We start from the raw sequence: 57,671 nt of genomic DNA on the forward strand, positions 1-57,671 counted from the left end.
CGGTGTGTTCGTGAAGGTCGGCTGCTTCACCTGAGAGCCGGACATCAGTGCCGAAATCTCGTTCAGCGGCTGGTTCCGCTCGGTCAGCAGTTCCTGATAGGCCTGCTGCCGACCGTTCAGCAAAAGCTGGTTGTTGGCATCGTTCCGCGATTGGTTGAAGCCGCGCATCTCCGCCTCGAAGGCGGCGGAGCCGGGTTGAATGCCCTGGTTGGTCAGTCGGGTCCTTAGCGCGTCTTCCTGCTGCGCCTGCAGCGGGTCGAGCCGCGCCCGCGCCAGCTGATTGAGCCGGCCCTCGATCGCATTGTTGTCGGCGCTGAACGGCGTGTTCAGCAGACTGCCGATCTTGGCCGACTGGGTGGCGCCGATATCGGCGACGTTCTGCTGGGTCGTCTTGTTGGTGTCGTAGATCCTCTGATTGGCGGCCGACAACGCCTGGGTTGCCTGGAAGCGCGGCGTGCCATCCGGCCAGGTGCCGATCTGGCTATAGCTCAGCGTCCCGTCCGGCGTGACCTGGTTCGTCGCGTTCAGCCCGGTCTGGGCAACCGCGGTCTCGCGGTTCATCTGGGTCTGTGCCGCCGCCGTCTCCTTAGGATCCGGCGGGGTCGGTGGGCTCGGTGTCGAAACCATAGGGCCAGTCCTCCTTGAGGATGCCGAAGAGCAGCGCGTCCGCGCCGTCGTCGAAATAGTTGCGTTTGACGCCCTCGTGGGCGGCACCCAGGCGCGGGGCGATGCGGGTGACGGTGCGGTTCGAAGGCCGCGTCAGAATGGTCATGCGGGCGCAGCTGAGCTCGCCGAAAACATAGGCGCCGACCCGAACCAGGAAGGCGCGCGGCCAGGCCAAAGTCCGGCTGGCCGCCACCGACACTTCGATATCGCGGCCGGTGAAGCCGCAGAACACCGCACCGCCGATCAGTTCGCCGTCCCGGGCCAGCGCCAGCGCGGTCGCCCCCTTGGGAAACGACACCCCGAGCCGGCCCGCCACCCATCGGACAGCCGGCTCCCCCGTCTCGATCGTCCAGGTCACAGGGTCGCGCCAGCCTCGACGCTGACATCGAAGCGCAGCAGCTTGAAATTCGCCTCCAGCGCCGGCGAGCCGTCATAGATGTTGAGCCGGAACGCTGGCGCCAGCGCCCTGCCCGCGCCGAACACCGACTGGGTGTAGTCGCTGACCGCGACCGCGCCGCCCCAGACGAACTGGTTCCATTGGCCCTGGTTCCAGACCAGGCCGCCCGAGGACAGGCCGATGCCGGCGCCGCGGCCCCAGGTCGACTGGCCCCATTTCGACACACCCCAGGTGCCGAAGACGCCAATGGCGTTTTCGAGGTCATATTCCTCGAAGTCCGGATCGAGATTGTAATCGGCGGCGACCGCCAGATAGGGCCGGATATCCGGCCGTCCCCGATAGGTGACGCGCAGCACGCTGGCGATCTTGTAGCTGTTGGGGTCACCGAGATCGGTAAAGGCCGAAAGGCCGTTGCAGCGGATGACGGTGGTGTCGTCGATGCTGCCGCGTTCGGCCTCGTAGACGGCGCCATTGGTGCCGCCGAAATAGAGACGATCATTATGCTCGACGAAACAGGCCGCCTGGATGCCCAGATATTCGCACCAGGCGCCGTGCAGCGTGTTCATGACGAATTGCCTGGTCACTCCGGTCGCGGCATGCGGCACATTGACGAAGATCTTGTTGCCGCGGGCAAAACCGATGGTCTGCCAGCCGAAACTCGCGGCGTCGTCCTTCACCGCGGCGGCATAGGCCTGGCGAATGTTGCGGGTCAGCGCGCCCTGCTGGGCCGCTGTACGATCGAGCCGCATGACCGCGCCGAGCGACATCAGGCCATCCTGGGTCAGGATCGCCAGATCGCCGCCGAATTTGGCGAGGCTGCGATAACCCAAGGGCTTGCCGATCTGATAGCGGCCTTTCAGCTGCCAGGTGGCGGCGGCCGCCGGATCGGTACCGGAGAAGATCAGCACCTCGCCCTCGGACGACACGAAAACGGTGAGGTCGCTCATGCCGGAGCCGGAATCGGTCGCCCAGCTGCCGCCGGCAACGATCGCGCCGCCCTTCACCAGCAGGGCGCCCAGCGGCAATACCGTCGCGGCCCCGCCGACCGCAGCGGCGCCAAGATACCAGACATCCGCCGAATTGACCTGGCAGTACCAGAGCCTGGACTGCGACGAGAAGACGTTGACGAGCGCGCCGCCGGTCACGCCGGTGATGGCGGGTGTGGTGACGAAGGCCGTGCCGTTATAGAGGAGCGGCGGATCGACGCCGTTGACCGCCGAAATGAACTGGCCGCCCGAGGTCGCGAAATTGGTCCATTGCCACTGGTCATTGCCGGCGCCGGTCCAGACCGGTGCGCCGACCGGCCCCGCCACGTCGCAGCGGTAGATATTGCCGCCTCGCGCCGCAAACAAGCGCTTGGCGTTGCCCGAGACGAAGCTCATCAGCGTGTTGACCGCGCCGACGCCAAGCCCGGTCGCCTGCGCGACGAAGCCCGGCCGCGGGCTGATGCCGTCCGGCTCCGGATACCAGTTCTGCAGCACCGGCGCCGTGTCCGGCTCCATCGCCGCCAGGTTCTGTTCCGATGACCACCCCTTGGTCGGAGCCAGCAGCGGCACCACTTTCGAACGGGGCGGCGGCTGCTGGACGATACGGTCGCGAAGGCGCGCCTGGGTCAACATCGTCAGGTCACCTTTGCGGGGTTGGCGACCGAACGCGCCTGCTCGGCCGGCAGGCGCAGCGCGCGATCGGCGCGGGCGCGGTAATCCACGGCCTGCTCGAACTGGTCGAGTTCGTCCTGATAGGCCAGGCCCTTCTGCCGTTTCCAGCGCCAGATCAAGCCTTGCAAGATGATGTCTTCGGGGATCACGGACATGTCGCTGTCGGCGACGAAGGCCGCCCGGAACACCGGTGTTGCGTCGGCCGACCGGATCCAATAGGCGGAGACATATTCGAGCGTCACCGGGCCTGCCGGCGGCGGTGCCACCTCCAGTTCCCTCCCGCGCAGCATGAAGCGCGGCGGCGAGGTCGGCATGGCGCCGCGCTTGAGGTTCATTTCGGCATCTGACAGCGCGCCCCGAATGGGCTGGGTGCCGAGCCTCACCGGCGAGCCCTGGGTCAGCCGCTCGAAATCACCCGGCAAGGTCGCCGGCAGCGCGCCCAGAGCGGCGGTGCGGATAAGCCCGCCCCAGTCGTGCCGCCGCACCAACTCCTGGCCGGTCTGGATCGCCAGCACCTGGAACTCCTGCGGCGTGCGGCCGGCCGCGGTGATCACCGAGGTGATCGACGGCAGGTTCATCAGCGTCGCGGCATTCTGGCAAAGGCTCAGCAGGCTCATGGCGTCGCCTCCAGGCTGCGATAGCCGACATTGGACCAGCGTGCGCGGCGGTTATCGAGGTCGGCGGCTTCGAGCGCGTCGCCGAGCAGTTGGGCCGCCGCGGCGGCGGAGGCCGTGTCGCGGACATAGGTCGCCGCCTCGAACACCACGGCATAGAGGTAGATGTCGGGATAAGCGGAAATCAGCCAGTTGGTCAGCGCGGTTTCGAGCCCCGGCAAGGCCTGGAAATAGTGAAGCATCAGCGGCGTGGCACTGGCCGGTCGCAAGGTCAGGGTCGTGCCGGTGATCGTATAGACCGAGGGACCACCCGCATGCGAAAGGCTCGTGGCATAGCGGCCGGCCGCGGCCTCGATCAGCCGCGGCGGCGCGGTCTGCGCCTCCACCCGTTCGGCCTCGAGAAAGTCGACGGGCAAGCTGCAGACCCCAGTCTCGTCCGGGATCAGCGTGATCTCGGCTAGCATGCGCCGGTCGCGCAGCCGCCGATTGATCTTGGCCTCGGCCATGGCAACGAAGCGCGGCATGACATCGACAAGGTCGGCGCGATCGAGATATTCGCCAACCGCGATGACCAGTTCGGAATAATCGGCAAAGGCGGCCATCAGAGCTTATCCCGCGTCTTGAAGGCGGAGAACTCGCCGTCGAGCAGCTGACGCACCGCCTTGCGGTCGCGCTGCATCAACGGCTCGCGGAAATGCTTGTGGAAGATCGTGTCCGGGATCGCTGCGACCACCTGGCCATGGCCCCAGCCGCGCCCCTCATTGGCCTCGCGGAACATCTTGGCCTCGGCCAGCACGGCCTCGACATCCTGCTCGCGGGTCTGCAGCACGGTGCCGTCACCCATGTCCTCGTGATAGGTCGAGATGCGCCGGACGGGGTCGTGATGAACAAGCACGCGGTTGCTCATCAGATCCACTCCACCACGCCGTCGCGCAACAGGGGCTTGGCTTCAGCCTCGGACATGCGAGTGGTGCTACCGGCGACGAGCCGGTCCCCTTCACGCGGCCAATAGTCCCTGAGGATGCGCACCTGTATCAGCTCGGAAACCGACCTGATGCCGGCTGGCGCCACGGTGCTCCCCTGCGTCATCGCCGGGGCGCGCCGCCCCGTCTCCGCAGCAGGTTCGGCCATCGGGTCATCCAGTTGCACGCCATAGGCGCGCGCGGCCAGCACGCGCAGGCCTTCGAGGGTGCGGCGGCCGACCGGCGCCTCGCCGGTGCGGCTCTTGATGGCCAGGCGAAGCACGGCCTCGTCGGCGGCTGATATCTCGTCGCGGGTCATGGTAAGCTTCCGATGTGAGAAGGAGGCGTCCGCCTGCTCGCGGCAGGGACTGATCGCGGCATCTGGACAAATCCGGAATCATCCGCCGGCCGTAAGAAGACCTCGGCGGGCGGGCTTTTCGCCCGGATTTCGAATGTGACCGTGCCGGAGTTGCAATGCCGAGAATGATGGCTCACCCAGGTTCGTCGAAGCCGAAAGGCCGCGCGTCGCCGCGGTCCACAGGCATCGGTGTCACGGTCAAGCTGGAGCCCGGCCTGCTCGAAGCGCTCGACCGGTTCATCGCCGAGGACCAGCCTGCGGTTTCACGTGCCGAGGCGCTCCGCCTCGCCTTTCGTGACTGGGCGCAGGACAAAGGTTTCCTGGCGCCGGAGACGGATTGAGAAGAGCCAGACGCGCCTCGCAAGGGTCAGGGCGGCCTCGCGACCGCCCCTCCCCGTCTCGTTTCCGGTCAGGTCAGATCCGCCACCACGCCGAGCGCGGCCTCGTTCTTCACCACCAGCGTCGCCTCGACGATGATGGCGCGCTTTTCGGCGTCGCCGGTCTTCGCCAGGGTCTGCTTCTGGAATGACCGCAGGAAGCCGAGCTCGAGATAGTCGGGATCGATTAGCCAGGCGTCACGCGGGCGCTGCCAGCGATTGACCTGCACGGCGAAGTCGCCGAAATCGCCGACATAGAGATTGGCCCCGCCGACGATCTCCGCCTGCTTGCCGTTGTCGACATCCTTGCGCAGTTGCGCGATGCCCGAAAAGCCCGAAAAGACGCGCTTCTGGGTCGGATGCAGCATCAACACGGAGGGATTGCCGCCGGCGGTGTAGCAGGCCTGGTGGACGCTATCCAAGAGCGCCTTGGTGAAAGCGCGCGTGGTGCCGTCCGTTGCCGCGACCGTCAGCGAGCTGCCGGCATTGTAGCCGCCATTGGCCCCGCCGGCACCGCGGTCGACATTGGTGGTGAGCCAGGACGGCAACGACCCAAGCATGCGCGCCGTGGTCGAATTGCCCAAAAGCGAAGCCGTGTTGGCGCCGATGATGGCGCGTTCCAGATCCCGCTTCAGCGCCGCCATCTTCAGCTTGCCCTGATAGGCGAGCTCGGATTTGCGGCCGGCCTTCTTCACCGCCTCGGTGGTGCCCGAGATGATATAGGTCTCGCGCATGATCTGCGAGATATTCGACACGCGGGTGGTCGGCGTCACTGCATTGTAGGCATATTCGTCGCCGTCGACCTGGGCATTGGCGGCAGGCGAACGAATGGTGTCGGTTTGCCATTCGTGCCGGATGTTCTCGATGTCCGACTTTTTGATCATCGAGGACACCGGCACGTCTTCCGGCGCGATGTTGTAGATCTGGTCGCGCAGGTCTTCACGCATGCCTTTCACGGCATAGGTGTCATAGGTATTGGCGATCTGGGCCATGATGGCTCCGTTCAGTCGGCGGCGAGCCATGCGTCGATGGCGCGCGCCGTGTCCGCTTTCGAGCCGCTGCGTTTGGCCTGGGCGAGCGCCGAACCGATCTCGTTGCCGCCGGCCTGCCCGGCGCGCCGGCCCGGAGGCTGGGGCGATCGCTGGGAAGCCGGCCGCAAGGCTCCGCCGGCCGATGCCGCCTTGATCTTCTGGTACCGGGCGGCATCCGCGAGAACGCGGATCAGCCGGTGGTCGATGATCTGGGCATAATCGGCCTGGCTGAAGCCATAGGCTTCCACCGCCTTGATCATCTCCTGGTTGAAGGCCTGACGCTTGGCGCCGTCCTTCAATTCGGGGATGGCGGCAAAAAGCCGGTCCCGTTCCTCCTGGACGAATTGAGCCCGGTCGGCATGGGCCATCTGATCCGCCTGGGCGGTCAGATGCAGCCTTTGCCGGGTGATCTCTTCGACATGGCCCATGGCCGCCTGGTAGATGGCCATCTCCTGGGTGTAGCGAGCGGGATCGTGAAGGGCGAGATCGGTCGAAGGTGGCGTCGGCACATAGGCCTCGACCACCGCAAGCGCCCGTTCCAGGGCTTCCGCGACGGCGGTGTGATGGGCCGAGACTTCACCCGCTCGCGATTCCAGGGCCCGCCTGTTCTCGGCGACCTCCTGGGTCTTGCGGGTATAGTCGGCCGTCCTCAGGCCCGCTTCCCGCCATTCCTGGATCTGCTCGGTGGTCGCTTCCGTGCCATCGGCCAACCGGATCTTGGCTGGCAGCTGTTCGGTGGCTTCCTCCGAGTTCTCGGGATCGGCATCGTCGCGGGCCTCTGTTGGCTGGCGCCCGAAGAGGTCCTCGGGGTCGATGTCGGACCGGGCCTGATCGTCGTCAGTCCGTCCCTCCCCCTGTTCCCGAAGCCCGGGCTCGCCGGTCGACAGGAATGCGGAGAGCCGGTCATCGACGTCCTGGGCGAAGTCCGCGCGCGCGTCAGTGTTCACCGCCGGAGCGGTGCCTGCACCATCTGCGTTGGTCATCAGTCTACCTTTTCGAGAAACGAGTGCCGGTCACGCATAGGGTGACGGGCCTTTGGCGGCCTCGGGTGCTGGTCGGCCAAGGGCCGCCAACCGAGACCGCAAAGCTCTGATGGCGCGGGCCTCGTCGAGGGCCAGGCGCCGGGTCTGATCATCTCTTGGATCGGCCGAGATCGCCCGCTCCACCGCGTCATGCTCCAGCATGGCGAGCGCAGCGATCAAGGCCGGATGTTCGGCGATGAAGCGGGCTTCCTCCGGCGTCGGGCGCGACGCGATGGTCGTGGTCACAGCCATCGTCACGGTCCTGGCCGAAGCAGTTCATTGGTGGTTCTGACGATGCCGTCGAGCGTCTCCTGCACCGCCGGGTTCAATGCCTCGTCCGGCGTCACCGAGCGAAGCGCGGAAGCCTGGGCGAGTGCGATGCGGGTCTCGAGCTCGGCCTTCTTCATGTCGAGTTCGGCGGCGAGCCTTTCGCGCTGCAGCTGCAGCGCGCCGTCGGCCTTGATCCGCTCGACCAGGATGTCGCGCTCGGCTTCGGCCTGGATGCGGGCTGCATCGGCCGCCATTTCGGCCTGGCGCCGTTCACGCTCCATCTGCATGGCCATCTCCGCCTGTCCCGCTGCCGCATCGGGCTTCGGCTGGGTGAGGCGTGCCAGGGCTTCCGGCGTCGGCTTCATGAAATAGAGCTCGGGCGAGCGAAGGCCGGCGGCCGCGACGAACTTGTTGAGCGAATTGGCGAGATTGCCGATCGACACCAAGGGATTGTCCAGGCCCATGGTGGCCAGGATCTCCTTCTGGATCGTGCCGATCTGGGTCATGACGGCCATGTCGCGCTCGCGCGACCCGGCGCCGAGCCCCGTATTGACGCTGGCATCCATGTCCGGGTTCCACTTGCCCGGCGTGAAGGTCACCCAGGTGTTGCGCAGCCGGATGATCTCGTCTTGCGGCTGGTGCTTGACGATGAGCCGCAGGATCGCCGCGAACATACGGCGCAGCCCGGTTTCGGCGAAGGTGCGGGCGATCATCTCGGCACGCGCAGTCGAGGCGCTTTCCAGGATGCGCGAGGCCGTCGCCGTCTGGTTCTGCAGGGCATCCGGCGAGAGCACAGAGGAAGCGTCGGAAATGCCGGTGCGGTCGGTCGCCTCGCGGTCGAGATAGTCGAGCGCGCCGAGGCTCGCGGCCGCGGTAAACGGCACCTGGTTGTAAGCGAGGGCTGCGCGGGCATCGCGGCCGGATTTCAGCCGGATCGGCTTGCCGAATTCCGGATTGGTGATGTCGCTCGGGTCTTCGATGGCGCCGACATCGACGATCGGCTGCTGGGCGTTCTGCCAATAGATGTTGTCGAGCATGCCGCGCACCAGCGCGGTCTTTTTCTTCTGTACGTCCTCGATATCGTCGAACAGGCTCATGCCCTGCCAGCGATGCGCCACGATCTCGCAGGGCAGGTCCGAAAACGGCACCTCGTCCCATTCCTCGTTGGACAGAATGCGGTGCGCCCCCGAATAGCCGGCGACGCAGACCCGGCGCAGCTCGGCGAAACCATCGCCGTCGACATCCAGGCGCACATAACATTCGGCGAACTCGACGACCTGAGTGGCCGGTCCGCCGAGATCATAGCTTTCGGACGAGGCTCCACTGCGGCCGAGGCGGGCGCGGCGCACCCCGCTCTCGACATCGCCAGACCAGGCCGGAATAGCCTCGACCACCTCGCGGTCGAAGCCGAGCGCGATCAGGTTCGATCGCGTCTCGGGAAACCGGTGCACGATGATGCGGGCCTCCTCGATGGTCACCGCTTCCGGATCGATCAGGAACTGTTCGCCCGGGACCGTCGCGATCTTGATGCCGGCCCTGATGCGGGCGCGGCGGATCTTGACGTCATGGCGCAGGGCATCGGGGATCACCGCCAGCACGGCTGGATCGGCCTCGGGATAATCCTGGCGCTCCAACACGGTGACCCCGGGATCGGCAGTCAGGCCGTCGAGATCGAGCGCGGTCAGGTTGGTGTAGCGCTCGACCACAATGTCAGCCCGCTCGTCCCACCAATGCTTCAGCACGCCGTTGCGCAGCAGCAGCGCGTCCTGAAACGCCGCATTGAGCACGCGGTAGCCGTCCCACTGGGTCCAGAACTTGTAGTTCACATAGTCGGTCGCCTGCTCGGCGAAGGGCTCGTCGGCCGGCGTCTGCGGCACATATTCCACCACCTTGTCGCCGCCGGCGAAGGTGCGCATCAGCGAGGGCATGATTTTCGCCACCGCCGAGCGGACATCCTTGGAAATCGCCGAGGAGCGGCCTTCAGGCGCCGGCAGGTCGCGCATCTCGCCGCGGTAATAGTCCAGCGCCCGGACGCGGTTGCCGCGCATCTCGTTATCGTCATAGGCGACGCATTGCGCGATCATGCCATCGATGACGGCGAGCAATTGGTCGTCGGTCATCGGCTGGTCGATCTTGGAGTCGTCGGTGGGGCCAGCCATGGTCAGAAGTTCTCGATCAGACTGACCGGCTGCGTGCCGGTGGCGACGATGCCGGAGATGGCCGCGGTCGTTTCGATGGTCAGCTGCTGACCCTTGATGCCGGCGAGCAGCAGCCCGTTCGCTGACGTCACGCCGGCGCCGCCAAGGCGAACGTCGGTCGTGCCTTCGTTGACGATGGTGATCGAACGGCGCCCCGCCCTCGCCGCCGCGATGACGGTCGCGGCCGTGCCGACCGTGACCTGGGCCGTGGCGATCGCATCGCCGCTTGCCCTGAGATTGCCGGCCGCATCGGTGCGTAGCACGCGGTTCGCCTGCCCGTCGAAACCTGCGACGAGGATACTTGCATCAGCCATGACGATGGTTCCTTCAACGATGGGCGGTGCGCGCCAACCCCAAATCTTCCGGTCGGGCCCATCCGCCAGGCATGGGCTTGCAACAGTCCGCGTGCCCGGCCGACGACGTGCGTCAGTCCGGAGTGCTCATGCCGATCCCGACCAGGCGCCTCATCCGGCAACGCTCATGGTCCGGCACGCCGACCACCCAGGTCTCAGGCGACCACGCGCTTCGGCATGTGCCAGTTCTGCAGGCCCGCCGGCGCATCCGGCGCCTCGCCGATGCCCATGGCGAAATAGCGCAGCGCATCGGCCGGGTGGCTCGCCCAGTCGTGCACCGGCTTGGGTTTAAGCACCTGGTTCTTCTCGTCGTAATCGGCGCGGTAGAGGCTCAGCGCTTCGATGCCGCGCGCGCATTTCTCCTGATCGAACCATAATTTCGGCAGCATCAGGCGCAGCGCATTGATGCCGTCGTCGACCCGGTGGTCGGGACACACGGTAACCGTCAACCCCAAGGTCTTCAGCACCTCCTCGCGGCTCTTGCCGGTACCGAGTTCGCGCGCCTTCACGTCATGCGGCAGGATATGGCCGCCATAGAGATAGGGCTTGTCCTTCACCAGCTTGACATAATGGGCGAGGTCCATGCCGGTCGCCTCGTAATAGTCCACCGCGTGGAACTCGCGCCCGACGCATTGGATGAACCAGATGGCGGTCGCGTCATCCATGCCGAGGTCCCAGGCGGTCCAGACCGGCGCCGCGGGATCATAGGGAACGCCGGTGATCCGCCGCTCGCGCTCGGCCGCGGCCATCAGCCGGCCGTAATAGGCGCCAACCACGGCGGCGGCGAACGAACAATAATATTCCTGCTCGATGAGCATATCGGCCTGGTCGTCGCCGAACAGCGCCCGATAACCCCTGCGCGCTTCTTCCACCGCGTCGCGGCTGATCGCCTTGGTGTCGTCGACGGTCTGGATGCCGACATACCAGTTCGGGTCCTTGTCGTGCTCGCGCACCATGCGCTCGACATGGTTCTTGCCGCGCGGCGTGGTGATGAACATCGCCCAGCCGCCGTTTTCCGAAAGGATCGGCTGGATATAGGCCCAGGCCCGCGGATCGGCCAAAGCCCATTCGGAAAAGGTCACGCCGACAGGCGGCGATCCGACCACGCTGTCATAGCTGTCGGACCCCACCACCTGCCAGGTCGCGCCGTTGACCAACTCGATGAACATCTCGTTGTCGTTCGAGCGGTTGCGGATCTCCTGGGGAAAGGCCTCGTCGATGCGTCGCTTGCCGGTATGCGGGTTGATGGCATTCCAGATCGCCTTCCGGCCCTGGCCGTATTCGGGCAGCATGTGCCAATAGGTCGCCGGCCGCTCGATCATGGCAGTCGCCGCCCGGTGCAGCGCCACATCGTCCTTGCCCCAGCGCCGGTGCGCCACCATCAAGGCGCGCTTGCCGCCCGCCTCCAGATGGTTCCACAGCTCGCGCTGGTACCAGCGCGGCTGCCAGCCGTTAGGTATCCGGATCGTCCGAGAATTTGACAAGTTCGACCGTCAGGTTGCCGCCGTGGTTCACGTCCTGCTTGTCGCGCCACTCTTCCGGCCGGCGGTTTTTCAGCCAGAAGATCGCCGCCGTGGTGTCCGGCGGGTAATGCTCGCGATGCTCGGCCCGGATGACCTGGCCCTGGTGGGTGAAGATCTTGATCGTGTCGTAGGAATAGCCGACCGCACGCTGGTAGAGGCTGCGCTCGACCTTGTCGTCGACGGCGCCCTTGCCGAGCTTCAGCGCGCCGCAGAAAGCTTCGTGCTCCACCTTCCAGCGGCCAATGGTGCGAACATTGACCGCGAAGAATTCGGCGAGATCCTCGTCGGTTGCCCCCAGCGCGCAGAGCTTGGCTGCCTGCCGAGCGAAATCGGGCTGGTATTTCGGCGGGCGACCGAGCAGTGGGCGCTCCGGCTCGGCGATGACGGGCAGAGCCGGTTCGGGTTCCTGCGCGGGCGGTGATGCTATCGGGTCATCGGTCGGTGCCGGCGCGGCCGAAGCCGCTGCCAGGCGCAGCTGGGATGGCGTGCGCGGCATGAAGGAATTCCTGTCTGCGATTAGCACCGAACGTAGTGGCGCCGGAGCGCGCTCAGGCCGACGACCGCTCTGGTGGCTATGACCATTCACGGCATCCCTGGTATAGGGACTTTCGCGTGATGCGAGCCAAGCGAACGCGCTTCAGGATCAGGCCCACCACGCGTTCTTGAGGTCAGGTCCTCGGCAATGGACCGGGTAATTTTCGTAACGGCTTGCCCGTGTATAGCCTTCCAGTATCTGCCCTCGCACGACCTCCGAGCCACGGAGAAACCGGGAAGACTTCACGGCGACGTCCGGGTCGGGCTGGTCGATGGCGAATTGCCGGCGAGAAGCGCCATTCATTGCCGACAAAAGCGACGTTGCAGCGCTTGATATCCCTCTCCAGCGAAAGTTCCTCCCGCAGCAAAACGAGCCTGGAGCCCCCCGCGACCCAGCAGGCGCGCAGTTCGAACCAGCGTTTGGCGAGATCTCCAATGCTCATCGGCAGTCCTCCCTTCGCGCGCCGTCCTTATCGTTCCACCGTTAATATGACGACGCGACTCGACGCTCTGCGAGCACGAAATGGTAGCACAAGCAATTGCTTACGCCATACTCTGCGTACCATTTCTGCACTTTCGCCATGGTTTCGGAATCTGTTTTCCGGCAAGGGTCCGGGCCTTCTTCACGTACACAGCCATCCTGGAGGGCATGCCTCTTCTGGTGTCTCAGGCTGCCCCTGGAAACCACGCTCACGACTGGCTCCGAATGCGCCCGGCGGCAAAGGCGCGCCCTGATTCAGCTGGATATGCTGAGACAGAACAGGATGCGTGTTGACCGCGAGCCTAATCCGCTCTGCCAATTCCGGCGCAATGGATTTGATATAATTCGGATTAAGCAAATAGAGGCGGATAGCATCGGCCATCAGCTCGCCGGGGACTTCCCAATCCTTGTATTTCAAATCCTCGGGACCAACCATTCTCCGCGTTTGCCCTGGGCGACCGCTGTTAATATCGTGGTAGATTCGCCGCAGAGCACGATCGAGACGTTCCTGTATATTCTGCCCAGAGCGAGACGATAATCTTCCAATGTCATCGATTGCATGGCCGGCTTCGTGCCCAAGCACCTGCGGGAGCGCCATATCTGAAAGATTCGCATCGTGGGCGATATAGCGCCGGGTGCCGTCGGCCGTGACCTCTGTTCGATAGATTCCGCTTGCCCTTTTCGGTAGTTCCGATCTTGGAACAGGTCGAACGGGCTGGCCCGTAACGGCTTCCGCGACCCTGCGGACTTCGTCGAACGAGAGCCCGTGATCCGGTCCACCGACCGTTCGCCGCCCCGCAATGATCGGAGCGGTGATGGCAGCCCCATCGATGGTCTGGGTGAGTGGACTACCCAATACTGCGCCCGCCGACACGGGGAGGCCGGCGGTTGAGTTGTTGTCGACACGCGTCGCGAGATTCGGGTAGTCCGCATGGAACGGCCGTTGCGGCAGGCTGGCCGGATCGTGCGGCGTCGCACGCATGGCCAAAACACCCGTCGAACGAACCGCTGGTGCCGCTCCCCGGATAGCGCGGAAGACGGAGCCGAAACCCATGCTGGAGAGGTCCAAAACCCGCTGACGTGTTTCGGGCGACATGTTCAGACCGCCATCGTGGAACTCACGCGCCAGATCGGAATTTGTCATGACATCGTAAGGCAAGGTGAACGCGTCGTAGAGGCCCGTTGCCATGCGACCCGGCCAGCCGAGATTCAGGGTATCTCGCCAGGTGCGCTCCGGCGCTACCGGCCTGTCCGGCGTTTCCAGGTTATTGGTCAGCAGATAGTCTCGCAGAGCTTGACGATGATCTCCCATGCCGAGGCTTGGAGGCTAAACTCCGTTCAAACCGGTAACGGCGCGCGCGAGATTGTCGGTACGCCAGTCGCACCTGCCGGGGACTTCATCGCTCATCGGATCCCCTCAAACAAAAATACCCGGAAGGCGTGAACCTCCGGGCGCAATGTGATGACCGTACATTTCATGCACTATGACTATTTTCCTATAATCTGTCAAGCAGAAAAATTCAGCTTTTGAAAAATGGGCATCGAGGCACGCGGTTGTCGGCTTGCCGCCAAATCATAGCGCCATAGGCTGATCACGATTTGACGAGTCGTGTCAGGCTCTTGCAGCCCGATGCGCAGGTTCTGATTCCGCGCGAGCGCGTTCATCCGCCGCAATCAGGTGCGCATTTCCTGTTCACACCATAAGCGCCGCGCCGACCCTGACTGCGCGCATCCCGATCCGGCACCAAGTCGCCGCAATGCGGGGCCATGCTCGCGCACCGTTCGAACCGTACGCGGAAAGGACTGCGTGCCATGCCGGATGCTTCGCCGGGCCCACTGCCCTATCGAATGTCGCCGGAGGACCGGCGCTACTATCTGATCAGCCTCCTTGCCGTGCCTCTTGTGCTCGCGCTGGTCCTATTCGTGCCCGCCGGCCAGCTCTCCTGGGCGCGCGGCTGGTTGTTCCTGGTGATCTTTTCCTTTGCCACGGCGACAGCAACCGCCGCGCTGTGGCAGATCAATCCGGAGATTTTCGCGGCACGCAGGCGGATCCAGCCTGGCACCAAGAGCTGGGACCGGGTCCTGTTGGCGTGCCTCGCCCCCGCAGCGCTGGCAATCATCGTGATTGCCGGTCTCGATGACGGTCGCTTCCACTGGTCGGCGATGACAACGCCTGTCGTCCTGCTCGGCTATCTTCTCTGGCTCCTGGGTTTTGCCGGCACCGCCTGGGCGCAGGCCGTCAACCGCCATTTCGAGCCGGGCGTGCGCATCCAGACCGACCGCGACCACCATGTCATCGAAACCGGGCCCTATGCGCTGGTGCGCCATCCCGGCTATTCGGCCGCCTGTCTGATGTTCGTCGGCATCGCGCTCAGCCTCGGCTCGTGGTGGGCAGTGCTGCCGGCGCTGCTGTCCTGCCTCCTGCTGGTCGTCCGGACGCGCTGGGAAGACCAGACGCTGCAAGCCGAGCTGCCGGGCTATCGCGACTATGCGCAAAGGGTTCGCTCGCGGCTCGTGCCGGGCGTCTGGTGAGGCCCGCCCGCGTCGGGCACGGTCGACGAAAAAGGGACAAATCGCCGCATTTGATCCAGATCCAGGCAATCCGCGTGTCGCATGATAGTCTCCGCTCGGTTTCATCAAGCAGAGGCCTGTCATGCCCATTCAAGACCTCCTCGCCTTCGTTGAGATGCCGCTCGAGGCCGACGCAACCGCGACCACCAGCCCCGCCCTCGATCAGGCGCTTGCCCTCGCCAAGGAGACCGCGGCGCATCTCACCGTCGCGCTGTCGGCGCCGAAGATCGCGGCGCCCGGCTCCTTCGTCTTCCCAGGCTTTTCGAGTTCGCTCATCGCGGATGCGAATGCCAAATCCGAAGCCACTGTTCAGGCCTTTGCCGCCCATGCCCGGAAAAGGGCCGAGGAATTGTCACTTGCCTGCGACATCTCGACCGCTGTCGAGGATCTTGGGTCCGCCGGGGCTTTTGCCGCCAATCTGGCGCGATGCTCGGACCTCGTGGTCGTCGATCGGCCTGGGCGGATGCTCGATCCCGGCAGTGCGCTGTTCACCACGATCCTGTTCGAGGGCGGCGGCCCGGTGCTGGTCGTGCCCCCCGCCCGCCCGGCCAGCGCGAACTTCCACAAGCTGCTGGTGGCCTGGGACGGGTCCGCCCACGCCGCCCGTGCGGTCAAGGCGGCGCTCGCCTTCTTCGCACCGCCAGCCGAAATCGAGATCCTGACGGTGACCGGAGAGAAGGATCTCACCGGCGCGGCTCCAGCCGCCAGCATCGCCCGGCATATCGCGCGCCATGACGTCATCACCACTGTATCGAACGTGGCGCTTGCCGACCAATCGGTGGGCGCGACGATTGGCGAGCATGCGCGCGCCACCGGCGCCGACCTGATCGTGATGGGCGCCTACGAGCACTCGCGCTGGCGACAGATGCTGCTTGGCGGCGTGACCAGCCATTTGACCCATCACTCGCCGGTGCCGCTGCTGCTGGCCTATTGATCGCGATCTCCACCGAACCCGGCCGCATCTTCCGGATCCGCCGGGTTGCCTCTTCCATTCGAGGCATAGGAAATTCCCGGAAACGCCCGAAAAAGGAAATGAACCGCCATTGCTCAAAATACGGGCAACTTGCTAAGGGCTTGGGCGCCCGCGCGGAGAGAACCTCTGCAACACCACCCTGGTGTCTTCCGTGGTGAGTTCTCGCCTATGCTTGGCATCGCAGCCCTGTTGAAGCGCCTCAATCCGGGCCTTGCCCCGGTCAGCCTGGCCGAACGGCTGCGCGCTTCCGGCGGCGCGCTCATCGGCATCCTCATGACCGGCTTCGTCACCAAGCTGGCGCTCGGCCCAACCGCCGGACTGCCGCTGCTGATCGCGCCGATGGGCGCTTCCGCTGTGCTGCTGTTCGCCGTGCCATCGAGCCCGCTGGCCCAGCCCTGGTCGATCCTCGGCGGCAATCTCATTGCCGCGCTGATCGGTGTCACGGCGGCCGCCTTCATACCCGATCCCTTTGTCGCCGCGGCGATTGCCGGCGGCGCCGCCATCGGCGCCATGATGCTGCTCGGCTGTCTGCATCCGCCCGGCGGCGCGGTGGCCTTGACCGCGGTGCTCGGCGGCCCCGCCGTCCAGGCTGCCGGTTATGGCTTCGTGCTCTGGCCGGTCGGCGTCAATTCGGTGCTGCTGCTGGCAGCGGCACTCGTTTTCAACAATCTGACCGGACGGCGCTATCCGCATCGCCCGTCCCCCTCGCCCGGCCTCGACCACAAGACGGCCGATCCGAAACCAAGCGCGCGGCTCGCCTTCACCTCGGCCGACCTCGATGCCGCCATCGCGGCCCGCGGCGAGTTGCTCGACATCGACCGGGAAGACCTGGAAGACATCCTGCACCAGGCCGAGGACCGTGCGTTTCACCGCCGCTCGGGCGAAATCACCTGTGCCGACATCATGTCGCGCGACGTCGCGGCGGTGTCGCCCGAAAGCCCCTGGCACGACGCGCTGGCGCTGTTGCGCACGCATCGGGTCAAGGCCTTGCCGGTGACCACGGAAGACGCCCGCGTCGTCGGCATCGTCACCCAGACCGACCTCCTGGACAAAGTCGCCTGGGGGCCGAAAGGACCACGCATCGGGCTTGCCCACCGGTTTCGCCGGGCCGCCCGGCTCGAGCGCGCGCCCCAAGGAACGGTGGAGGAAATCATGACGACGCCGGTGCGGTCGGCACGGCCGGAAACCTTGATCGCCGCGCTGGTGCCGCTGATGGCCGATGGCGGCTGGCATCACCTGCCGATCGTCAGCGCCCACGGCCAGCTGGTCGGCGTGGTGACCCAGTCCGACCTGATCGCCGCCTTGTTCCACGGCCGCGTGACGGCCCGCGCCGAGGCCAGCCCGGCCGCGAGAGCTGCCTGATGGCCGCGATCGAGACTGTCGACCCGGCGGCGATCAGGCATCTGATCGAACGCTTCTACGGCAAGGTCCGGCGGGATCCCGAACTCGGCCCGATTTTCGATGCCGCGGTCGGCGACTGGGACGCCCATATCGGCATTCTCCAGGCGTTCTGGACGCGGGTGATGCTCGGCCAGGGCCTCTACAAGGGCGATCCGCTCGGCGTTCACCGGCGATTGCCGCTGACGCCGGAGATGTTCGCCATCTGGCTCGGGCTCTGGCGCGGTACGACCGCCGAACTGTTCGCGCCGGAGATCGCCGCCTTGTTCGACGCCAAGGCCGAGCGGATCGCCGACAGCCTGATCGCCGGATTGTTCTTCAAGCCGGACGATGTGAAGGCCACGTCGTAGAGTTTGAGCGGAGGTAGTCAGCGTCCAAAGAGCCGCGCCTCCCCATCACGTCGCCAGATAGCGCCGCCAGACCGCCTTGCCGAACTGGTCGTAAAGGTCCATCGCCGCGATCAGCCCGGTCAGCGCATCGGGCGAACAGAGTTCATCCGGCAGCAGCGGATCCCGGACAATCCTGCGCACCGCCTGCCGCCCAAGCGTCAGGGTTTCGGCCGCGGCGTCCCTGACCTCCGCACCATCGAGCCTGGCAAGACTGCGATCGAGCGCGAGACGCAGGCGCTTATGTCCGGCTGCGATGGCCGTGCCATCCCAAAGCGAGTGAAACCGTGTCCGCCTGATGGTATCCAACCCGCTCGCCGCGACGACCAGCAGTGATGACGCGGTGTCCAATTCCGCCAGCCTTTCGCGAACCCCCACCGCGCCATCAACCAGATTGTCGGGTCTCGCCCAGAGATTGGTTTCCGCCTCGGCGAACCCCTCCAGTTCCAGCCCGCGCATGGTTCGCCGCCAGACGGTCCGGTCGGCGCGTTCCTGCGGTCCGGCGACGGCCATCAGCCATTCGCCGTTCCAGTCGCGTCGCCGTGCCGACACTGTCCGCCAGCCAAGGATGCGGTGCTGCAGCGGCTCACCTTCCGGCCCGATCGCGTAAAGTCCCCGCGCCACCTGCCGCAGCCTTTGCTCCGCCTTGAGCCTGGTGATCGCGGTTCGGACGCCGGCGGACCCGATACCGAAAACCGCCCCCGCCCTGATCAGATCGGCGACCGAATAGGTCGCATGCCCGTCGGTCGACAGCAGGTCCAGGATCACCAGCCTGGCGCTCGGGCCTTCGTCGCCTGACTCAACCATCGTATTGCTCATCTCGTCAATGTTCGACAAATTATGAAATATTTTGGTCACACCATCGCACCAGGCGTGGCCACCCTTCCCGGAGACCGGATGATGACGTTCCAGACGCTTCTCTATGAAACCGGCAGTCGTATCGCGACCATCACCCTCAACCGGCCGGACCATTTCAATGCCATCGACGACGCCATGCCACGCGAGATCCGGACGGCGGTCGAAACGGCGGAGGCCGACCCGGATGTCCACGTCATCGTGTTGAAGGGCGCCGGCCGCGGCTTCTGCGGCGGCTACGACCTCAAGCATTATGCCGAACGCAAGGGCGAGATCGCCGGTTCACAGGACATGCCCTGGGACCCGACGCTGGATTTCACCATGATGTGGCGCAACACCCAGGACTTCATGGCGCTGTGGCGCGCCTCCAAGCCGACGGTCGCCCGGGTGCATGGCGCGGCGGTGGCCGGCGGATCCGATATCGCGCTCTGCTGCGACTTCCTGATCATGGCCGAGGATGCCCGGATCGGCTATCCGCCGTCGCGCGTCTGGGGCGTGCCGACGCCGGCCATGTGGGTCTATCGGCTGGGTCCGCAAATGGCCAAGCGCATGATGATGACCGGCGACCTGATCGACGGGGTCGAGGCGGCGGCGATCGGTCTGGCCCTGAAGGCCGTGCCGGCGGCCGAGCTGGACGATGCGGTGGAGCATCTGGCCGGCCGGCTGCGCGGGGTGCCCCGCAACCAGCTGATGATGACCAAGATGGTCGTCAATCAGGCCTATGAGAATATGGGGCTCAACAACACGCAGATGTTCGCGACCCTGTTCGACGGCGTGTCGCGCCATACGCCCGAGGGCATCTGGTTCCGCGAGCGCGCCCAGGAGGTCGGCTTCAAACAGGCCGTCGCCGAACGCGACAGCGGCGCCCCGATCGCCAGCCAGGTGTCCAAGCGCCTGCGCCCCAAGGGCTGAGGCGAACCCGGGACGCCCGGCGCCGGCCCGTGCCGACCGACGCCGGCATCGAAGCTAAGCTCCGAGACCGATTCAGCCGCGGTCCTCAAGGCGTTGCGAAACAAGCGGAAGCGCCGCTGCCGAGGCAAACCATGGCGCCGTTGAAGCGCGGGTCCTGAGGTAAGCCCGAGGCGCGGTCACCGAGCATGGCGAAGGCTTTCGCCGCGTCGAACGAGCCCGGCCAGGCGGAGTTGTTGCGGAACGCCCAATCGACCGTGCTGGACAGGCCGGTGGTCGCCGCCCCCGCCGGGGTCACCGTGAGATTGCCGGCCTGGAAGGTCATCAGGTAGTTCGCCGAGGCCACCAGCGTGCCCTGGGTGATGGCGAAGTCGCCGGGATTGCTGCCCTGCACCGCCGCCGTCGCCAGATCGCCCGAGAGGCTGTCGCCATTGGCAAGGCCACGGCCGCCGACGCTGTAGGTCAGCGGCGGATTGGCCTGGCCGGCAAGCCTGGCGAGATTGTCGGCGGTCACCGTGATCGCCCGCTGGGTGACGGCAAGCGACCCGCCGGTGAAGGTCATGGTGTAGTTCGACGAAGCGGCGAGCGAGCCTTGCGTGATGGCGTAACCGCCGACGTTGGAGCCGGTGGTCGCGGTACTGGTCATGGCCCCGGACAGGAGGTCGCCATTGACCAGCGAGCCGGAGGTCACGGTGTAGGCGAAGGCCGGGTTGGCGTCACCATAGACGCGGCTCGCCGCATCCGCGGTGACGCCGATGGCGCGCGGCGTGATGGTCAGGTTCGCGCCGGTATAGCTGATCGCGTAATTGGCATTGCCGAGCGTGCCCTGCGTGATGCCATGGGTCCCGACACCAGAGGCAACCGTCGCCGTGCTCGACAAGGCGCCGGTCAGGCTGTCGCCATTGATCAGCGCGCCCGAGGTCACCGCATAGGTGAAGGCCGGGTTGGCATCGCCATAGATGCGGCTGGCGGCATCGGCCGTGATGCCCAGCGCCCGCTGCGTCACCGTCAGGTTCGCGCCGACATAGGTGATGGCGTAATTGGCGGAGACACCCACCGTGCCCTGGGTAATGCCATAGGCCCCGACATTGGAGGTGCCGCTGGCCGCCGTCGCGAGCGTGCCGCTGAAGGCGTCGCCATTGACCAGGGAGCCACCGGTCAAGCCATAGGTCAGTGCAGGATTGGCATCGCCATAGGTCCGGCTCTGCGCATCGGCGGTCACCGTGATCGCCCGCTGGGTCACCGTCAGGTTGGCGCCGGCATAGGTCACCACATAGTTCGGATTGTTCGCCGTCGTCACGGTGCCTTGGGTGATGCCATAGGCGCCGACGCCGCTGGTGCCGTCGGCCGCGGTCGCCAGGCTGCCCGCAATCGCCACGCCCGCGCCGAGCGAGGTGGTGGTGAAGCCGAACACGGGATTGGCGTCGCCATATTGGCGGCTGGCCGCAGTGGCCGTCACCGTCACGGCGCGCTGGTTCACCGTCAGGTTGGCGCTCTGGTAGGTGATGGCATAGTTGGCATTGGCGAGCGTGCCCTGGCCGATGCCGTAGCTGCCGACATCGGAGCTGGCGGTCGCGGTGGTCGCCAGCGCGCCGGTGAAGGTGTCGCCATTGACCAGCGAGCCCGAGGTCACCCCATAGGTCAGCGCCGGATTGGCATCGCCATAGGTCCGGCTCCTGGCATCGGCCGTCACCGTCACGGCGCGCTGGCCGATGGTCAGGTCGGCGCCGACAAAGGTCACGGCATAGTTCGGATTGTTGGCCGTGGTCACGCTGCCCTGGCCGATCGCATAGGCGCCGACACCGCTGGTGACGGTGGCTGATGTCACGAGGCTGCCGGTCAGCGCCGCGCCGTCGCCGAGCGACGTGGTCGTATAGGTGAGCGCCGGATTGGCATCGCCATAGGTGCGGCTCTGCGCATCCGCGGTCACCGTCACGGCGCGCTGGTTCACCGTCAGGTTGGCGCCGACATAGGTGACGGCATAGTTCGAGGAGGCGCCCAGCGTACCCTGGGTGATGCCGTAGCTGCCGACATTCGACGTGCTGGTCGCCGCGGTCGCGAGCGCTCCGGAGATCGTGTCGCTGTTCACCAGACCAGCGCCGCCGACTACATAACCGAAGGTCGGGTTGGCGTCGCCATAGGCGCGGCTGGTGGCCTGGGCCGAGAGGGTGATCGCCCGCTGGGTCACCGTCAGGTCGGCGCCGGCATAGACCACCACATAATTCGGGTTGTTGGCGTTGGTCACCGTCCCCCGCGTGATGCCATAGGTGCCGACGTCGCTGGTGCCGTCGGCCGTGGTCGCCAGGCTGCCCGCGATCGCAACACCCGCCCCGAGCGAGGTGGTGGTGAAGCCGAACACCGGGTTGGCGTCGCCATAGGTCCGGGTGGCCGCGTTGGCCGTCACCGTCACCGTCCGCTGGTGCACCGACAGGTTGGCGCCGACATAGGTGATGGCATAGTTGGCGGAGATCCCGACGCTGCCCTGGGTGAGCGCATAGGTCCCGACATCGGAGGACGCGGTCGCCGTTGTCGCCAGGGCACCGGTCAACGTGTCGCCATTGACCAGAGAGCCGGAGGTCAGGCCATAGGTGAAGGTCGGATTGGCGTCGCCATAGGTCCGGCTGGTGGCATCGGCCGATACCGTCACCGCCCGCTGGTTCACCGTCAGGTTGGCGCCGATATAGGTCAGCGTGTAGTTCGGGTTGTTGGCATTGGTCACGCTGCCCTGGCCGATGCCATAGGCACCGACATTGCTCGTGCCATTGGCCGAGGTGGTGAGGCTGCCGACGAGAGCCGCGCCGGCGCCGAGCGATGAGGTCGTAAAGGTCAGCGCCGGATTGGCGTCGCCATAGGCCCGGTTCAGCGTATCGGCCGTCACCGTCACCGCCCGCTGGGTCACCGTCAGGTTGGCGCCCTGATAGGTGATCGCATAGTTGGCGTCGGCAAGCGTTCCCTGGGTGATACCGTAGATGCCGACATTCGAGGCCGCGGTCGCTGAGGTCGCGAGCGCGCCCGACAAGGTGTCGCCATTGACCAGGCCGGCGCCGCCGACCGTATAGGCGAAGGTCGGATTGGCGTCGCCATAGGTCCGGCTGGTGCCGGTGGCGGTCACCGTGATCGCCCGCTGATTGACCGTCAGGGTGCCGCTATTGACGAAGCTCAGGGCGTAACCGGAGACCGAAGCGAGCGTCCCTTGCGAGACCGTGATCGTATAGGGCGAGCCCGCGACGCCGGCGCTCGCCGTGGCGCCGAGCGAGGTGACGCTGGCGGCACCGGTGAGCGCGGTGGCCGAGCTGTCGCCGAGATAGACCCCGGCAATGCCGGTGTCGAAACTCGTGACGGTGTAATGGCTGGCGAGATCAGCGGTCACGTCGACGCCATAGGTCTTGCTATGGCTGGTCGAGGTAATGATCAGCGTCGGCTGGTTGGCGAAGATGTAGCGATTACCGGTCGGGCTCACGCTGCCGGGCGCAAGCGTCGCCAGCGTCGCGCCGAAGATCGCGGTATTGCCGCTGTCGAGCAGGCTGTCGGTCACGCCGAAGGTGTCGTTGGCGGCTGCCGAGGAATAGATCAGCCAGCGTCCCGAGGTGGCCGTGACCGCGTCGCTGCCCTGGTTGTTGATGAAGGCACCGGTCGCCGAAAGCACCGGGTTCTGGCCCGACACCAGGGCGCCAGAGGCAATGGTGAGATCGCCCGTGACCGCAAGGGTGGTAGTGCCCGATGTCGTGACGCCGGCAATGGACGCGCCCATCGCGTCGACCGCACTGCCGGTCGTCAGACTGATGCCATTGGCGAGCGAGAGGGTGCCGACATTGGCGGCGAGCGTGCCGACCTGGTTGGCCGAGCCGAGCGTGAAGGAACCGGTCCCTTCGAGCAGCAAGGTGCCGGCGGTCAGCGCGGCCGTCTGGGTCACCGTGCCGTTGGAGACGAGCGACAGCGTGCCGCTCTGCGACACCGCCTGGTCCAGCGCGAAACTCGCCGCAGAAATCTCGATCTGGCGGTTGGCGATGGTGAGGCTTGCCGCCGGGGTGGTCCCGACCGTCGTCGCGAAGGCGCTTTCGAGTGCCGCGAGCGAGGTGACGCCGGAACCGGGCATGTCGCGCCGCCAGCCGGCGGAAATGTCGAGGCCGGTGGTCACCGCCCCGGGTGCGCCCGGCCGGAATGACAAGGCCTGCTGGCCAGTGGTCGTATAGGCCACGACGCCCGCCGGGTTCGACAGCGTTCCGGCTGCCCCAAAGACGTAATAATAGCCGTTGGCGCCGGTCGTGGCGCTGCCCAGCACCACGCCGCCGCCGGCCGCCGAAACCGTGCCGGCCAGTGGCGTCGCGCCGGTGCCGTCATAAGCAAAACCCGAAACGGCCTGCACGCCGCCGGGGAAGAAGGCCTTGATATAGGGGTAGATCCCGCCGGTGCCGCCGCCCCAGAGTGTGGAGTCGAAGCCGGTCGGCAGGCCATTGTTCTGGAGTTGCGCGGTGGTCAGGGCCGCCATGCCTGTCGACCAGCCATTGATATTGTTGCCGATGGCGGCCCCTCGGCCCGTGGTCTCGACATCGAAGGCGCTATCCTGGACCTGGCCGCCTTGGGTGTTGAGGCCGATCAGTCCGCCGAGACCCGTGACGCCACGAACGGCGCCGGTGGCGTAGCTCTGCAACAAGGTGCCGATGTTCAGGCCGACAAGGCCGCCGGCATTGCTGTAACCAGCGGTCACCGAGCCCGTGGCGTGGGATTGGATAATGTAATCCAGGTTGTAACCGACGAGCCCGCCCGCAATGTCACCGGCCGATACCGCGCCGGTCGCATAAGACAAGAAAATCGGTCCGCGGTTGCTGCCGACGAGGCCGCCGACGCTATTGTTGCCGTTGACCCTCGCGCCCGAATAGGCATTGGTAATCAGCCCGAAGTTGAGGCCAACCAGGCCGCCGACACCCATGCTGCCGTTGACCTGGCCGGTGACGGAAACCGCCGTAAGGAAGCCGCCCATATTGTTGCCGATCAGGGCTCCGACAGTGTACAGGCCTTGAATATTCACATCGACCAGGTCGAGGGCGCGCACATTGCCGCCCTGCCCGTAATAGCCATTGCCGGTACTGCCGATCAGCCCACCGATGCCGGGGGTACCGCTATTGTTGACGGATGTCAGCCCGGTAATGGAGTGGCCAAGCCCCTCCAGGGATCCCATGAAGCTCGCGGCGTCGCTGAGACCGAAGAGCGCGCTGCCATAGGTCACGCCGGTCGCGTTGAGGTTGCCGGCAATCGCATAGGAGCCGTAGCGGCCGGCCCCGTAGGGCGTCAGCGCCGAGCCGTCGACCGCGCTCAGGCCGTCGATCGCATCGAGCTGCGCCATATTGTAGACGAGCGTGTGGTTGACGCCGTTGATCGTCAGCGACTGGCCGGCGACCGTCGTCGTCGCGGCGCTGCCATCGGCATTGGTGAAGCTCAGGCTGCCACCGAAAAACGACAGATTGGTGGTCGCCCCGGCATTGTAGCCGAGCGTCACGGTGCTCGCGCCCTTGATGGTCACGGCGGCGTTGATATTCAGCAGACCGCGGCTGTTGAGCGTCAAGGCGCCGCCATCGCCAATGGTGATCGGCTGGGCAACGGTCAGGGGCGCGCCGGCCAGGGTGGTCACGCCGAGGCGGCCGGAGATGTTCACCGCTTGGTCGATGGTGAAGCTCGCACCCGTCGCGGTCAGCTCCAGGCCGGTGGTGCCGTTGATCGCCGCGATGGCGGCGGCGACCCCGCCGGCCGTGGCGGTGGCATTGGCCCGCGCATCGGCCGAGGCGAGCGAATAGAGCACAGCCGAGGTCGGCGCCGTCAAAATATTGCCGTAGAGCGCGGCCGACTGGACGCTGGCGCCCGTGGCTTTCGACACCAGCGCCGAATTGGCGCTGGAATAGGTCAGCAGCGCCGTGCCGTTGGTCAGCGTTCCCGCGTCCAGTTGCAAGTAGTAATAGCCGTTCGCGCCGGTCGACACCGTGCCGAGCGACGAACCGGCGAGAACCGCGCCGACCGTGCCCCCCTGGCCGAGCGGCGTCGCTCCGGCGTCCGTATAGGCGAAACCCGAGACGACCTGGATGCCATGGGCGAAAATCGACTGGAGATAGGGATAGAGCCCGGTGCCGCCGCTAAAGGCGCCGCCGAGCCCGCCAGCCTGGCCGGTCTGGAGCTGCGTCGTGGTCAATCCGGTCATGCCGGTGGCGTCGCCAGTGCCGACCGCGTTGCCGAGCCCCGTCGACGTGTCGAAATAGCTCGAAGTGACGTTCCCTGCATTGTTGCCAATCAGGCCGCCAGCCATGACGGTGCCATGCGCCAGGCCCGTGGCATAGCTCCGGGACACCGTGCCGCTATTGCCGCCGATGAGGCCGCCCGCGATACTGGCGCTGCCTTGCGCCGCGCCCGTGGCATAGGCGTCTTGTACGGTCCCGACATTGTCTCCGACGAGCCCACCGATCATGCTATTGGTCGTGCCCGTGACGATCGCACTCGAGAACGACTGACTGACCGTTCCAATATTGAAGCCGACAAGGCCGCCGGCCGCCGACGCATTCGCGGTATTGACCCTCCCGCTCGACCAACTCTGGTTGATCGTGCCGAAATTGACGCCCGCAAGCGCGCCGACATTGTTGTCCGCTCTCGTGATGTTGGCGTCAACCAACCCAACCCTCTGAACGACACCTGCGCTATCGATCTGGCCGAAAAGGCCGGTCGGCTGCGCGGTGACAGGTGCGACGGTGAGGTTCTTGATGGTGTGGCCGAGCCCGTCGAACAGACCGGTGAAGCCATTTCCGGTGGTGCCGATCGGGACAAATCCGGCATTGCCGTTCCAGCTGGCCGTCGCCGTCGCGTCGATATTCCTGGCCAGAGCATAGGTGCCGCCCAGGTTGGTGTTGATCTGCTGCAACCCGTCGGCGTCGAAGACCAGCGTATAGGCCGTGCCGTTGATGGCCAGGCTCTGGCCGGTATTGGCCGCGCCGGTATAGGTCACCGTGCCGCCGTTCCACGCGACGACACCGCCTTGAGCGGAGTAGGCATTGCTGTTGAGGCTCAGACCGCCGCCACCCGATATCGTGATGTTCGCGTTGATGATCACCGAATGATAGGCGTTGAGCGTCAGCGTCGAGCCGGATGACCAGGTGATCGGCGCGGCCACCGTGATATCGCCGGCCCCCGCCCAGAAGTAACCGGTGTTGACGGTGACATTGGCGCCGGCGAGCGCATTCTGCAGCGTCGTAACATTGATGACGCTGTCATCTCCGGTAGCAGTGAAGCTGCCATTGTGGTTCGAGTCGGCGCCGTTCGAGATCGTGATGTTGTAGGGATCGAGCAGCAAGGTGCCGAAGCGGCCGAGCACCGCCGAGAGATCGGTGAAGCCGGAATAGCCGAGATGGGCCTTGCCCGAGACCTCGGTGAAGCCGCCATCGCCACCCTGGGCGCCGCCACGCGCGGTGATCAACCCGGCGAAACGCGTGTCGAGATCCGACCAGACGATCACCCGTCCGCCATTGCCTGATCGTAGCGCATCGGCCCGGATCGTGGTTGCCGCGTCGATCGTCGTGGTCTCGGCCCGCTGCAGCGTGCCCGTGCCCTGATAGTCGCCGCCGATGCGGATCTGGCCGCCGCCGTCGCGGCCCGAAGCCTCGAGAGCGGCGCCACGCATGTCGATGGTGCGCGCGGTCACGGTGATGCGTCCGCCGGTCGCCGGTGCCGCCGCCCGGGTCGGGCGCGCCGGCCGGCTCTGGCTCGCCTGGCGCTGGCGTGTTGATACGTCCAAGCGCCCCGTGACGGAAACGGCGCCGTCGCCGCCACCGAGGATGATCTCGCCCTGCCGGCCGGAGACCGAACGGGCCTCGACCACGCCGGAGAGATTGACCGCCTGGCGCACCGCGTCGCGCGCCTGCGCCGCCCGGATCTCGACCCTGCCGCCATCGGCGCTGATCCGTCCGGAATGGGTGACGAGCGCGCCATTGCCCTGGGTCTTGGTCGGCAAGGCCACCTGCAGGAAGCCGTCGCCGGAGAGATCCAGCGTCGCCTGCTCACCGGAGCCGAGACCGACCCGCCCGAGCGGCACCGAGATGGTGCCGGCATTGTCGACCGAGCCACCGATCAGGGCTGCATAACCGCCCCGGCCGATATTGATCGCGCCAGCATTGGAGACGGCGGCGGAAGAGCCATTGCCGGTGAAGGTGCGCCGACCGGCATTGAAGTCCTCGTCGGAAATGCCGAGCGTGGACGCCACGAAGCCGGCGGCATTGACCGTGCCGGTCGAGGTGATGGCGATGCCGTTGGGATTGACCAGGAAGACCTGGCCATTGGCGTTGATCTGGCCCGCAATCGTCGACTGGGTATTGCCGGTGACCCGGTTGAGCAGAGCCGAGGAAGCCGAGGGCTGGACGATATTGACGGTGGCGCCCGCCCCCACCGAGAAGCTGTTCCAGTTGACCACCGCCGAACCGGTCGACTGGTTGATGGTCATCTGGGTCGCCGAGGGCGTGGCGATGGTCACCCCGCCCGAGGCCACCGTGCCGCCGGTCGGCAAGGCCTGGCCATAGGCCGCGGAAGCGCTGATCAGCGCCGTCGAAGCCAGGAGGACGGCGGCGAGAGGCCCGCGCGGACGCCGCAGAGGGGTTTCGGCTTCGATCCGGTTCATCATGTTCCCCTAGAACTGCACTGCGCCCGAGAACGTCACGCGATCGGTGGTCGGCTTGTTGTCGCTGCGATGCTGCCGGCCCCATTCCAGGCTGAAGCTCACCTGGCTCAGGCCGATGGGGCTGAGACCGCCGGCCGGCGCTCCGCCCATGCGGATGCCGAGCCCATAGGAGGCGCCCTGGATATTGGCGACCTCGAGCACGGTCGGCCGTTCGATCTTGACCGCGCCATAGGCGCCGAACAGATAGGGCGCGACGACGACGAAGCCACTGGGCATGGCCATTTGCCAGGGCGACTGGAGTTCGCCGCGCACGACATAACCGGCATCGCCCTGGAACGTGCCGGAATCGAAGGACGACAGGCCGGTGAGCGAGGCGAGCCCCATCTGCTCGGAACGGGCGAGCGGCTGGCCGAACGAGGTTTGCACCCGGGCGCGCAGGTCCACTGCGAGATGCTCGATCAGTTGCTGGTTATAGCCGAGCGACAGTTCGAGCTTCTGGAAATTCGCATCGATGCCCTGGCGCGACAGCGGCAGCAGCGGCGTCGCGTCCTGGGCCGAACGGGCGCCGAGCGCATTGAGACCAAAGGAGCCGGTGACCCGGCCGGTGACCTGACCACCCCAGGGCGACAGCCAGAGCAGGTCGCCCGAGGCCCGCACGATGCGCAGCCGATCGAGCGAGATCGGCGCGCTCAGCGGCGTGATCACCGAGACCCGTTCCTCCTGGGCATCGAAGCTGAGTTCCGAACCCAGAGTAAAGTCGCGAGAGCGGATCCAGGGATAGCGCAGCCGCGCCGAAACGCGGTCGAAGGACGAGGTCGAGCCGAGACCGTTGGCGGCCGGCCGCGGCGTCGCCCGGGTATTGGTGGCTTCGAGGTTAAAGGTCAGCCCATCGAGGCCGATGGGCATGACGAGCCCCGCCGCCAGCGACCGGTTGAGCGGTTCATTGGCGAAGACGCCATGGTCACCGCCATTGGGATAGCCCGAGGCCCTGAAATAGAGCTGCTCGCCGGCGCCGGCCGCCGAATTGAGCTCGACGCCGATGCCGCTATTGACCCGGCCGAGCGCCGAGGACAGCGTGTTGTCGACGGTCAATTGCCCAGAGACGATCCGGTGCCTGGCCTCGACCACCAGGACGCTGGCGCCGGGTGCGGCACCCGCGGTCAGGGTCGAGCGCAGGATCGTGCCGGGCGTGTCGCTCGCCAGCAGCAGCTTGCGCTCGATCAGTGCCAGCGTCATGCCGCGCTCGCCGACCAGCGAGCCGAGCAGCGCCGCGATCCGGCCGCGCACCGCCTCGGGCACGCCCCGGACGTCGATCCGCTCGATGAAGCCGTCGACCACGACAAGCCGCAGCCGGGCGCCGTTGACGATGCGCTGGGCCGGCAGGATGACCCGCACCAGGCCGTAGCCGGCGCGCGCATAAGCTACCTCCAGGGCGCGGGCGACCGCGAAAATCTCGGCGGCGCTGACCGTGCGGCCGGCCAGTGGCGCGGTGATCGCGCGGGTCGTCGCGGCCATGGCCGGCAGGCCGCCCTCGACGACCACGTCGCGCAGGCGAACATTCAGCCGTTCCGCGCCGGGCGGCGCTTCCAGCCCCGGCCCTTCCGGGATGACCAGGGAGCCCTGGCCGCCGACGACCGGCGGGCGAAAGCTCTGCGGGGTAATCTGCGATGCGGTCTGGGCCCATGCCGGGCCGGCCGCCAGCACCATGGCGGCCAGGCAAACGCCAGCCATGGCCTGCCGCGACCGCCCCGTCACCCTCGTTCGAAGCAAATTCACGCCGTCCCCCGAACACCAGCCGCAGTACGCGCACCGCAGCATCACCTGGGGTAAGCTGTGCACTGAAGGGAAACCCCTGTCGTCGCACTCAGCGCAAAGAGGAGTCTCATTCCGCGCAAACGGGGAATTTGGTTATGAATTTCGTGAAATTTTCAGCGGCCGCCGGAAGTTTCCGATTCATCGGATCCCCGCATGCATCTGAACCGGCAGGCAAATCCGGCCCGCACGAGGGAGCGCCCGCCGGCCGGCCGCATTGCGACGAGGCGAATCGCCTGCGCATTCAAAGCACTGCTGCCCGATCCAGCCCGCCAAGCCCCATGCCCTGGCCGGCTCGGGACCATGCCGTCACGGCGTCGCGAAACAGGCGGCCGATCCCAGGCCCAGGCAGACCACGCTGCCGTTGAAGCGCGGATCTTCGACAAGCCCTTTGGCGGGAGCTCCGGCCAGCATGGCGAAGGCCTTCATGGCGTAGAGCGATGCCGGTCCGATGCTATTGGCCCGCGACGCCCAATCGACCGCGCTGGCAAGCTCGCTGCCCGATGCGCCGGCCGGCGTGACCGAGAGGCTGCCGGCCTGGAATGTCACGAGATAATTGGCCGACGCGACCAAAGAGCCCTGGGTGATGGCATAGCTGCCCGGTCCGCTGGTCGCGGTCGCCGTGGTCGCGAGTTCACCCGACAGGCTGTCGCCATTGGCGAGGCCCCGGCCGCCAATGCCATAGGTCAGCGGCGGATTCGGTTGGCCGGCGAGCCGGCTGAGGTCGTTGGCCGTGATGGTAATGGCGCGCTGGGTGATCGTCAGGTTCGCGCCGACAACGGTCAGGGCGTAGTTCGAGGACGCCGCCAGCGTCCCCTGGGTGATGCCGTAGCTGCCGACATCGGAGGCCGCGGTGGCGCTCGTTGCGAACCCGCCGGTCAGGCTGTCGCCATTGACGAGCGAACCGGAGGTCACCCCATAGGCGAAGGTCGGGTTGGCGTCGCCATAGACCCTGGACGCGGCATTGGCGGTCACCGTGATCGCCCGCTGGTTCACCGTCAGGCTGGCGCCCGCATAGGTCACGGCATAGTTCGAGGAAGCCGCCAGCGTTCCCTGGGTGATGCCGTAGAGGCCGACATTGGAGGTGGCCGTGGCTGATGTCGCCAAGGCGCCGCTCAGGGTATCCCCGTTGACCAGCGAACCGGACGTCACCCCATAGGTGAAGGTCGGATTGGCATCTCCGTAATCCCGGGAAGCGGCGTTGGCGGTCACCGTGATCGCCCGCTGGTTCACCGTCAGGTTGGCGCCCGCATAGGTCACAGCGTAGTTCGAGGACGCAGCCAGCGTTCCCTGGGTGATGCCGTAGAGACCGACATTGGAGGTGGCCGTGGCCGATGTCGTCAAGGCGCCGCTCAGCGTATCGCCGTTGACCAGCGAGCCGGACGTCACCCCATAGGTGAAGGCCGGGTTGGTGTCGCCATAGGTCCTGGAAGCGGCATCAGCAGTCACCGTGATCGCCCGTTGCGTCACCGTCAGGTTCGCGCCGGCATAGCTCACGAGATAGTTCGGGTTGTTCGCCGTCGTCACCGTCCCCTGGGTAATGCCATAAGCGCCGACACCGCTGCTGCCATCCGCCGTGGTCGCGAGCGTCCCGGTCAGCGCGGCGCCCGCGCCGAGCGACGTGGTGGTGAAGGTCAGAACCGGATTGGCGTCGCCATAGGCCCGGCTGAGCGCATTGGCGGTGACCGTCACGGCGCGCTGGTTCACCGTCAGGCTCGCGCCCGCATAGGTCACGGCATAGTTCGAGGAGGCCGCCAGCGTCCCCTGGGTGATGCCGTAGAGGCCGACATTGGAGGTCGCCGTGGCCGACGTCGCCAAGGCGCCGCTTAGCGTATCGCCGTTGACGAGCGAACCGGACGTCACGCCATAAGTGAAGGCCGGGTTGGTGTCGCCATAGTCCCGGGAAGCGGCATTGGCTGTCACCGTGATCGCGCGCTGGTTCACCGTCAGGTTCGCACCAGCATAGGTCACGGCATAGTTCGAGGACGCCGCCAGTGTTCCCTGGGTGATGCCATAGAGGCCGACATTGGAGGTGGCCGTGGCCGATGTCGCCAGGGCACCGCTCAGCGTGTCGCCGTTGACCAGCGAACCGGAGGTCACGCCATAGGTGAAGGCCGGGTTGGCGTCACCGTAATCCCTGGAAGCCGCATTGGCGGTCACCGTGATCGCTCGCTGCGTCACCGTCAGGTTCGCACCGGCAAAGGTCACGAGATAGTTCGGATTGTTCGCCGTCGTCACCGTTCCCTGGGTAATGCCATAAGCACCGACAGCGCTGCTGCCATCCGCCGTGGTCGCGAGCGTCCCGGTCAGCGCGGCCCCCGCGCCGAGCGACGTGGTGGTGAAGGTCAGACCCGGATTGGCGTCGCCATAGGTCCGGCTGAGCGCATTGGCGGTGACCGTCACGGCGCGCTGGTTCACCGTCAGGCTCGCGCCCGCATAGGTCACGGCATAGTTCGACGAGGCTGCCAGCGTTCCCTGGGTGATGCCGTAGAGGCCGACATTGGAGGTCGCCGTGGCCGACGTCGCCAAGGCGCCGCTCAGAGTGTCGCCGTTGACCAGCGAACCGGACGTCACGCCATAGGTGAAGGCCGGGTTGGTGTCGCCATAGTCCCTGAAGGCAGCATTGGCGGTCACCGTGATCGCGCGCTGGCTCACCGTCAGGCTCGCGCCGGCATAGGTCACGGCATAGTTCGAGGAAGCCGCCAGCGTTCCCTGGGTGATGCCATAGAGGCCGACATCGGAGGTGGTCGTGGCTGATGTCGTCAAGGCGCCGGTCAAGGTGTCGCCGTTGACCAGCGAACCGGACGTCACTCCATAGGTGAGGGTCGGGTTGGCGTCACCATAGGCCCTGGACGCACCATTGGCGGTCACCGTGATCGCCCGCTGACCCACCGACAGGTTGGCGCCCGCATAGGTCACGGCATAGTTCGATGACGCAGCCAGCGTTCCCTGGGTGATGCCATAGAGACCGACATTGGAGGTGGCCGTGGCCGATGTCGTCAAGGCGCCGCTCAGGGTGTCGCCATTGACCAGCGAGCCGGAGGTCACGCCATAGGTGAAGGCCGGATTGGCGTCGCCATAGGCCCGGGAGGCGGCGTCGGCGGTCACCGTGATCGCCCGCTGCGTCACCGTCAGGTTCGCGCCCGCATAGGTCACGGCATAGTTCGAGGACGCAGCCAGCGTTCCCTGGGTGATGCCATAGAGGCCGACATTGGATGTTGCCGTGGCCGATGTCGCCAAGGCACCGCTCAGCGTGTCGCCGTTGACCAGCGAACCGGAGGTCACGCCATGGGTGAAGACCGGATTGGCGTCGCCATAGGCCCTGGAAGCGGCATTGGCGGTCACCGTGATCGCCCGCTGCGTCACCGTCAGGTTCGCGCCGGAATAGCTGACGACATAGTTCGGGTTGTTCGCCGTCGTCACCGTCCCCTGGGTAATGCCATAGGATCCGACAGCACTCGTGCCGTTGGCCACGCTCGCCAGCGTGCCGGTCAGCGCGGCCCCCGCGCCGAGCGACGTCGTGGTGAAGGTGAAGACCGGATTGGCGTCGCCGTAAGCCCTGCTCGCGGCATTGGCTGTGACGGTGACCGCGCGCGCCGAAACGGTGAGGTTCGCACCGATATAGGTGATCGCGTAATTGGCATTGGCCAGGGTTCCCTGGGTGATGCCATAGCTCCCGACATTGGATGTGGCCGTCGCCGCGCTGGCCAAAGCTCCGCCCAGCGTGTCGCCATTGATGAGCGAGCCCGCGGTCACCCCATAGGTGAAGGCCGGGTTGGCGTCACCGTAATCCCTGGAGGCGGTATTGGCCGTCACCGTGATGGCGCGCGGCGTGACGGTGAGGTTCGCGCCGACATAGGTGATGGCATAGTTCGAGGACGCCGCGAGCGACCCGATTGTGATTGCATAGGCGCCGACCCCTGACGTGCCATTGGCGCTGGTGGCGAGACTGCCCGACAGCGTGTCGCCATTGACGAGCGAACCCGAGGTCAAAAGATAGGTCAGCGCCGGATTGGCGTCGCCATAACCTCGGGTCGCGGCACTGGCCGTCACGGTGAGCGGGCGGGCGGCGACCGTCAGCTGGCCACCGGAGAGATAGACGAAGCGTGTCGCCCCGCCATTGGCGAAGCTCCCGACCGCGCCGGTTCCAACCGATGTCGAATAGCTGCCGACGCCGCTCGTGACCGTCGCCGTGGTCGAATAGCTCACAGCTGTCGTGATGGTGTTCCAGCGGCCCGCGCCATAATAGGTGGCCTCGGTCGGATTGGCGTCGCCGTAATAGCGGGTCGCGGCACCCGACACGCCGACGACACCGGAGACGCCAAAGAGCTCTGGCCGGTAGCTGGCATTGGCCGGCGCCCATACCGTCGGGTCGAAGCCGACGAAATTGGCCGCCACCTGCATTTGCGCCGTGGTCAGTCCGGCTCCGCCATCACTGATGGCCAAGCCGGAGGTCTGGACATTCCAATAGGAATTGGTCGTGGTGCCCCCGGCATTGGTGGTGCCGACCAGGCCGCCAAGATAATTGGCGGCGCTGACCGCTCCGGTGGAATAGGACTGGCTGATCGCACCTCCGGCATTCCAGCCGACCAAGCCGCCCGCTCCCCAATTGCCGTTGACCGTGCCGGTCGCATAGGACTGGGTGACGACGCCGTAATTGGTGCCGACCAGGCCACCGGCCCAGAATGACGAGGCGCCGTTGATGGTCCCGGTCGCATAGGACTGCTCGACCCGCCCCCTGTTCGTGCCGACAAGCCCGCCGACTCCCTGGCTCCCGGACGAAGCGGTGACACTGCCGGTGGCATAGGACTGGCTGATCGTGCCGCCCTCGTTCAGACCGACGAGGCCGCCGATGTTGAAGCCGCCGCTGATGGCGATCGAACTCGACACGCCAGTGACAATCGTGCCCGTGCTCCGCCCGATGACAGTACCGGTATACTGATTGCCGGCGATGCTGCCGCCAATGAAGGAGACGTTGCTGACCGACCCGTTCCAGGTGAGGCCGAAGAGACCGACATTCTCCTCGGTCGGCCGGTTGATCGTCAGACTGGTGATCTTGTGGCCCTGGCCGTCGAAATTTCCGGAATATTCGGTGCCGAAGCTCTGGCCGATCGGGACGAAACCGGCACCGCCGTTCCAGCCGCTGGTGGCGGTGGCGTCGATATCGCGGCCGAGCGCATAATTGCCACCGCTATTGGTCGCCATGGCCTGCAACTGGCTGAGCGTATTGACCAGCATATAGGCGGTGGTCGGGCCGGTCGACGCCGCGCTGTAGTCGGTCGGCGCGGCATAATTGGCGGCATTGTAATAGACCCGCGTCGTGCCATTGGCGAGGCTGACCGTGCCGAGCAGGCTGACCGAGCCGATGCCGGTACCAGTCGCGTCGGACTGAAGGACGAGCCCGGCCCCGCTGGCGCTATTGGTGACGCTGACGCCGGCATTCACGGTGATGTTGCGATAGGCCGACAGCGTCAGCGTCGTCGGCGATGTCCAGGTGACGCTGTTGGCCACCGTGATGTCGCCGGACTGCGCGCCACCCGCACCTGTGGTGACCTTCACATTGGCCCCGGCCAGCGCGTTCTGCAGGGTGGTGACATTGATGACGCTGTTATTGCCGGTGGCGCTGAAGCCGGATTGGTTCGCGTCCACGCCGCTGGAGATCGTCACGTCGTAGGGGTCGAGCAGCAGGTCGCCGAAGCGGCCTGATACCGCCGAGAGATCGGTGAAGCCGGTATAGCCGAGATGGGCCTTGCCGGAGACCTCGGCAAAGCCGCCATCGCCGCCCTGGGCGCCGCCACGCGCAGTGATCAGGCCGGCGAAGCGCGTGTCGAGATCCGACCAGACGATGACCCGTCCGCCATTGCCTGATCGCAGCGCATCCGCCCGGATCGTCGTCGCCGCGTCGATCGTCGTGGTCTCGGCCCGCTGCAGCGTGCCCGTGCCCTGATAGTCGCCGCCAATGCGGATCTGGCCGCCGCCGTCGCGGCCCGAAGCGTCGAGCGTGGCGCCGCGCATGTCGATGGTGCGCGCGGTCACCGTGATGCGCCCGCCCGTCGCCGGCGCTGCCGCCCGGGTGGGGCGCGCCGGCCGGCTCTGGCTCGCCTGGCGCTGGCGTGTTGATACGTCCAAGCGCCCCGTGATGGAAACGGCGCCGTCGCCGCCACCGAGGATGATCTCGCCTTGTCGGCCGGAGACCGAACGGGCCTCGACCACGCCGGAGAGATTGACCGCCTGGCGCACCGCGTCGCGCGCCTGCGCCGCCCGGATCTCGACCCTGCCGCCATCGGCGCTGATCCGTCCGGAATGGGTGACGAGCGCGCCATTGCCCTGGGTCTTGGTCGGCAAGGCCACCTGCAGGAAGCCGTCGCCGGAGAGATCCAGCGTCGCCTGCTCACCGGAGCCGAGACCGACCCGCCCGAGCGGCACCGAGATGGTGCCGGCATTGTCGACCGAGCCACCGATCAGGGCTGCATAACCGCCCCGGCCAATGGTGATCCCGCCGGCATTGGAGACGGCGGCGGAAGCGCCATTGCCGGTGAAAGTGCGCCGGCCGGCATTGAAGTCCTCATCGGAAATGCCGAGCGTGGACGCCACGAAGCCGGCCGCATTGACCGTGCCGGTCGAGGTGATGGCGATGCCGTTCGGATTGACCAGGAAGACCTGGCCATTGGCGTTGATCTGGCCTGCAATCGTCGACTGGGTATTGCCGGTGACCCGGTTGAGCAGAGCCGAGGAAGCCGAGGGCTGGACGATATTGACGGTGGCCCCCGCCCCCACCGAGAAGCTCTGCCAGTTGACCACCGCCGAACCGGTCGACTGGTTGATAGTCATCTGGGTCGCCGAGGGCGTCGCGATGGTCACCCCGCCCGAGGCCACCGTGCCGCCGGTCGGCAAGGCCTGGCCATAGGCCGCCGAGGCGCTGACCAGCGCGGTGGAAGCGAGCAATAGGGTTGCAAGCGAGCCGTGCAACGGCCTGACAGGAGCTCCAACCCAACTCATCGCGACCTCTCGACAGCGCACTCGGCCGGCCCAAAGGCCGTCGATGGCGCACGGGGCGCCATCTCACCAACCGCAAGCTGTGCATCCGTCGAGCGGCGTTGTCGTCGCAATCAGCGCAAAGAAACCTCTCATTGCGCGCAAAAGGACGAATTTCACGACGAAATCGACTCGATCTTCGGGAGCCCGGCGCCGAGGCTCAGCGCTTGCGCGCCAGGAAGGCCTGCATATGCGCCTGCGGTTCGCCGGTGGCGAAAGCCTGGCCGAAGACCGCGACGCTCGCGGCGATCGCCTGGCTCAGCGGCAGTTCCTCGAACTGTCGCAACAATGCCTTTTGCGCGCGAATCGCTTCCGGCCCGCAGGCAAGAACCGGCGCAAGCGCCTCGTCCACCGCCGCGTCCAGATCATCGGACGACGCCACCACATCCACAAGGCCCCAATCGAGCGCGGTCCCGGCATCGATGGTGGCGCCGGTGAGGATCAGCCAGCGCGCCCGGCCCGCGCCGATCAGCCGTGGCATCAGGGCGGCATGGATCACGGAGGGAATGCCGACCTTGACCTCCGGCATGGCAAACTTGGCGGTCTCGGCGGCGATGCGCATGTCGCAGGCCATGGCCAGCTCCAGGCCGCCGCCCAGGCACCAGCCGCCGATCCGCGCCACGACAGGGGCAGGAAACTGACGCACCGCCTCGCAGAGATCGCGCAAGCCCATGATGAAGCGTTCGGCCGATGCCGGCTCCAGCTCGACCATTTCCTTGATATCGGCCCCGCCGATGAAACTCGTCTCGCCCGACCCGGTCAGCACCAAGGCTCTGAGACCGCTGTCGCCGGCGAGCTCGGTGAGGCCGGCGGTCAGCGCCGCAATGATCGGGCTGCCGAGAATATTCGCCTTGCCGGCATTGCTGATGGTGAGTCTGACCACCCCGTGGCCGCGCCGCTCCACGGCGCAATGGTCGTTCAGCATGGTCATGTCTGGGTCCTTCCCGGCAATGGATGGTCGGTCAGCATTGGCCGGTGGCCCTGGCCGGGCAATCCCCCGGTGCGCAAGGCCGGCCCGCCGCCGCACATGCGAGCCAACGGCCTCGGCCCGCGGCTCCTCGCTCCAGCCGGGCGTCTCGTGCGACAGCCATCGCCGCACGGACGCCGGCGGAACGTCTCGCTCACCAGAGGTTCTTGCCGTCGATCACCTCGACGGGCACGGCGTCGAGGTCGAAATCGTCGAACAGCCGCGTATTGACGCTGACTTTCGGGTTGTCGAAATCCGCCGTCCCGGTCGACCAGTCGGGCGTCTCGGTAAAGGTGCCGCAGCCGCAGGTGGCGCAGAAATGATGGGCGACCGTCTTCGAGCCCCAGCGATAGGTCGCGACCTGTTCGATCGGCGTGGTCAGCCGGAACTGTTCCGGCTTGTAATAGGCCCAGAGCGCGCCGCGCTTCGAACAGAAGGAACAGGTGCAGCGGGTCACGCTGGCCGGTGCCTCGTTCAGCTCGAACCGCGTCGCGCCGCAATGACAGCTTGCCTTGATGGTCATGAGAGCTTCCTCCGCCGGTCGCCCGCTTGCGACCCTTCCGAGGGATCGCCTAGCAGCCCCCTGCTGACAGGGCGTGTCAACAGCAGCGCCGCTAGGCGAGGCGTCCGGCCGGCTGCTGGCCGTAGCTCCGGTATTTGCCGACCACGGTCATGATCTCCTGGTCGCCGAGGATCGGCGGCGTGCCCAGGCTGCGGCAGAGGATATATTGCCTGGCGAGCTCCTCGACGGTCACCGCCAGCGACAGCGCCTTGGCCATGGAGACATGGGCGGCGACCACGCCGTGATGAGCCAGGAGGCAGGCCCGCCGCCCGCGCATCGCCGCCGTCACGGCATCGGCGAGCTCCTGCGTGCCGAAGGTCGCGTAACCGGCGCAACGGATATCCGGGCCGCCGGCGGCGGCGATCGAATAATGAATAGCGGGAATGTCCAGCCCCATGATGGCCAATGCGGTCGCATGGGTCGAATGGGTGTGCACGACGGCATTGAGGTCATCGCGCGCCTCGAGGATATCGCGATGCAGCCGCCATTCGCTCGACGGCAGCACGTCGCCGTCGAAGCTGCCGTCCCAGCGAACCTCGACGATCAGTTCGGGTGTCAGGGCATCATAGGCGATGCCGGTCGGCGAGATCAGGAAGCCGGCGCCATGGCGCATGCTGACATTGCCCGAGGTGCCCTTGTTGATGCCGAGCCGGTTCATGGCCCGGCAGGTCTCGATCAGTTCTTCGCGCAGCCCGGTATTGCCGTTCATGGCCATCTCCTGCCTGTCAGTCCGTCTTGAAGCCGCCCGCGCCGGTCGCGCCGCAGGCCGGGCAACCGCATGCCCCGCCGAAGACCCGCCTCTGCCAGGCGCCATAGGGCGCATGCAGGCTGGCGAGATCGCCCTTGTCGGCGGCGAGCGCACGCAGTTCGCTGGCGCAGGCCGCGGCCTCGTCCAGCGCCTCGTCCTCGTCGAAGCTCTCGATACGGCCGTGACGCATCAGCCATTCTCCGCCGACCATCAAGGCGCTGACCGCCCGGGCATCGGCATGCATCACCAGGCTGTCGATCGAGATGGGCGCGGCCGTCAGCGGCTCCCGGCGAAAATTCACCACCATGAGATCGGCCGCCGCGCCCGGCGCGAGCTGCCCCTGAACCTGTTCGACGCCGAGCGCGCCGGCCCCGCCGGCCGTCGCCGCGCGGAACGCTTCCGCCGGCTTCAGCCAGGCCTCATGATCCGAGCCCGGCGCGCGCCCGGACATGACGGCGAACCGCATCGCTTCGAACAGGTCGTGACGGCCGCCAGTATTCGAGCAGTCGGTGCCGAGCGCCAGCTTGAGCCCGGCATCAAGACACGCCCGCAGATCAAGCTGGCCGGAGCCGAGCATGCGGTTGCTCGTCGGGTTGTGCACCAGCGTCACGCCGCGGCGCGCCAGCAAGCGGTGGTCGCCGGGCCCCAGCCAGATCCCATGCGCGACCGACAGGCGCGGGGTCAGCAACCCCTGCCGGTCCATCTCGCCGACCAGGCCGCCCGGCCAGGCTGCCCGGCTCGCCGCAGCCTGCGGCAGGGTTTCCAGGAGATGGGTATGGGCCCCGAGGCCGAGCTCGTCCTGCAGCGCGCGCCAGAGCGCGATCATGATGGGAGAGCAGCGCTGTGGCCCGTTGGGGCCGAGCAACAGGCTGATGCGGGCGGCGTCACCCCGCCCGGCCTGTGCGGCGAGATCGGCGAAGGAAGCGCGCACATCATCCGGCGAGCGCGCCACGCGCGGCGCCAGCTTGGCCAGCACGTCTGGGTTCAAGGGAATGCCGAGGAAGTCGTGGTCGGCGACGTCCTGGAAGAATGGCGCGAAACCGACCCGCATGCCGGTCCTGGCATGGGCCTCGAACGCCGCCTGAAGGAAGCCGACCTGCGGATAGTGGTCGACATAGCCGGCAATGCCGTTGCGGATCATTTCCGCGGCGGTGAGCATGATCGCCGCCCTGGCGCAGCGCTCGGAAAAGCCGCGACCATATTTGATCGCGTAATAGGACCAGAGCTCGAGCGGCATGGAATTTTCTGTGCCGCGCAGCAGGGTCGAGCTCGAATGGACATGGCCGTCATAAAGCGGCGGCGCGATCAACGCGCCGCGCACATAGAGCACGGTATCGGCACTGGCGGCCGCCGCCTCGACCTCGCCGGGCGTCAGGATCGCGGCGATCCGGTCGCCTTCGACCAGGACGCCGCCCGGGACCGCGCCGAGATCGTCCCGGCCGGTCCAGACCTGGCCGCCGCCGATGCAGATACGCCTGGTCGTGCTCACCATGATCGTCGCGTGTCCCTCAGCCGAAATGGGCGCGCAGCGCATCGGCCGCGAACACCCCCTCGCCGGTGGCAATCGCGCCAACGAATTCCGGCGGCGTGACGTCGAAGGCCGGATACCAGCCGCGCGCCAGGGGGGTGGCCGTCGGCTGCCCCAGGCACATCAGGCTCTCGCGTCCGTCGCGCTCCTCCATCGGCACCTGGTCGGGCGTCGCGGCATGGCGATCGGGTGCCGGCACCATGGCGATATAGGGAATGCCGAAATGCCGGGCGGCGATGGCGATCTGCAAGGTGCCGACCTTGTTGATGACATGGCCCGACAAGGTGACGCGATCGGCAGCGGTCATGTAGCGGGTGACGAGGCCGCGATCCATGGCATGGGCTGCCATGTTGTCGGTGATCACGGTGACGTCGATGCCCATTTCCGCGACGCTGTGGGCGGTCAGCCGCGACCCCTGCAGATAGGGCCGGGTCTCGGTGCAGACGACCTTGACGCGCTTGCCGGCACGCAGCGTCGCGGCCAGCGTCTCGATCAGGCTCGCCTCGGCCCAGCAATGGGTGAGAATGGTGTCGCCGTCCTCGACCAGTTCCGAGGCATTCTGGCCGAGCCGCCGGTTGCGCGCGAAGCGCTTCTCCCAGGCATCCTCCATGACCGCCCGCATGCCCGAGGCGAAATGATCCGGTGCCAGGCCGCGCGCCGCCGCGGCCATCATCGAGACGACCGTGCGGATATGGTTGTTGGTCGGCCGCGTCGCGGTCAGCCGCGCCGCCGCCCGGTCGATGACCGCGAGCCGCTCCTCGACGCGTGCGCCGCTCTCGGCCACGCGGGCCGCCAGCACCATGCCGGCGCTGGCGGCGAAGAACGGACCGCTGCTCTGGGTCACCATCTCCTCGATGGCGACGGCGACATCCTCATAGGTGGCGCAGGCGACGAAGCGAAGGTCGAAGGGAAAAGTCCGGCGGTCGAGGATCCGCACCGCGTCATCGTCGAGAATGACGCTCTGGCGCACCAGGGTGGGCTCGACAAGGCTGATGTCATGCATGACCGGCCTCAGCTCCGATCGAGCGGCGTGACGGTAGCGGCCGTCAGCGTGGCGCCTCCGTCGGCAGCCCTGCGATTGTCCCAGAGCGTCAGCCGCCGGATCGCCTCGGCGCCGGTCTGGCAGGCCCGGAGGACGCCGCCATTGTCGCCCCATTCGCCGGTCATGCGGTTGGCGATGACCGAGCAGACCGAGCCGGCGCGCAGGCCGGAGAGGCGCGCGAGCGTGAACAGCGCCGCGGTCTCCATCTCGAAATTCAGCACCTCGGCGCGCTTCATCTCCTCGAAGATGCGCTCGCCCTCCAGCGATTTGTGGCCGTTGACCCCGGGACGCCCCTGCCCGGCCAGGAACGAGCCGGAGGTGGCGCCGGTGCCGACGCGATAGGCATGGCCGAGCGTTGCAGCGGCATCCGCCAGCGCGAAGGTCACCTCATGCGAGGCGGCCGCCGGATATTCCGGCCGGACGTAGAGATTGGTGGTGCCGTCGAGCCTGACGGAAGCGTCGTTGATGATCAGCGAGCCGGTCTTGATGTCGTCGCGCAGCGCACCGGTGGTGCCGACCCGGATGAAGGTATCGATACCCAGGCGGAACAGGTCGTGCAGGATGATCTCGAGCGAAGGCGCGCCGATACTGGTCGATACCGCGCCGATGCGCACGCCGCCATAGCTGCCCACCGCGGCGCGATAGCCGCGCGGCAGATCGACCACCTGGGCCTCCTGCCACTGCCCGGCCATCACCTTGACCCGGTCCGGATCGCCCGGAAGCAGGACGTAGCGCGGCAGGTTGAGGGTCGCGAGCAGGTCATGGCGGGTGCTGTCGCCGGTATCGGCGGTCGCCTTGGTGCGCACAGGGGCATTCATCGGAACAAACTCCTTGGAGATCGTGCGGGCTGAGGCCGTGCCTCCACCCGATGCAAATCAGGCCGTTCGCCAGCGGACGAAGCGCCATTCCAGCACGGCGACCGTGCCGAACATGACCAGAGCCAAAGCCGACGAGGTCAGGATGGCGGCATAGAGCAGGTCGGTGCGGTAGTTGAACGTCGCCTGGATGATCAGCGCGCCGATACCGGACTCGGAGCCGATCCATTCGCTGACGATGGCGCCGATGACGCTGGTGGTGCAGGCGATCCGGAGCGCCGAGAACAGGAATGGCATGGAGCGTGGAAGGCGCAGCCGGAAGAACACCTCGCGCCTCGTCGCCGACATCATCCGCATCAGTTCGAGTTCCGACGGCGACACGGATTCGAAGCCGCGGATCATGTTCACCAGGGTCGGAAAGAAGCAGATGATCGCCGCGATCATGATCTTGGAGGCGATCGACAGCCCGAAAATGGTGATCAGCACCGGCGAAAGCGCAATGACCGGGATCGTGTTGAAGATGATCGCGACCGGGAAATACATGCGCTTCAGCGTGGCGCTGTGAATGAAGACGCAGGCGACCGCCACGGCCGCGGCATTGCCGATGAGAAAGCCCGTGAGGGCCTCGATCAGCGTCGGCCAGAGATTGATCAGCAGCAGGGCGCGATGCACGCCGACCGCCTCGATCACCCCGACCGGGCTCGGCGCGATGAACGGCTTGACGTCGAAGGCGACAATCGCCCCCCACCACAAGGCCAGCAGCGACAGGAGGCCGAGAACCGGCCAGAGCCCGTTCGCCAGGCGCCGGTAGGCCACTGGCCTCGAAACGGCCCGTATCGTCACGGTCTTGGGCGAGGCGGCGTGTGCCATCTCGGCCTGCGATCGCGTCGTCTCGATGATGGTCATGCCGCGCTCCCATAGGCGCGTTCCAGCACGGCGCGCAGGTCCGATGTCATGGCGAAAAAGGCGGCGTCGTTGCGGTCGATGCGGTTGTCCGGCTTGCGCGCCCTGAGGTCGATGGTCTCGATGATCCGGCCTGGCCCCGCGCCCATCACCACCACGGACTGGCCGAGAAAGGCTGCCTCCGTCAGGCTGTGGGTGACGAAGACGACGGTGGTTCCGGTCTCGCGCCAGATGCGCAGCAATTCGTCATTGAGCCGGTCGCGGGTGATCTCGTCGAGCGCGCCGAAGGGTTCGTCCATCAGCAGCACGTCCGGACTGGTGACGAGCGCACGGGCGATCGAGACGCGCTGGCGCTGGCCGCCCGACAATTCGTGCGGCAGCGCGCTCTCGCGGCCCTTCAGGCCGACCAGCTCGACCAGTTCCTCGGGCGTCCGGCCGTCGCGGCGGCGCCGGCCCCAGTCGCCGACCTGCAGCGGCAGGCGCACATTGTCGATGACGCTGCGCCAGGGCAGCAGGGTCGCGTCCTGGAAGACGAAGGAGATCCGCCGCTCGGCGCGGGCGCGCGACGGTTCCGCGCCGAACACCGCGACCTCGCCTTCGGAACAGGGCAAGAGGTCGGCGATCGCCCTGAGAAGCGTCGACTTGCCACAGCCGGACGGGCCGATGAGTACGACGAACTCGCCTGCCTCGGCCTTCAGCGACACGCCGGTGAAAGCCAAGATGTCCTGGTCGCCACGGCTGAAGGCGACGCCGGCATCGGCGACGTCGATCGCCCATTGGATCGGTTGCAGCATCGGATCAGCCCAGTCGCGGCCGCGCATCGGCGGTCATGTCGAGAATGTCATGGGTGGCGAAGCCGGCGATATCAGGCACCCGGGTCTCGAAACGCTTGATGCTGTCGAACAGCTTGATCTGCCGCTCAATCCGCTCCGCTTCGAACCAGCCCCAACCCTTGGTCCGGGTGACGCGGTCGAACGAGATTTCCATCACGATGTCGACAGTCGCCCGCTCGATCTCGCGGTCGAGATTGGGATAGGCGTCGCACAGGATGTCGATCGCCTCCGCCCGGTTCTGGAACGCCCAGCCCCAACCCTTGGCGACCGCCTTGACGAAGCGCGCGAGCACCGGCTTCTGCGCCTCATAGGTCTCGGACGAGGTGAAATAGGCATTGGCGTAATTGGTGATGCCGGCCGATTCCGAGGTCATCACGATCCGGTCCGGGCCGATCACCTGCATGGCCTTGGTATTGGTGATGAATCCGGTGACGGCATCGACCTGGCCGGTGGTCAGCGCGGTCATGTCATGGCCCATATTGACCACCCTGACCTTGGCCGGGTCGATGCGGTGCTGCGCCAGGATCAGGTCCAGGATGAAGCGGCCGGTGGGCTGCACCGCGACCGTCTTGCCGACGAAGTCGGAGGGGATGCGGATCGGCGCACGCGGCAGCGAGATGAAGGCATAGGGCGAATATTGATAGCCGCAGGCGAACATCTTCACCGGCCGTCCCGCGCCATAGGCCATCAGGGCCTGCGAGGTGCCGGAGAGCTGGCCGACCAGCGCCTGGCCCGTCAGCACCGGCGGCACGGTCTGGGCGTTCGGGCCGCCGGGCACGAAACTGACGCTCAGGCCCTGTTCGGCAAAGAAGCCCTTCTTCTCGGCGATCACGTCGCCGATCTGGCCATTGCTCATCAGCCAGTCATATTGAACCTTGAGCGCCGTCAACCCCTGGGCGTCGGCCGGGCCGATGCTGGCCAGGGCACCGCCGCCGAGGCCGATCCCGGCCAAGGCCGCGGCGGATGCACGGAGCACGTCGCGGCGGCTCGGCGGCGACACAAGCGAACGATCTGGCCCTGATGTTCCCATCGACCCCTCCGGTCTCGATTTCGATTGCTTTTTGGTCTTTTGCGCGGCGCGGCGCCGTCTGTCGCGGACACTAGGAGCGATCGCCGACAGCGGTGAAGGGCCAGATGGGGTGAATCTGGAAGGCCAGAAGCGGCTTGTGTGACCTCCGGCGTTTTCGGCATCTGCCTTCGGCAGTTCGCGCCGGAGCCACCACTCCTCACCTCTCCCCGGCGGGGAGAGGTGAAGGGGGCCCTTGCGCCGATGCCAAGGAGACAACCCGCAGCGCAATGCATTGACTTAATCGGTCCCGCTCGAACCTCTGCACTGCCGCACGGCTTCGGCCAAGGCGCGGATACCGGGATCGATCTTCGGCGCGGGGATCGACGAGACGCCGAGCCGCATGAAGCGGCGGCAGGGATCGGGGCCGTGGAAGAACCGGTCGCCGGCGTCGAACACCACGCCCTTGGCCGCCGCCGCCAGGGCGGTTCGACGGCAATCGAAACCCGCGGGACCCTCGACCCAGAAGCTCGAGGCGCCTTCCGAATGGCGCCAGGCAAAGTCCGGCATCCAGCGCCGCAGCGCCTCGTCGAGCGCAAGCGACCTTTCGCCCAGCGCCTTGGCCGCGCGGCGCAGATAGCCGCGGTAATAGCCACGCTCGATGAAGATCGCCAGGGCACGCTGGTTATTGCCGGGCGGGTGGCGATGGATCAGCCGCCTGAGGGCCCTCACCTGCCGGATGACCAGGGCCGGCGCGACGATGAAACCGAGGCGAAGCCCTGGCGCCACCAGTTTCGACAGGCTGCCGATATGGATGACCCGCTGGTGCCGGTCGAGGCCCTTCAAAGCGGCGAGCGCGCTCGGCTCTCGCAGCAGTTCATTGTCATAGCTGTCTTCGATGACGATGACGTCCCTGGCCGCCGCCCACTCCAGCAGCGCCAGGCGGCGCTCGGCCGGCATGACCGCGGTGGTCGGGCATTGGTGGCCACCGGAGACATAGACATAGTCGCAGCCGTCAAGGGCTTCGGACACGACGAGGCCCCCGTCATCGATGGCAAGCTCGCGGATGCGGGCTTCGGTTGCCCCCAAAATATGCCGGAAATCGGCCAGGCCCGGATTTTCCATGCCGACCACGGTACCGCGTCCGGCCAGCAGTTGGGCGACCAGGTAGCGCGCCTGCTGGCCGCCCAGCGTGATGATGATCTCATCCGGCCGGGCCCAGATGCCATGATGCGGCAGGATATGCCTGCGCAACTGCTCGACCAGTTCGACGTCGTCCTCGTCGACCACGTCCCGGCCCCATTGGGCGATCTCCAGCACGCTGAGCGCGGCCCGCTCGCATTCCCGCCAGTGATTGGTCGGAAACAGGCTCGGATCGAACTGGCCATAGGTGAAGGGGTAGCTCGGCTCGGTGTCGACGGCTCGCGTCGCCCCTGCGCCGTCATCGGCAAGCGCGATCTTGAAGCGGCCGCGCCAGTCGGGACCGGTCGTGGCTTCCGCCTCGACCGGGGCGGCGGACGGGCTCGGCATCTGATCGGCAACGACCACGCCGGATCGTGGCCGCACCACCAGGTAGCCCTGTTCGACCAGGCCGCCATAGGCCAGCATCGCGGTGTTGCGGCCGATCCTGAGCATGCGCGCGAGATCGCGCCCCGAGGGCAGGCGCGTGCCACGTGCCAGCCGGCCGGCCTCGATCGCGCGGATCACCGCGCGCATGATCTCGACATAGCTCAGCCGGTCGCCGCGCTCACTCGCCGCGAAGACCGATGTCCAGGCGAGGTCGGCGGCGGTGCCTTTGGTCCTGGGCGCCATCGCTGCTCAGTACAATGGCCCGGGCGCCGGCGGAAGAGCCGGTGGCTTCAGGCCGGCAAGTTCAGGCCGGGACCGGCCGGAACGCCCGGCTGGCGGCGATCGCCAGCGCCACGAAGATCACCAGGGTGAGGCCCTGCGACAGGGCGAAGGGCAATTCCGACTGGGTCGGCGCGGCGGCCCTGAGCACCGGGATCTTCATGAAGGCCTGGGCGATCGCGACGAACACCAGAAAATAGAGGCTGAAGACCATGCCGGCAGCATAGATCCAGCGCCAGGAGCCCTCGAGACGAAAGACGAAGCGGGCCAGAAGCACCACGGCCAGCAGCACGAGGGCGATGGCGCCGACCACATGGGACGGCAGGACGCCGTTGAACGGGAAGCCGTAGCCGGTCGCGCTGGTCAGGACGGCGGTGACCAGGAAGAGCGTGGTCCAGAACGACGTCGTCACCGAGCCGAACAGCCCATAGATCGCCGGAATGCCCGCAACGATGGCGATGATGCTGATTGCCGTATGGATGGCCGTGAACGTAGCCAGGTCGAAAATCATGACATGCCCCTGTTGCCCGCGAAATCCGCCACCTCGGTCGCGTCGCACTCCGCCGGCCACGGCCATTGCGCGCAACCGCATCGGCGGCACGGCGCAGCGGTTTCGTTATCTGTCGGCGGTTGAGTGCAGGCGATCCGGATCAACCGATCTTGTCGTATGGAATGGCTTTAAACAAGGACACGTGCATGCCACATCGGGGTCGCCTGCCCCGCGAAAAGCGGCGCATTGGATCTCACCGGTCTTTCGCGACATAATCCGGTTCGGCGCAGCGACCGCGCCGTGGCAAGGCCAACACCTGATGACCACGCTTTCCACGCCTCCACGCGGCCCCGCTTCGGCCGAACGCGACCTGCATTGGACCTTGTGGGACTGGCGCCGGCAGGTGAGCGATCTCTATGCCCGCATCCGTGCGATGACCGATCCGGTGGCGGCCGCGCAGCATTGGCGTGACGTCCGCGGCGCGCTGTTCCGTGATCATCCGCAGACGCCGCTGGCGCCGGGCGCGCCGCTGCCGCGCTATTTCGATCATGATGCGCGCCTGCGCTTCAACGTCGAGGTCGCGCCCGCCCGCGAGACCGCGCCTTATCACCTGCCGGCCGGCCGCGACGGCACGGTCGAACTGCTGCCCTTCGGCGAGACGGCGGGCTTGAGCGAAACTCTCGGGCGCGAGCTGACGCTCTATTGGATCGGCGGTTATGGCGGCGGCGTGTTCCTGCCGTTCCTGGATGCGACGACCGGCCGGACCACGTTCGACGGCGGCCGCTACCTGCTCGACACGATCAAGGGCGCCGACCTCGGCTGGACCGGGACCGGCCGCATGATCCTCGACTTCAACTTCGCCTATAATCCGTCCTGCGCCTATTCGCCGAAATGGATCTGCCCGTTGCCGCCGGCGGCCAACCGGCTCGACGTCGCGATCGAGGCCGGCGAGAGAGTCTAAGGGCCGCGATACCCCGCCCGATCGGGCGAGTGTTCACGGCGGCCCAATCGAGGCACTGTGGTCCCAAGCAACAAAGGGCGCGCCAAGGCGCCCGCCAGGGAGGATTGCATGACATTGTTCGATCTCGCCGGCAAAACCGCTGTCATCACCGGCTCGTCGCGCGGCATCGGCAAGGCGATCGCCGAGCGTTTCGCCGAGCATGGCGCCCGTGTGGTGATCTCGTCGCGCAAGGCCGCTGCCTGCGAGGCGGTGGCCGAGGATATCAACAGCCGCCACGGTGCCGGCCGCGCCGTCGCGATACCCGCCAATATCTCCTCCAAGGAGGACCTTCAGCGGCTGGTCGACGAGACCGGGCGCGCTTTCGGCGCGATCGACATTCTCGTCTGCAATGCCGCGTCCAACCCCTATTACGGGCCGCTCGCCGGCATCAGCGACGACCAGTTCGGCAAGATCCTGAGCAACAACATCATCGCCAACAATTGGCTGATCTCGATGGTCGCGCCCGGCATGATCGCGCGCCGCGACGGCTCGGTGATCATCGTCTCGTCGATCGGGGGTCTGCGCGGCTCGCCGATCATCGGCGCCTATTGCATCTCAAAGGCAGCCGACATGCAGCTCGCTCGCAATCTGGCGGTCGAATACGGTCCGCACAACGTGCGCGTGAACTGCATCGCGCCCGGCCTGATCAAGACCGATTTCGCCCGGGCCTTGTGGGAAGACCCGGAGGGGCTGGCCGAGCGCACGGCCACGACACCGCTCAGGCGCATCGGCGAACCCGACGAGATCGCCGGCGCCGCCGTCTTCCTCGCCTCCAAGGCCGGCTCTTTCGTCACCGGCCAGAACATCGTGATCGACGGCGGCGTGACCATTTGAACTGAGTGGGCTCAGAGAGCCACGACATACATGACGAAGCTCTCGGCCGGCGGGCCGCCGCGCTCCGCGTAGAGGGCCCGCGCCGGCCAATTGTCCGGCTCGGTGCCGACCTCAAGCACTTTCCGCTCGCGAGCCATTCTGCGGCCGAGAATGGCTCGCGAGCGGAAAGTGCTGTCAGCCTCCTCGCAACCCAAGCTCTTGCCGATGGCGAACATCCGGTCGAGCATCGCCCGTGCGATGCCGTGGCGTTGAAAAGCCGGGCTCACGCCGACCTCGTCGATATAGAGCTCCGTCACCTTGTCGGGGTGACGGTGAACCACCGCGGCCGTCTGACCGACAATCCAGCCGTCATGCAGCGCGACGATCATGTGGTGGCCGGGTGCGGCCAGATAGGCGGTCAGGCGCCCGATATCGACCGGCTCGTCGAAAACGGCCTCGGCCACCCGTTCGAACAGCGCCGCGTCACCTTGCCCTACCTCACGGATCTCGACCTGCATTGCACCCTCTTTGTCCGGATCGTCCAAAATGATAATGCGCTTGCCATGCCAGACCAGAGTGCAGCCTTGAATCGCCGCCGCTTCGGCCGACGCTCGATCCTGCCGGCGCTCTGGCTCGTGGCGGCCTGCCTAGCCATGGCGCCGACGCGCGCCCAGGCCCAGGCGGCGGATGGCGAGACGCTGGAACAGACACTCTGCCGGCTGATCGAGACCGGGGCACGGCGGCATAACCTGCCCGTGCATTTCTTCACCCGCCTGATCTGGGCGGAGAGCAGCTTCCGGATCGGTGTGGTGAGCCCGGCGGGCGCGCAGGGCGTCGCGCAATTCATGCCCGGCACGGCCCGCGAGCGCGGCCTCGCCGATCCCTTCGACCCGGAACAGGCGATCGCCGCCTCGGCGGCGTTGCTGGCCGATCACGTCAGGCAATTCGGCAATCTGGGCCTCGCCGCCGCCGCCTATAATGGCGGCCCGACACGGGTCGCGAACTTTCTCGGCGGCCGCGGCGGCCTGCCCGCCGAAACCCAGGATTACGTCTACCGGATCACCGGGCGCACGGCCCAGGACTGGGTCGAGGAGCTAAGGCGCGCGACGCCGGCGCCGGGTGTCCTGCAGGACCATCCACAGCAGGCCTGTCTGCAGGTCACGGCGCTGCTGCGCCGGCCCGGCGGCAGCCTGGCCGCCGTCGAAGGCCCCTTTGCTCCCTGGGGTGTGCAGCTCGCCGGCCACTTTTCCAAGGCTATCGCCCTGGCGAGCTATGGTCGTGCACGCGCAAGGCTCGCCGGCATTCTGGGCGATACCCAGCCGATGATCATCGGCTCGCGGCTGCGCAGCCGTGGATCGAGCACATTCTACCGGGTCCGCGCGCCCGCCCCGACACGCCGGGCAGCCGATGCGCTGTGCGACCGGATCCGGGCTGCCGGCGGCGCCTGTATCGTGCTGCGGAATGGCGGCCGGACCTGATCAGCTGCGCTTCCGGCCCTGGCTCTTGAAATCTCCGCCACTTGCCGCCATCTGGTCGCTCGCCCGCAACGAAGAGAGCCATAGCCTGCCATGACCAGTGTCGACGCTAGCGTCCCCGAGAGCCGCACCTTCGAGGCCGATGTCGCCAAGCTGCTGCATCTGATGGTGCATTCGGTCTATTCCGACAAGGACGTCTTCCTGCGCGAATTGATCTCGAATGCCGCGGATGCCTGCGAGAAGCTGCGCTACGAGGCGATCGCCGCACCGGCTTTGCTCGGCGACGACCCGAAGCCCCGCATCACCTTGACGCTCGATACGGACAACCGCCGCCTGACGGTGGAAGACAATGGCATTGGCATGAGCCTCGCCGACATGGTGGAAGCGCTCGGCACCATCGCCCGCTCCGGCACGAAAGCCTTCATGGAGCGGATCGAGGCGAACAAGGCGGGTGAAGGCGCCCAACTGATCGGCCAGTTCGGCGTCGGCTTCTATTCGGCCTTCATGGTCGCCGACAAGGTCGACGTGATCTCGCGCCGCGCCGGCTCGGATGAAGCGACCCTCTGGTCGTCCGACGGCAAGGGCTCCTATACCGTCGGCCACGCTGCCCTCGACGAGGCGCCGGCGCGCGGCACCCGTGTCGTGCTGCACCTGATGGAGGACGCCAAGTCCTATGCCGAGCGCTTCACGCTCGAACGCATCGTCAAGGCGCAGTCCGGCCACGTGCCGGTGCCGATCGCCATTCTGGACAAGCCGGGCGCCGAACCCGCCGAGATCGCCGATGGTGCCGCGCTCTGGACCAAGCCGAAATCCGAGATCAGCGAAGACGACTATGCCGACTTCTACCGCAGCGTCGCCGGCCAGTTCGACAAGCCGGCCTTGACCCTGCACTACCGTGCCGAAGGCCGGCACGAATATTCGGTGCTCGCTTTCGTGCCCGGCTCCAAGCCTTTCGACCTGTTCGACCCGGACCGTCACGGCCGGATGAAGCTCTATGTGAAACGCGTCTTCATCACCGACGAGGCCGAGCTTCTGCCGCGCTATCTGCGCTTCGTGCGCGGGCTGGTCGATTCAGCCGATCTGCCGCTCAACGTCTCGCGCGAGATGATCCAGGAAAGCCCGATCCTCAGCGCCATCAAGAAGGGGGTTACCCATCGGGTGCTCGGCGAGCTCGACAAGCTCGCGAGCAACGATGCCGAGGCCTATGCCACCGTATGGGAAACCTTCGGCGCGGTGCTCAAGGAAGGCCTCTATGAGGATTTCGAGCGGCGTGAGGCGCTGCTGGGTCTCGCCCGCTTCAAGACGACGGCCTCCGGCGGTGCTTGGCGCACGCTGAAGGAGTATGTCGCAGGCTTCAAGGACAACCAGACCGCCATCTATTACGTCACCGGCAACGATCTGGAGCGGCTCGAGGCCTCGCCCCAGCTCGAGGGCTTCCGCGCTCGCGGCATCGAGGTGCTGCTGCTGCCCGACCAGGTCGACAGCTTCTGGGTCACCGCCGGCATCGACTTCGAGGGCAAGCCGTTCAAATCGGTGACCCAGGGCGCCGCCGACCTGACCCTGATCCCGCTCGCCGAGGGCAAGAGCCAGCCCTCCGCCGAGGCAAGCGAAGCGGTCACCGGCTTCATCGCCTTCGTCAAGCTGACGCTGGGCGATGCCGTCTCGGACGTGCGCGCCTCGGACCGGCTGACCGAAAGCGCGGTCTGCCTGGTGGCGCCCGACCACGGCATGGACCGGCAATTGGAGAAACTGCTCGCCGGTTCCGGCCGGCTGCCGGCCGCGACCAAGCCGATCCTGGAGATCAATCCCGGCCATGATCTGGTCGTGCGGCTAGCCGCACTCGGCGAGGACGAGGCGGCATTCCGCGAGGACGCCGCTCACCTCCTGCTCGACGAGGCACAGATCCTCGACGGCGAGCGCCCGACCGATGCCAGGGCCTTTTCCGGCCGGCTCGGCCGGCTCATCGGCCGCGGCCTGACGGCGGCCGGCTGAGCCGCGACAGCAATGACTCAGGCGCTCAGGCGATCGCGCGATATTGCGCGACGCCCGAGGGCAGGAGTTCGGCGACGAAGAGATTGCCTTTCCCGTCGCCCCAGAGGCCGTGGGGATAGACCGAGAAGGCGCGCATGGCGCCCCTCACCCGGCCATCCCGGTCGAGCCTGACGATACGCGGCGTCTGATCGGACACGAAGAGGTCGCCGCTCGCATCGCCCCAGATGTCCATCGGCTTGGTGAAGCCGGTCCAGACATCCAAGAGGCGGCCGGAACGGTCGAACACCTGGATCCGGTTGTTGTCGCGATCGAGCACGATCACCCTGTCATCGCGGGTGACCCAGACGCCGTGCGGGCAGGCGAACTGGCCGGGCGCTATGCCGGGTTCGCCCCAGCTTGCGATCAGCCGCCCGTCCGGGCCGAAGCGATGCACCCGCGCATTGCCGTAGCCGTCGGTCACATAGATCTCGCCATCGGCGGCAACCGCCATATCGGTCGGATGGTTGAAGGCCCCGGCCCAGCACGGCCGGTTGAACGTGCCGAGCTCCAGCGTGATATCCCGGTTGCCGTTGAAGCGCAGCACCTGATGGGCGTCGAAGGATGTGACGAAGAGGTTGTCGGCAGCATCGAAGGCGATGCCGTGCACGCTCGGCAATCGCTCGTGGTGCCAGCTCTCTTCCAGACGGCCGTCCGGAGCGAAAACCAGCACCGCCGGCGTGCTGCGCTGGACCACGACGACGCGTCCGTCGCTGCGCACCGCCAATTGGCTGATCGGTCCGAATTCCTGGCCGGCGGGCATTTTCGCCCAGTTGCGCTCGACGGCGTAGTGGCTGACGCCATCGGTAGTGATCAGGCTTGCCGTCGAAAGCGGGCTCGGCTGCACGATGCATCTCCGTCGGGATTGCGGGCCGCCCTTCGCCTCTTCCCGGAGCGGCAACGGGATTCGCGCATCTCAAAAGTATCCGTGTGCTCGGTGGCCTGCGCGGTGGTCAACTGCCCTTCGACGCCTCGTGCGAGAACCACTGCCCCACCTCTCCCCGCTGGGGAAAGGTGAATGGCGGTGGTTCAGGCGCTACCTGGGAAGGCGCGAACGATTGTCGAACGCCATTTCTTGCCTCGCCTGGGAGCAGGCGTCTCGCCCTCTCCCGTTCACTCGTTCAGGTGATCCCGCGAAGTCTCACGTGCGATGGCCAGCATGGCCAAGGTGATCGCCAGCGCGGCCACGACATAAAGCGAGATCGCGGTCGTCGTGCCGTAGCGCTGGAACAGAGCCGCGATGATCAAGGGCGCGAAGCCGCCGCCGACCACGCCGGCGAAGGTATAGGCGAGCGAGGAGCCGCTATAGCGCACGTGGGTCGGGAACTGCTCGACGATGAAGGCGGCTTGCGGGCCATACATGGCCGCGTGGAACAACAGGCCGACGGTTGCGCCCACCACGATCATCAGCGGCTCCTTGGTATCGAGCAGCGTGAAGAAGGCGAAGGCCCAGACGACGCCGCCAATGGCGCCGAGCGCATAGACCGGCCGCCGGCCGATCTTGTCGGACAGGAGCCCGAACAGCGGCACCGCCAAAGCGTTGAAGCCGGCGCCGATGAGCACGGCGGTCAAGGCCAGCGAACGCGGCAGGTTCAGGACCTGCGTCACATAGGTCAGGATGAACACCACGACGAGGGCATAGAGCACGTCCGAGCCGATGCGCACGCCGCCGGCGACGATCAGGCGACGCCAGTGCTGGCTCAGCACCTCGCCGATCGGCGCCTCGGCCTTGGTGTTCTGCTCCTCCATCTCCTTGAACATCGGCGTCTCGTCGACGCCCCGGCGGATCCACAGGCCGAAGATCACCAGCACGACGCTGAGAATGAAGGGAATACGCCAGCCCCAGGCGAGGAAGTCCTGGTCCGACAGGCCGAACGTGACGAGCGCGATGACCGCAGTGGCGATCAGCGTGCCGGCCGAGGGTCCCATCTGGGTCCAGGACGCGTTGAGGCCGCGCCGGTCCTGGCGGCCGTGCTCGACCGACAAGAGAACCGCGCCGGCCCATTCGCCGCCGAGCGCGACACCCTGAATGAAGCGCAGCGCGACCAGCAGGATCGGGCTCATCACGCCGATCGTCTCATAGGTCGGCAGCAGCCCCATCAGCAGGGTCGTCACGCCCATCAGTACCAGGGTCGCCACCAGCACGAAGCGCCGGCCGAGCTTGTCGCCGAGATGACCAAAAATGACACCGCCGAAGGGCCGGGAAACATAACCCACCGCATAGGTGGAAAAGGCCAGGATGATGCCCACCAGCGGATCGAAGGAGGGAAAGAAGACCTTGTTGAAGATCAGCGCGGCCATCGTGTTGTAGATGGTGAACTCATACCATTCGAGCGTGGTGCCGATCAGACTGGCGGAGGCCAGTTTGCGCATATCCGGGCTCTCGGGCAGTCGATCTGTCGCGGTAACGGCCGTCATGTGGTTCCCCTTGCTGGATTGTTTCCATGCGTGAACGTCGCGGGCAGCGCGCGGGCGCGCAGCCGAAGCATCGCGACGCATTGACTCCGGCCTCAGCCGGCGAGCATCGCCTCGACCGCACGGGCGATCGCCAGGAAGGCGCGGTCGGTACCCCTGCGGCCGATCAGCATCAACCCCACAGGCAGTCCCGGCGCGGCGACCGGCAGCGAAATCGACGGGCAATCGAAGAGATTGGCCACGCGCGGATTGCGCAGGATCAGCCCATTGACCCGATGGAAGGCCTGGTCGTCCCTGACATCCGCGATCAGCGGCGCGGTGATCGGCACGGTCGGCAGCGCGAAGACGACATTGTCCTGCATGCGCGCCTGGAGGTCGCCGACCAGCCGGTCGCGCAGCCTGACCATGCGGACATAGTCCGGCGCCGCCTTGCCCTGGCCCGCTTCGATCCGGGCGCGGGTCTTGGGATCGACCTCGACGAGGCTCTCGACATCGAGCTCTTTCAGCGTCGCGGCGAGTTCGATGGCGGTGAAAGCACCGATCGCATCGATGGCCGCCAGCCGATCGAGTTCGGGCTCGAGCGAACCGTCCTCGACGACGGTTCCACCGGCGCGCAGCCGGCCGATCGCATCGTCGAAAGCCGCCGTGACCGCCGGTTCGGCGTCCGCGAACAGTCGCCCGCGCGGAACCACGAGACGAAACCCATCGGCCGGAAGCCGGGGCAGCGCCGCAGGCGCGACGCCGGCCAGGATCGCATCGGCGAGCGCGCAATCCGCGACGTTACCGGCCATCGGCCCGACGACATCGAGCGTGGACGACAGCGAAAAGGCTCCCGATGTCGGCACGCGCCCGGCCGTCGGCTTGAACCCGACCGCACCGCAGAGTGCCGCGGGAATGCGCAGGGAACCGCCGGTATCGCTGCCGATGGCGATCTCGCTCAGACCATCGACGACAGAGATTGCCGCCCCGGTCGAAGAGCCACCGGCAATGCGCGCCCGGTCATGCGGATTGCCGGGATCGCCGTCATGCGGGTTGAGGCCGACGGCCGAGAAGGCGAATTCGGTCATCAGCGTCTTGCCGACGACGACGGCGCCAGCCTGCCGCAGCCGTGCGACCGCCTTGGCATCCTGTCCGGCCGGCGGCTGTCGGCGCAACACCGCCGACCCCGCGGCGGTCACCTCGCCGGCGACATCGAACAGGTCCTTGATCGACAGGATGAGGCCATCGAGCGGGCCGAGGCCACGCCCCTCGCGACGGCGCCGGTCGCTTTCAGCTGCGGCACGCCCGGCATCATCGCGGTAGAGCCTGGTGAAAGGCGACGGGACCCGATCCGCGGCGCCGATCCGCTCCAGGGTTCGGGCAAGACGGGCGGAGGCGTCTTCATTGCGATCGGCGGCGGCGCGGTCGGCTGTCGTCATGACCCGCTCCTCACGCAGCCGGGCGGTTGATTTCGGTCGCCTGCAGACGCCACATCATCTCCATCGTGGCGATCTCGCCCGAGGGGATGCCCATCTGCTCGGTCACCAGACGCGCGGCATTGGAGACCGCGGGCTCCGACGTCCCCTCGATCAGCAGGATCGGATCGAGGATCCGGTTCTCGCGCGGTTCGGCCGGCAACGGCGTCGAGAGCGCGGCATCGGGCTCGAGCAGGCGGGTGACGATCACCCCGTCAATGGTCGAGATGGTCTTGCCGAGATCGGCGAGCGTCAGGAGTTCGGTCGGGGTCGCCGGGCGGCCGAGCCTGACGATCGCGAGCCAGCTGCCGGCGCCGATGCCGCTTTCGGCGGTGATCGCACAGACCCGGCGGAAAGCGTCGCGCATCCGGCCGAAATTGGCGACCGACCAGGGGGTCTGGTGCGCGAAGGCCTTGCTGTATTCGGCGCTGGTGAACACGCCCATGGTCTCGGTCCTGTAGAGCCCGAGATATTTGCGCGGCGCCTGGCTCGAAATGTAACGCGTGCCGACCACGAATCCCTCGATCGCGATACGTTCCTCGACATGCTCGCGATCATACCACTTGTTGAAATCGGCCTCGAACAGCGGATCGATATTGGTCCAGACGAACAGAAGCCCCGGGCAATTCGCGTGATCGGCCATTTTCACCCTCGATAGACTGGCAAGATGGCCGTCATATCGATGCCGGGTCGGCGAAGGGTCAAACGGGATAT

45 protein-coding genes (1 of these 45 only partly in view) are annotated in these 57,671 nt (G+C 66.7%); 10 read left to right on the plus strand and 35 right to left on the minus strand.

Annotated features, from left to right (window positions below; genetic code table 11):
- The 7 genes in view from AC07WJ_RS26325 to AC07WJ_RS26355 are tightly spaced (at most 25 nt apart) and all read right to left on the minus strand, a layout consistent with a single transcriptional unit that may run on beyond the window.
- Nucleotides 1-561: the 5' portion of a tail fiber domain-containing protein gene (locus AC07WJ_RS26325; protein WP_494937648.1), read on the minus strand. It extends 423 nt beyond the left edge of the window; 561 of the gene's 984 nt are visible here — the first part of the coding sequence; the start codon lies at nt 559-561; its stop codon lies off the left edge, out of view.
- Between the two features lie 25 nt (nt 562-586).
- Nucleotides 587-1,024, minus strand: a complete 438-nt coding sequence (locus tag AC07WJ_RS26330) for a GNAT family N-acetyltransferase (protein WP_494937649.1) — start codon at nt 1,022-1,024, stop codon at nt 587-589.
- On the minus strand, nt 1,021-2,682 hold the full coding sequence (locus AC07WJ_RS26335) for a hypothetical protein (RefSeq protein ID WP_494937650.1): 1,662 nt from the start codon (nt 2,680-2,682) through the stop codon (nt 1,021-1,023). Before AC07WJ_RS26335 ends, AC07WJ_RS26330 begins: the two co-directional genes overlap by 4 nt.
- Before the next feature lie 2 nt (nt 2,683-2,684).
- Nucleotides 2,685-3,338: a phage adaptor protein gene (locus AC07WJ_RS26340; protein ID WP_494937651.1), complete on the minus strand. Its 654-nt coding sequence runs from the start codon at nt 3,336-3,338 to the stop codon at nt 2,685-2,687.
- Nucleotides 3,335-3,937, minus strand: a complete 603-nt coding sequence (locus tag AC07WJ_RS26345) for a phage adaptor protein (protein WP_494937652.1) — start codon at nt 3,935-3,937, stop codon at nt 3,335-3,337. Before AC07WJ_RS26345 ends, AC07WJ_RS26340 begins: the two co-directional genes overlap by 4 nt.
- Complete coding sequence (locus AC07WJ_RS26350) at nt 3,937-4,242, minus strand: hypothetical protein (RefSeq protein ID WP_494937653.1); 306 nt, start codon at nt 4,240-4,242, stop codon at nt 3,937-3,939. The genes AC07WJ_RS26345 and AC07WJ_RS26350 overlap by 1 nt, the downstream gene beginning before the upstream one ends.
- Nucleotides 4,242-4,616, minus strand: coding sequence for a hypothetical protein (locus tag AC07WJ_RS26355; RefSeq protein ID WP_494937654.1), 375 nt, complete (start codon nt 4,614-4,616; stop codon nt 4,242-4,244). Before AC07WJ_RS26355 ends, AC07WJ_RS26350 begins: the two co-directional genes overlap by 1 nt.
- A gap of 164 nt (nt 4,617-4,780) precedes the next feature.
- Here AC07WJ_RS26355 and AC07WJ_RS26360 point away from each other — a divergent pair, with 164 nt between their 5' ends.
- Entirely contained in the window at nt 4,781-4,996 is a 216-nt protein-coding gene (locus tag AC07WJ_RS26360) for a ribbon-helix-helix domain-containing protein (protein WP_494937655.1), read from the plus strand.
- A gap of 68 nt (nt 4,997-5,064) precedes the next feature.
- On the opposite strand, the gene AC07WJ_RS26365 is transcribed toward AC07WJ_RS26360, so the two are convergent.
- From AC07WJ_RS26365 to AC07WJ_RS26400, 8 genes are all read right to left on the minus strand, one after another.
- Nucleotides 5,065-6,024: a DUF5309 domain-containing protein gene (locus AC07WJ_RS26365; protein WP_494937656.1), complete on the minus strand. Its 960-nt coding sequence runs from the start codon at nt 6,022-6,024 to the stop codon at nt 5,065-5,067.
- Between the two features lie 11 nt (nt 6,025-6,035).
- Nucleotides 6,036-7,046 carry a hypothetical protein gene (locus AC07WJ_RS26370; RefSeq protein ID WP_494937657.1) on the minus strand — a complete coding sequence of 337 codons (1,011 nt, stop codon included), beginning with the start codon at nt 7,044-7,046 and terminating at the stop codon, nt 6,036-6,038.
- 30 nt (nt 7,047-7,076) lie between these two features.
- Entirely contained in the window at nt 7,077-7,337 is a 261-nt protein-coding gene (locus AC07WJ_RS26375; protein WP_494937658.1) for a hypothetical protein, read from the minus strand.
- Between the two features lie 2 nt (nt 7,338-7,339).
- Nucleotides 7,340-9,514, minus strand: coding sequence for a portal protein (locus AC07WJ_RS26380; RefSeq protein WP_494937659.1), 2,175 nt, complete (start codon nt 9,512-9,514; stop codon nt 7,340-7,342).
- Between the two features lie 2 nt (nt 9,515-9,516).
- Nucleotides 9,517-9,867 carry a hypothetical protein gene (locus tag AC07WJ_RS26385; RefSeq protein WP_494937660.1) on the minus strand — a complete coding sequence of 117 codons (351 nt, stop codon included), beginning with the start codon at nt 9,865-9,867 and terminating at the stop codon, nt 9,517-9,519.
- A 194-nt stretch (nt 9,868-10,061) separates the two neighbouring features.
- The gene (locus AC07WJ_RS26390; RefSeq protein WP_494937661.1) at nt 10,062-11,390 is read right to left on the minus strand and encodes a hypothetical protein; all 1,329 of its coding nucleotides are present in this window, start codon (nt 11,388-11,390) and stop codon (nt 10,062-10,064) included.
- The gene (locus tag AC07WJ_RS26395) at nt 11,359-11,925 is read right to left on the minus strand and encodes a hypothetical protein (protein WP_494937662.1); all 567 of its coding nucleotides are present in this window, start codon (nt 11,923-11,925) and stop codon (nt 11,359-11,361) included. The genes AC07WJ_RS26390 and AC07WJ_RS26395 overlap by 32 nt, the downstream gene beginning before the upstream one ends.
- Nucleotides 11,926-12,586: 661 nt before the next feature.
- Nucleotides 12,587-13,756: a hypothetical protein gene (locus AC07WJ_RS26400; RefSeq protein WP_494937663.1), complete on the minus strand. Its 1,170-nt coding sequence runs from the start codon at nt 13,754-13,756 to the stop codon at nt 12,587-12,589.
- 500 nt (nt 13,757-14,256) lie between these two features.
- Here AC07WJ_RS26400 and AC07WJ_RS26405 point away from each other — a divergent pair, with 500 nt between their 5' ends.
- From AC07WJ_RS26405 to AC07WJ_RS26420, 4 genes are all read left to right on the plus strand, one after another.
- Nucleotides 14,257-14,976 (plus strand): methyltransferase family protein, encoded by a 720-nt coding sequence (locus tag AC07WJ_RS26405; protein ID WP_494937664.1) that lies wholly within the window; start codon nt 14,257-14,259, stop codon nt 14,974-14,976.
- 121 nt (nt 14,977-15,097) lie between these two features.
- Nucleotides 15,098-15,949: a universal stress protein gene (locus tag AC07WJ_RS26410; protein ID WP_494937665.1), complete on the plus strand. Its 852-nt coding sequence runs from the start codon at nt 15,098-15,100 to the stop codon at nt 15,947-15,949.
- 207 nt (nt 15,950-16,156) lie between these two features.
- A complete protein-coding gene (locus tag AC07WJ_RS26415; RefSeq protein WP_494937666.1) occupies nt 16,157-17,350 on the plus strand; it encodes an HPP family protein in 1,194 nt (397 codons plus the stop codon).
- Nucleotides 17,350-17,736 carry a group III truncated hemoglobin gene (locus AC07WJ_RS26420; protein ID WP_494937667.1) on the plus strand — a complete coding sequence of 129 codons (387 nt, stop codon included), beginning with the start codon at nt 17,350-17,352 and terminating at the stop codon, nt 17,734-17,736. Before AC07WJ_RS26415 ends, AC07WJ_RS26420 begins: the two co-directional genes overlap by 1 nt.
- A 45-nt stretch (nt 17,737-17,781) precedes the next feature.
- On the opposite strand, the gene AC07WJ_RS26425 is transcribed toward AC07WJ_RS26420, so the two are convergent.
- A complete protein-coding gene (locus AC07WJ_RS26425; protein ID WP_494937668.1) occupies nt 17,782-18,744 on the minus strand; it encodes a hypothetical protein in 963 nt (320 codons plus the stop codon).
- Here AC07WJ_RS26425 and AC07WJ_RS26430 point away from each other — a divergent pair.
- Nucleotides 18,673-19,539 (plus strand): crotonase/enoyl-CoA hydratase family protein, encoded by an 867-nt coding sequence (locus tag AC07WJ_RS26430; protein WP_494937669.1) that lies wholly within the window; start codon nt 18,673-18,675, stop codon nt 19,537-19,539. The two genes, AC07WJ_RS26425 and AC07WJ_RS26430, sit on opposite strands and share 72 nt — an antisense overlap.
- Before the next feature lie 85 nt (nt 19,540-19,624).
- Here the strand turns inward: AC07WJ_RS26430 and AC07WJ_RS26435 are convergent, their stop codons facing one another.
- The 14 genes from AC07WJ_RS26435 to AC07WJ_RS26500 all read right to left on the minus strand — a co-directional run bounded on the left by AC07WJ_RS26435 (nt 19,625) and on the right by AC07WJ_RS26500 (nt 47,793).
- Complete coding sequence (locus tag AC07WJ_RS26435; protein WP_494937670.1) at nt 19,625-28,183, minus strand: MBG domain-containing protein; 8,559 nt, start codon at nt 28,181-28,183, stop codon at nt 19,625-19,627.
- 9 nt (nt 28,184-28,192) lie between these two features.
- Nucleotides 28,193-29,914, minus strand: coding sequence for a ShlB/FhaC/HecB family hemolysin secretion/activation protein (locus AC07WJ_RS26440; protein WP_494937671.1), 1,722 nt, complete (start codon nt 29,912-29,914; stop codon nt 28,193-28,195).
- Nucleotides 29,915-30,304: 390 nt separating this feature from the next.
- Entirely contained in the window at nt 30,305-36,940 is a 6,636-nt protein-coding gene (locus tag AC07WJ_RS26445; RefSeq protein WP_494937672.1) for an MBG domain-containing protein, read from the minus strand.
- Nucleotides 36,941-37,190: 250 nt separating this feature from the next.
- Entirely contained in the window at nt 37,191-37,961 is a 771-nt protein-coding gene (locus AC07WJ_RS26450) for an enoyl-CoA hydratase (RefSeq protein WP_494937673.1), read from the minus strand.
- Nucleotides 37,962-38,151: 190 nt separating this feature from the next.
- The gene (locus tag AC07WJ_RS26455) at nt 38,152-38,520 is read right to left on the minus strand and encodes a GFA family protein (protein ID WP_494937674.1); all 369 of its coding nucleotides are present in this window, start codon (nt 38,518-38,520) and stop codon (nt 38,152-38,154) included.
- Between the two features lie 91 nt (nt 38,521-38,611).
- On the minus strand, nt 38,612-39,268 hold the full coding sequence (locus AC07WJ_RS26460) for a class II aldolase/adducin family protein (RefSeq protein ID WP_494937675.1): 657 nt from the start codon (nt 39,266-39,268) through the stop codon (nt 38,612-38,614).
- Nucleotides 39,269-39,284: 16 nt separating this feature from the next.
- Nucleotides 39,285-40,799, minus strand: a complete 1,515-nt coding sequence (locus AC07WJ_RS26465; protein ID WP_494937676.1) for an amidohydrolase family protein — start codon at nt 40,797-40,799, stop codon at nt 39,285-39,287.
- 16 nt (nt 40,800-40,815) lie between these two features.
- The gene (locus AC07WJ_RS26470) at nt 40,816-41,838 is read right to left on the minus strand and encodes a s-methyl-5-thioribose-1-phosphate isomerase (protein ID WP_494937677.1); all 1,023 of its coding nucleotides are present in this window, start codon (nt 41,836-41,838) and stop codon (nt 40,816-40,818) included.
- An 8-nt stretch (nt 41,839-41,846) separates the two neighbouring features.
- On the minus strand, nt 41,847-42,695 hold the full coding sequence (locus tag AC07WJ_RS26475) for a nucleoside phosphorylase (protein WP_494937678.1): 849 nt from the start codon (nt 42,693-42,695) through the stop codon (nt 41,847-41,849).
- A gap of 57 nt (nt 42,696-42,752) precedes the next feature.
- Complete coding sequence (locus tag AC07WJ_RS26480) at nt 42,753-43,598, minus strand: ABC transporter permease (RefSeq protein WP_494937679.1); 846 nt, start codon at nt 43,596-43,598, stop codon at nt 42,753-42,755.
- Entirely contained in the window at nt 43,595-44,389 is a 795-nt protein-coding gene (locus AC07WJ_RS26485; RefSeq protein WP_494937680.1) for an ABC transporter ATP-binding protein, read from the minus strand. The genes AC07WJ_RS26480 and AC07WJ_RS26485 overlap by 4 nt, the downstream gene beginning before the upstream one ends.
- A 4-nt stretch (nt 44,390-44,393) precedes the next feature.
- Entirely contained in the window at nt 44,394-45,404 is a 1,011-nt protein-coding gene (locus AC07WJ_RS26490) for an ABC transporter substrate-binding protein (protein ID WP_494937681.1), read from the minus strand.
- 330 nt (nt 45,405-45,734) lie between these two features.
- A complete protein-coding gene (locus tag AC07WJ_RS26495) occupies nt 45,735-47,246 on the minus strand; it encodes an aminotransferase-like domain-containing protein (protein WP_494937682.1) in 1,512 nt (503 codons plus the stop codon).
- 61 nt (nt 47,247-47,307) lie between these two features.
- Entirely contained in the window at nt 47,308-47,793 is a 486-nt protein-coding gene (locus AC07WJ_RS26500; protein WP_494937683.1) for a hypothetical protein, read from the minus strand.
- Nucleotides 47,794-48,091: 298 nt separating this feature from the next.
- Between AC07WJ_RS26500 and AC07WJ_RS26505 the strand changes: the two genes are divergently transcribed.
- Both AC07WJ_RS26505 and AC07WJ_RS26510 read left to right on the plus strand, forming a co-directional pair.
- Nucleotides 48,092-48,733, plus strand: a complete 642-nt coding sequence (locus AC07WJ_RS26505) for a DUF1684 domain-containing protein (protein WP_494937684.1) — start codon at nt 48,092-48,094, stop codon at nt 48,731-48,733.
- A 108-nt stretch (nt 48,734-48,841) separates the two neighbouring features.
- Nucleotides 48,842-49,606 (plus strand): SDR family oxidoreductase, encoded by a 765-nt coding sequence (locus AC07WJ_RS26510; RefSeq protein WP_494937685.1) that lies wholly within the window; start codon nt 48,842-48,844, stop codon nt 49,604-49,606.
- 11 nt (nt 49,607-49,617) lie between these two features.
- Here the strand turns inward: AC07WJ_RS26510 and AC07WJ_RS26515 are convergent, their stop codons facing one another.
- Nucleotides 49,618-50,130 carry a GNAT family N-acetyltransferase gene (locus tag AC07WJ_RS26515; protein WP_494937686.1) on the minus strand — a complete coding sequence of 171 codons (513 nt, stop codon included), beginning with the start codon at nt 50,128-50,130 and terminating at the stop codon, nt 49,618-49,620.
- A gap of 18 nt (nt 50,131-50,148) precedes the next feature.
- Between AC07WJ_RS26515 and AC07WJ_RS26520 the strand changes: the two genes are divergently transcribed.
- The gene (locus tag AC07WJ_RS26520) at nt 50,149-51,063 is read left to right on the plus strand and encodes a lytic transglycosylase domain-containing protein (protein ID WP_494937687.1); all 915 of its coding nucleotides are present in this window, start codon (nt 50,149-50,151) and stop codon (nt 51,061-51,063) included.
- 90 nt (nt 51,064-51,153) lie between these two features.
- Nucleotides 51,154-53,052 (plus strand): molecular chaperone HtpG, encoded by a 1,899-nt coding sequence (htpG, locus tag AC07WJ_RS26525; protein WP_494937688.1) that lies wholly within the window; start codon nt 51,154-51,156, stop codon nt 53,050-53,052.
- A gap of 25 nt (nt 53,053-53,077) precedes the next feature.
- Here the strand turns inward: htpG and AC07WJ_RS26530 are convergent, their stop codons facing one another.
- The 4 genes from AC07WJ_RS26530 to AC07WJ_RS26545 all read right to left on the minus strand — a co-directional run bounded on the left by AC07WJ_RS26530 (nt 53,078) and on the right by AC07WJ_RS26545 (nt 57,600).
- The gene (locus AC07WJ_RS26530; RefSeq protein ID WP_494937689.1) at nt 53,078-53,935 is read right to left on the minus strand and encodes an NHL repeat-containing protein; all 858 of its coding nucleotides are present in this window, start codon (nt 53,933-53,935) and stop codon (nt 53,078-53,080) included.
- A gap of 266 nt (nt 53,936-54,201) precedes the next feature.
- Nucleotides 54,202-55,506, minus strand: a complete 1,305-nt coding sequence (locus AC07WJ_RS26535) for an MFS transporter (RefSeq protein ID WP_494937690.1) — start codon at nt 55,504-55,506, stop codon at nt 54,202-54,204.
- Nucleotides 55,507-55,598: 92 nt separating this feature from the next.
- On the minus strand, nt 55,599-56,921 hold the full coding sequence (locus AC07WJ_RS26540; RefSeq protein WP_494937691.1) for an amidase: 1,323 nt from the start codon (nt 56,919-56,921) through the stop codon (nt 55,599-55,601).
- A 10-nt stretch (nt 56,922-56,931) separates the two neighbouring features.
- The gene (locus AC07WJ_RS26545; protein ID WP_494937692.1) at nt 56,932-57,600 is read right to left on the minus strand and encodes a hypothetical protein; all 669 of its coding nucleotides are present in this window, start codon (nt 57,598-57,600) and stop codon (nt 56,932-56,934) included.
- Between the last annotated feature and the right edge of the window lie 71 nt (nt 57,601-57,671).

The organism is Phreatobacter sp. GW821-FHT04C01, from assembly GCF_059420385.1.

What these genes read in the sequence shown, in the direction of transcription:
- AC07WJ_RS26335 (WP_494937650.1), bottom strand. Translation starts at nt 2,682, where the DNA reads ATGTTGACCCAGGCGCGCCTTCGCGACCGTATCGTCCAGCAGCCGCCG.
- AC07WJ_RS26340 (WP_494937651.1), bottom strand. Translation starts at nt 3,338, where the DNA reads ATGAGCCTGCTGAGCCTTTGCCAGAATGCCGCGACGCTGATGAACCTG.
- AC07WJ_RS26345 (WP_494937652.1), bottom strand. Translation starts at nt 3,937, where the DNA reads ATGGCCGCCTTTGCCGATTATTCCGAACTGGTCATCGCGGTTGGCGAA.
- AC07WJ_RS26350 (WP_494937653.1), bottom strand. Translation starts at nt 4,242, where the DNA reads ATGAGCAACCGCGTGCTTGTTCATCACGACCCCGTCCGGCGCATCTCG.
- AC07WJ_RS26355 (WP_494937654.1), bottom strand. Translation starts at nt 4,616, where the DNA reads ATGACCCGCGACGAGATATCAGCCGCCGACGAGGCCGTGCTTCGCCTG.
- AC07WJ_RS26360 (WP_494937655.1), top strand. Translation starts at nt 4,781, where the DNA reads ATGATGGCTCACCCAGGTTCGTCGAAGCCGAAAGGCCGCGCGTCGCCG.
- AC07WJ_RS26365 (WP_494937656.1), bottom strand. Translation starts at nt 6,024, where the DNA reads ATGGCCCAGATCGCCAATACCTATGACACCTATGCCGTGAAAGGCATG.
- AC07WJ_RS26370 (WP_494937657.1), bottom strand. Translation starts at nt 7,046, where the DNA reads ATGACCAACGCAGATGGTGCAGGCACCGCTCCGGCGGTGAACACTGAC.
- AC07WJ_RS26375 (WP_494937658.1), bottom strand. Translation starts at nt 7,337, where the DNA reads ATGGCTGTGACCACGACCATCGCGTCGCGCCCGACGCCGGAGGAAGCC.
- AC07WJ_RS26380 (WP_494937659.1), bottom strand. Translation starts at nt 9,514, where the DNA reads ATGGCTGGCCCCACCGACGACTCCAAGATCGACCAGCCGATGACCGAC.
- AC07WJ_RS26385 (WP_494937660.1), bottom strand. Translation starts at nt 9,867, where the DNA reads ATGGCTGATGCAAGTATCCTCGTCGCAGGTTTCGACGGGCAGGCGAAC.
- AC07WJ_RS26395 (WP_494937662.1), bottom strand. Translation starts at nt 11,925, where the DNA reads ATGCCGCGCACGCCATCCCAGCTGCGCCTGGCAGCGGCTTCGGCCGCG.
- AC07WJ_RS26400 (WP_494937663.1), bottom strand. Translation starts at nt 13,756, where the DNA reads ATGGGAGATCATCGTCAAGCTCTGCGAGACTATCTGCTGACCAATAAC.
- AC07WJ_RS26405 (WP_494937664.1), top strand. Translation starts at nt 14,257, where the DNA reads ATGCCGGATGCTTCGCCGGGCCCACTGCCCTATCGAATGTCGCCGGAG.
- AC07WJ_RS26410 (WP_494937665.1), top strand. Translation starts at nt 15,098, where the DNA reads ATGCCCATTCAAGACCTCCTCGCCTTCGTTGAGATGCCGCTCGAGGCC.
- AC07WJ_RS26415 (WP_494937666.1), top strand. Translation starts at nt 16,157, where the DNA reads ATGCTTGGCATCGCAGCCCTGTTGAAGCGCCTCAATCCGGGCCTTGCC.
- AC07WJ_RS26420 (WP_494937667.1), top strand. Translation starts at nt 17,350, where the DNA reads ATGGCCGCGATCGAGACTGTCGACCCGGCGGCGATCAGGCATCTGATC.
- AC07WJ_RS26430 (WP_494937669.1), top strand. Translation starts at nt 18,673, where the DNA reads ATGACGTTCCAGACGCTTCTCTATGAAACCGGCAGTCGTATCGCGACC.
- AC07WJ_RS26425 (WP_494937668.1), bottom strand. Translation starts at nt 18,744, where the DNA reads ATGGTCCGGCCGGTTGAGGGTGATGGTCGCGATACGACTGCCGGTTTC.
- AC07WJ_RS26435 (WP_494937670.1), bottom strand. Translation starts at nt 28,183, where the DNA reads ATGAACCGGATCGAAGCCGAAACCCCTCTGCGGCGTCCGCGCGGGCCT.
- AC07WJ_RS26440 (WP_494937671.1), bottom strand. Translation starts at nt 29,914, where the DNA reads ATGGCTGGCGTTTGCCTGGCCGCCATGGTGCTGGCGGCCGGCCCGGCA.
- AC07WJ_RS26450 (WP_494937673.1), bottom strand. Translation starts at nt 37,961, where the DNA reads ATGACCATGCTGAACGACCATTGCGCCGTGGAGCGGCGCGGCCACGGG.
- AC07WJ_RS26455 (WP_494937674.1), bottom strand. Translation starts at nt 38,520, where the DNA reads ATGACCATCAAGGCAAGCTGTCATTGCGGCGCGACGCGGTTCGAGCTG.
- AC07WJ_RS26460 (WP_494937675.1), bottom strand. Translation starts at nt 39,268, where the DNA reads ATGAACGGCAATACCGGGCTGCGCGAAGAACTGATCGAGACCTGCCGG.
- AC07WJ_RS26465 (WP_494937676.1), bottom strand. Translation starts at nt 40,799, where the DNA reads ATGGTGAGCACGACCAGGCGTATCTGCATCGGCGGCGGCCAGGTCTGG.
- AC07WJ_RS26470 (WP_494937677.1), bottom strand. Translation starts at nt 41,838, where the DNA reads ATGCATGACATCAGCCTTGTCGAGCCCACCCTGGTGCGCCAGAGCGTC.
- AC07WJ_RS26475 (WP_494937678.1), bottom strand. Translation starts at nt 42,695, where the DNA reads ATGAATGCCCCTGTGCGCACCAAGGCGACCGCCGATACCGGCGACAGC.
- AC07WJ_RS26480 (WP_494937679.1), bottom strand. Translation starts at nt 43,598, where the DNA reads ATGACCATCATCGAGACGACGCGATCGCAGGCCGAGATGGCACACGCC.
- AC07WJ_RS26485 (WP_494937680.1), bottom strand. Translation starts at nt 44,389, where the DNA reads ATGCTGCAACCGATCCAATGGGCGATCGACGTCGCCGATGCCGGCGTC.
- AC07WJ_RS26495 (WP_494937682.1), bottom strand. Translation starts at nt 47,246, where the DNA reads ATGGCGCCCAGGACCAAAGGCACCGCCGCCGACCTCGCCTGGACATCG.
- AC07WJ_RS26500 (WP_494937683.1), bottom strand. Translation starts at nt 47,793, where the DNA reads ATGATTTTCGACCTGGCTACGTTCACGGCCATCCATACGGCAATCAGC.
- AC07WJ_RS26505 (WP_494937684.1), top strand. Translation starts at nt 48,092, where the DNA reads ATGACCACGCTTTCCACGCCTCCACGCGGCCCCGCTTCGGCCGAACGC.
- AC07WJ_RS26510 (WP_494937685.1), top strand. Translation starts at nt 48,842, where the DNA reads ATGACATTGTTCGATCTCGCCGGCAAAACCGCTGTCATCACCGGCTCG.
- AC07WJ_RS26520 (WP_494937687.1), top strand. Translation starts at nt 50,149, where the DNA reads ATGCCAGACCAGAGTGCAGCCTTGAATCGCCGCCGCTTCGGCCGACGC.
- htpG (WP_494937688.1), top strand. Translation starts at nt 51,154, where the DNA reads ATGACCAGTGTCGACGCTAGCGTCCCCGAGAGCCGCACCTTCGAGGCC.
- AC07WJ_RS26535 (WP_494937690.1), bottom strand. Translation starts at nt 55,506, where the DNA reads ATGACGGCCGTTACCGCGACAGATCGACTGCCCGAGAGCCCGGATATG.
- AC07WJ_RS26540 (WP_494937691.1), bottom strand. Translation starts at nt 56,921, where the DNA reads ATGACGACAGCCGACCGCGCCGCCGCCGATCGCAATGAAGACGCCTCC.
- AC07WJ_RS26545 (WP_494937692.1), bottom strand. Translation starts at nt 57,600, where the DNA reads ATGGCCGATCACGCGAATTGCCCGGGGCTTCTGTTCGTCTGGACCAAT.